The organism is Stenotrophomonas oahuensis (assembly GCF_031834595.1).
Lineage (GTDB): Bacteria > Pseudomonadota > Gammaproteobacteria > Xanthomonadales > Xanthomonadaceae > Stenotrophomonas > Stenotrophomonas oahuensis.
In genome coordinates, this window is sequence record NZ_CP115541.1 from 1 (window position 1) to 57,428 (window position 57,428).

48 protein-coding genes and 1 pseudogene (1 of these 49 running past the window's edge) are annotated in these 57,428 nt (G+C 66.7%); 20 read left to right on the forward strand and 29 right to left on the reverse strand.

Translation table 11 applies throughout. From position 1 onward, the window contains the following. Positions 1-381: 381 nt before the first annotated feature. From PDM29_RS00005 to PDM29_RS00030, 6 genes are all read left to right on the forward strand, one after another. Positions 382-1,593, forward strand: a complete 1,212-nt coding sequence (locus tag PDM29_RS00005) for a CynX/NimT family MFS transporter (protein WP_311191880.1) — start codon at positions 382-384, stop codon at positions 1,591-1,593. Positions 1,594-2,045: 452 nt separating this feature from the next. Continuing rightward, on the forward strand, positions 2,046-4,076 hold the full coding sequence (pgaA, locus tag PDM29_RS00010; RefSeq protein ID WP_311191881.1) for a poly-beta-1,6 N-acetyl-D-glucosamine export porin PgaA: 2,031 nt from the start codon (positions 2,046-2,048) through the stop codon (positions 4,074-4,076). Between the two features lie 10 nt (positions 4,077-4,086). Continuing rightward, complete coding sequence (gene pgaB, locus PDM29_RS00015; protein ID WP_311191882.1) at positions 4,087-5,997, forward strand: poly-beta-1,6-N-acetyl-D-glucosamine N-deacetylase PgaB; 1,911 nt, start codon at positions 4,087-4,089, stop codon at positions 5,995-5,997. A gap of 9 nt (positions 5,998-6,006) precedes the next feature. Further along, the gene (pgaC, locus tag PDM29_RS00020) at positions 6,007-7,254 is read left to right on the forward strand and encodes a poly-beta-1,6-N-acetyl-D-glucosamine synthase (RefSeq protein WP_311191883.1); all 1,248 of its coding nucleotides are present in this window, start codon (positions 6,007-6,009) and stop codon (positions 7,252-7,254) included. Then, the gene (pgaD, locus tag PDM29_RS00025) at positions 7,251-7,754 is read left to right on the forward strand and encodes a poly-beta-1,6-N-acetyl-D-glucosamine biosynthesis protein PgaD (protein WP_311191884.1); all 504 of its coding nucleotides are present in this window, start codon (positions 7,251-7,253) and stop codon (positions 7,752-7,754) included. Before pgaC ends, pgaD begins: the two co-directional genes overlap by 4 nt. 129 nt (positions 7,755-7,883) lie before the next feature. Beyond that, complete coding sequence (locus PDM29_RS00030) at positions 7,884-9,224, forward strand: OmpA family protein (RefSeq protein WP_311191885.1); 1,341 nt, start codon at positions 7,884-7,886, stop codon at positions 9,222-9,224. A 50-nt stretch (positions 9,225-9,274) separates the two neighbouring features. On the opposite strand, the gene PDM29_RS00035 is transcribed toward PDM29_RS00030, so the two are convergent. The 10 genes from PDM29_RS00035 to PDM29_RS00080 all read right to left on the reverse strand — a co-directional run bounded on the left by PDM29_RS00035 (position 9,275) and on the right by PDM29_RS00080 (position 20,086). Beyond that, on the reverse strand, positions 9,275-10,525 hold the full coding sequence (locus tag PDM29_RS00035) for a glutamate-5-semialdehyde dehydrogenase (protein ID WP_311191886.1): 1,251 nt from the start codon (positions 10,523-10,525) through the stop codon (positions 9,275-9,277). A gap of 174 nt (positions 10,526-10,699) precedes the next feature. Beyond that, positions 10,700-11,839 (reverse strand): glutamate 5-kinase, encoded by a 1,140-nt coding sequence (gene proB / locus PDM29_RS00040; protein ID WP_311191887.1) that lies wholly within the window; start codon positions 11,837-11,839, stop codon positions 10,700-10,702. Between the two features lie 30 nt (positions 11,840-11,869). Continuing rightward, positions 11,870-12,130 carry a YciI family protein gene (locus PDM29_RS00045; RefSeq protein ID WP_311191888.1) on the reverse strand — a complete coding sequence of 87 codons (261 nt, stop codon included), beginning with the start codon at positions 12,128-12,130 and terminating at the stop codon, positions 11,870-11,872. After that, positions 12,130-13,425: an argininosuccinate lyase gene (gene argH / locus PDM29_RS00050; protein ID WP_311191889.1), complete on the reverse strand. Its 1,296-nt coding sequence runs from the start codon at positions 13,423-13,425 to the stop codon at positions 12,130-12,132. The genes PDM29_RS00045 and argH overlap by 1 nt, the downstream gene beginning before the upstream one ends. Before the next feature lie 13 nt (positions 13,426-13,438). Further along, positions 13,439-14,395, reverse strand: coding sequence for an N-acetyl-gamma-glutamyl-phosphate reductase (gene argC, locus PDM29_RS00055; protein ID WP_311191890.1), 957 nt, complete (start codon positions 14,393-14,395; stop codon positions 13,439-13,441). A gap of 14 nt (positions 14,396-14,409) precedes the next feature. Further along, on the reverse strand, positions 14,410-15,738 hold the full coding sequence (locus PDM29_RS00060) for an acetylglutamate kinase (protein WP_311191891.1): 1,329 nt from the start codon (positions 15,736-15,738) through the stop codon (positions 14,410-14,412). Positions 15,739-15,810: 72 nt separating this feature from the next. After that, entirely contained in the window at positions 15,811-16,899 is a 1,089-nt protein-coding gene (locus PDM29_RS00065) for an acetylornithine deacetylase (RefSeq protein ID WP_311191892.1), read from the reverse strand. Positions 16,900-16,989: 90 nt separating this feature from the next. Next, positions 16,990-18,186: an argininosuccinate synthase gene (locus PDM29_RS00070; RefSeq protein WP_311191893.1), complete on the reverse strand. Its 1,197-nt coding sequence runs from the start codon at positions 18,184-18,186 to the stop codon at positions 16,990-16,992. A gap of 45 nt (positions 18,187-18,231) precedes the next feature. Beyond that, entirely contained in the window at positions 18,232-19,242 is a 1,011-nt protein-coding gene (locus PDM29_RS00075; RefSeq protein ID WP_311191894.1) for an N-acetylornithine carbamoyltransferase, read from the reverse strand. A gap of 271 nt (positions 19,243-19,513) precedes the next feature. After that, positions 19,514-20,086: a hypothetical protein gene (locus PDM29_RS00080; RefSeq protein WP_311191895.1), complete on the reverse strand. Its 573-nt coding sequence runs from the start codon at positions 20,084-20,086 to the stop codon at positions 19,514-19,516. A gap of 217 nt (positions 20,087-20,303) precedes the next feature. Here PDM29_RS00080 and cysS point away from each other — a divergent pair, with 217 nt between their 5' ends. From cysS to PDM29_RS00095, 3 genes are all read left to right on the forward strand, one after another. After that, complete coding sequence (gene cysS / locus PDM29_RS00085) at positions 20,304-21,677, forward strand: cysteine--tRNA ligase (protein WP_311191896.1); 1,374 nt, start codon at positions 20,304-20,306, stop codon at positions 21,675-21,677. 129 nt (positions 21,678-21,806) lie between these two features. Next, entirely contained in the window at positions 21,807-22,244 is a 438-nt protein-coding gene (locus tag PDM29_RS00090; protein WP_311193852.1) for a SufE family protein, read from the forward strand. After that, positions 22,241-23,497 carry an MFS transporter gene (locus PDM29_RS00095; RefSeq protein ID WP_311191897.1) on the forward strand — a complete coding sequence of 419 codons (1,257 nt, stop codon included), beginning with the start codon at positions 22,241-22,243 and terminating at the stop codon, positions 23,495-23,497. The genes PDM29_RS00090 and PDM29_RS00095 overlap by 4 nt, the downstream gene beginning before the upstream one ends. Positions 23,498-24,086: 589 nt before the next feature. On the opposite strand, the gene dksA is transcribed toward PDM29_RS00095, so the two are convergent. Further along, entirely contained in the window at positions 24,087-25,265 is a 1,179-nt protein-coding gene (gene dksA, locus PDM29_RS00100; protein WP_311191898.1) for an RNA polymerase-binding protein DksA, read from the reverse strand. A 276-nt stretch (positions 25,266-25,541) separates the two neighbouring features. Here dksA and yidD point away from each other — a divergent pair, with 276 nt between their 5' ends. The 3 genes from yidD to PDM29_RS00115 are packed head-to-tail and all read left to right on the forward strand — an operon-like array spanning position 25,542 to position 27,989. After that, the gene (gene yidD / locus PDM29_RS00105; protein ID WP_311191899.1) at positions 25,542-25,796 is read left to right on the forward strand and encodes a membrane protein insertion efficiency factor YidD; all 255 of its coding nucleotides are present in this window, start codon (positions 25,542-25,544) and stop codon (positions 25,794-25,796) included. A gap of 1 nt (position 25,797) precedes the next feature. Next, on the forward strand, positions 25,798-27,144 hold the full coding sequence (locus tag PDM29_RS00110) for a dihydroorotase (RefSeq protein WP_311191900.1): 1,347 nt from the start codon (positions 25,798-25,800) through the stop codon (positions 27,142-27,144). Further along, a complete protein-coding gene (locus PDM29_RS00115) occupies positions 27,144-27,989 on the forward strand; it encodes a M23 family metallopeptidase (RefSeq protein ID WP_311191901.1) in 846 nt (281 codons plus the stop codon). Before PDM29_RS00110 ends, PDM29_RS00115 begins: the two co-directional genes overlap by 1 nt. 39 nt (positions 27,990-28,028) lie before the next feature. Here PDM29_RS00115 and PDM29_RS00120 read toward each other — a convergent pair whose 3' ends face one another. The 5 genes from PDM29_RS00120 to efp form a co-directional block, all read right to left on the reverse strand. Further along, positions 28,029-28,736 carry a squalene/phytoene synthase family protein gene (locus PDM29_RS00120; RefSeq protein WP_311191902.1) on the reverse strand — a complete coding sequence of 236 codons (708 nt, stop codon included), beginning with the start codon at positions 28,734-28,736 and terminating at the stop codon, positions 28,029-28,031. Positions 28,737-28,857: 121 nt separating this feature from the next. Further along, positions 28,858-29,556 (reverse strand): phosphoglycolate phosphatase, encoded by a 699-nt coding sequence (locus PDM29_RS00125; RefSeq protein ID WP_311191903.1) that lies wholly within the window; start codon positions 29,554-29,556, stop codon positions 28,858-28,860. Continuing rightward, on the reverse strand, positions 29,549-30,280 hold the full coding sequence (gene ubiG, locus PDM29_RS00130; protein ID WP_282298564.1) for a bifunctional 2-polyprenyl-6-hydroxyphenol methylase/3-demethylubiquinol 3-O-methyltransferase UbiG: 732 nt from the start codon (positions 30,278-30,280) through the stop codon (positions 29,549-29,551). Before ubiG ends, PDM29_RS00125 begins: the two co-directional genes overlap by 8 nt. A gap of 31 nt (positions 30,281-30,311) precedes the next feature. After that, entirely contained in the window at positions 30,312-31,655 is a 1,344-nt protein-coding gene (locus PDM29_RS00135) for a TRZ/ATZ family hydrolase (protein WP_311191904.1), read from the reverse strand. A 135-nt stretch (positions 31,656-31,790) separates the two neighbouring features. Next, the gene (gene efp / locus PDM29_RS00140; protein ID WP_282298220.1) at positions 31,791-32,357 is read right to left on the reverse strand and encodes an elongation factor P; all 567 of its coding nucleotides are present in this window, start codon (positions 32,355-32,357) and stop codon (positions 31,791-31,793) included. Between the two features lie 126 nt (positions 32,358-32,483). Between efp and epmB the strand changes: the two genes are divergently transcribed. Beyond that, a complete protein-coding gene (gene epmB / locus PDM29_RS00145) occupies positions 32,484-33,488 on the forward strand; it encodes an EF-P beta-lysylation protein EpmB (RefSeq protein ID WP_311191905.1) in 1,005 nt (334 codons plus the stop codon). A 97-nt stretch (positions 33,489-33,585) separates the two neighbouring features. Here the strand turns inward: epmB and PDM29_RS00150 are convergent, their stop codons facing one another. The 3 genes from PDM29_RS00150 to PDM29_RS00160 form a co-directional block, all read right to left on the reverse strand. After that, positions 33,586-35,712: a putative bifunctional diguanylate cyclase/phosphodiesterase gene (locus PDM29_RS00150; protein WP_311191906.1), complete on the reverse strand. Its 2,127-nt coding sequence runs from the start codon at positions 35,710-35,712 to the stop codon at positions 33,586-33,588. Then, complete coding sequence (locus PDM29_RS00155; RefSeq protein ID WP_311193853.1) at positions 35,709-36,647, reverse strand: phosphate/phosphite/phosphonate ABC transporter substrate-binding protein; 939 nt, start codon at positions 36,645-36,647, stop codon at positions 35,709-35,711. The genes PDM29_RS00150 and PDM29_RS00155 overlap by 4 nt, the downstream gene beginning before the upstream one ends. Before the next feature lie 66 nt (positions 36,648-36,713). Beyond that, positions 36,714-37,490, reverse strand: coding sequence for an RNA methyltransferase (locus tag PDM29_RS00160; protein ID WP_311191907.1), 777 nt, complete (start codon positions 37,488-37,490; stop codon positions 36,714-36,716). A 118-nt stretch (positions 37,491-37,608) separates the two neighbouring features. Here PDM29_RS00160 and PDM29_RS00165 point away from each other — a divergent pair, with 118 nt between their 5' ends. Next, positions 37,609-38,436: an inositol monophosphatase family protein gene (locus PDM29_RS00165; RefSeq protein ID WP_311191908.1), complete on the forward strand. Its 828-nt coding sequence runs from the start codon at positions 37,609-37,611 to the stop codon at positions 38,434-38,436. Positions 38,437-39,068: 632 nt separating this feature from the next. On the opposite strand, the gene htpX is transcribed toward PDM29_RS00165, so the two are convergent. Next, positions 39,069-39,953, reverse strand: coding sequence for a protease HtpX (gene htpX / locus PDM29_RS00170; RefSeq protein ID WP_311191909.1), 885 nt, complete (start codon positions 39,951-39,953; stop codon positions 39,069-39,071). Between the two features lie 93 nt (positions 39,954-40,046). On the opposite strand from htpX, the pseudogene gluQRS reads away from it, so the two are divergent. From gluQRS to phaR, 3 genes and pseudogenes are all read left to right on the forward strand, one after another. Beyond that, positions 40,047-41,011, forward strand: a pseudogene (gluQRS, locus tag PDM29_RS00175) (tRNA glutamyl-Q(34) synthetase GluQRS). Continuing rightward, positions 41,008-41,748 (forward strand): beta-ketoacyl-ACP reductase, encoded by a 741-nt coding sequence (phbB, locus tag PDM29_RS00180; RefSeq protein ID WP_311191911.1) that lies wholly within the window; start codon positions 41,008-41,010, stop codon positions 41,746-41,748. The pseudogene gluQRS and the gene phbB overlap by 4 nt, the downstream one beginning before the upstream one ends. 307 nt (positions 41,749-42,055) lie before the next feature. Next, complete coding sequence (gene phaR, locus PDM29_RS00185; RefSeq protein ID WP_311191912.1) at positions 42,056-42,574, forward strand: polyhydroxyalkanoate synthesis repressor PhaR; 519 nt, start codon at positions 42,056-42,058, stop codon at positions 42,572-42,574. 69 nt (positions 42,575-42,643) lie between these two features. Here phaR and PDM29_RS00190 read toward each other — a convergent pair whose 3' ends face one another. The 6 genes from PDM29_RS00190 to PDM29_RS00215 form a co-directional block, all read right to left on the reverse strand. After that, positions 42,644-43,582: a TraB/GumN family protein gene (locus tag PDM29_RS00190; protein WP_311191913.1), complete on the reverse strand. Its 939-nt coding sequence runs from the start codon at positions 43,580-43,582 to the stop codon at positions 42,644-42,646. After that, a complete protein-coding gene (locus tag PDM29_RS00195; RefSeq protein ID WP_311191914.1) occupies positions 43,582-44,523 on the reverse strand; it encodes a DUF1684 domain-containing protein in 942 nt (313 codons plus the stop codon). The genes PDM29_RS00190 and PDM29_RS00195 overlap by 1 nt, the downstream gene beginning before the upstream one ends. A gap of 31 nt (positions 44,524-44,554) precedes the next feature. Beyond that, a complete protein-coding gene (mutL, locus tag PDM29_RS00200) occupies positions 44,555-46,411 on the reverse strand; it encodes a DNA mismatch repair endonuclease MutL (protein WP_311191915.1) in 1,857 nt (618 codons plus the stop codon). 619 nt (positions 46,412-47,030) lie between these two features. Beyond that, on the reverse strand, positions 47,031-48,608 hold the full coding sequence (locus tag PDM29_RS00205) for an N-acetylmuramoyl-L-alanine amidase (RefSeq protein ID WP_425508697.1): 1,578 nt from the start codon (positions 48,606-48,608) through the stop codon (positions 47,031-47,033). An 82-nt stretch (positions 48,609-48,690) separates the two neighbouring features. Then, complete coding sequence (gene tsaE / locus PDM29_RS00210) at positions 48,691-49,173, reverse strand: tRNA (adenosine(37)-N6)-threonylcarbamoyltransferase complex ATPase subunit type 1 TsaE (RefSeq protein ID WP_311191916.1); 483 nt, start codon at positions 49,171-49,173, stop codon at positions 48,691-48,693. 5 nt (positions 49,174-49,178) lie between these two features. Further along, entirely contained in the window at positions 49,179-50,657 is a 1,479-nt protein-coding gene (locus PDM29_RS00215) for an NAD(P)H-hydrate dehydratase (protein WP_311191917.1), read from the reverse strand. A gap of 23 nt (positions 50,658-50,680) precedes the next feature. Between PDM29_RS00215 and queG the strand changes: the two genes are divergently transcribed. Together queG and xseA are read left to right on the forward strand one after the other, a co-directional pair. Then, the gene (gene queG, locus PDM29_RS00220) at positions 50,681-51,760 is read left to right on the forward strand and encodes a tRNA epoxyqueuosine(34) reductase QueG (protein ID WP_311191918.1); all 1,080 of its coding nucleotides are present in this window, start codon (positions 50,681-50,683) and stop codon (positions 51,758-51,760) included. Positions 51,761-51,765: 5 nt separating this feature from the next. Then, positions 51,766-53,103: an exodeoxyribonuclease VII large subunit gene (xseA, locus tag PDM29_RS00225; RefSeq protein WP_311191919.1), complete on the forward strand. Its 1,338-nt coding sequence runs from the start codon at positions 51,766-51,768 to the stop codon at positions 53,101-53,103. A gap of 194 nt (positions 53,104-53,297) precedes the next feature. Here xseA and PDM29_RS00230 read toward each other — a convergent pair whose 3' ends face one another. Beyond that, on the reverse strand, positions 53,298-54,203 hold the full coding sequence (locus PDM29_RS00230; protein WP_311191920.1) for a M48 family metallopeptidase: 906 nt from the start codon (positions 54,201-54,203) through the stop codon (positions 53,298-53,300). A gap of 72 nt (positions 54,204-54,275) precedes the next feature. Further along, a complete protein-coding gene (locus tag PDM29_RS00235) occupies positions 54,276-56,144 on the reverse strand; it encodes a formylglycine-generating enzyme family protein (protein ID WP_311191921.1) in 1,869 nt (622 codons plus the stop codon). 81 nt (positions 56,145-56,225) lie between these two features. Here PDM29_RS00235 and rnd point away from each other — a divergent pair, with 81 nt between their 5' ends. Next, positions 56,226-57,302 carry a ribonuclease D gene (gene rnd, locus PDM29_RS00240; RefSeq protein WP_311191922.1) on the forward strand — a complete coding sequence of 359 codons (1,077 nt, stop codon included), beginning with the start codon at positions 56,226-56,228 and terminating at the stop codon, positions 57,300-57,302. A gap of 41 nt (positions 57,303-57,343) precedes the next feature. Here the strand turns inward: rnd and PDM29_RS00245 are convergent, their stop codons facing one another. After that, on the reverse strand, positions 57,344-57,428 hold the 3' end of the coding sequence (locus tag PDM29_RS00245; RefSeq protein ID WP_311193855.1) for a TonB-dependent receptor. It continues 2,192 nt past the right edge of the window; 85 of the gene's 2,277 nt are visible here — the last part of the coding sequence; the start codon falls outside the window, past its right edge; its stop codon occupies positions 57,344-57,346.

The window sequence follows — 57,428 nt, forward strand, 5'->3', positions numbered from 1 at the left end:
CCATCCGATGGCCCTTCTAGACATGATCGGTGGCCATGGGAAATGCCAAATCAAAGGCGATGTCGATCCGGGGTCATGCGTTACCGGATGTTGAGGATTTCACGGCGATCGTCTGTCGACCGATCCCACCAGAGCCGCGCACGGGTTTTGATCTTCGATGGCCACCGACGCACTGTCGATGGCGGGTCGGGGTGGGCTGGAGGGGGCGTGAGCCGCATGGATGCGGCGATCGAGCTTACATGGACGTACTTGCAGCGCCCCCCGGAACGCCCATCCCGATCCGCCAAACCACGGAAACCGATGGCCACCGGCGGTTCGCCAGAATCCAACAGCAGCCGGGCAAGCCCGGCTCCACGGTGAGTGCACAGGTACAATTGCGCCATGACTCATACCCCACCCCACGGCGCGTCCCTGCTGCATGGACGCGTGCTGGCGTTCGCCGCCATTCTGCTTGCTGCCGTCAATCTGCGTACGGCTGTCACCTCAGTTACCCCGCTGCTGGACCTGCTCGGCCGCACCTTTGGTTTTGGGACCACCATGACCGGCGTGCTGGGCATGCTGCCTACGGCCTCGTTTGCCCTGTTCGGCATGACCACGCCGATGCTGGCCCGCCGCTTCGGGCTGGAGCGTACCGCCCTGCTCGCAATGGGCCTGGCCGCCGCTGGCCTGGTGCTGCGCTCGTGCTCGGTCGGCATCACCAGCCTGTTGTTCGGCTCGGTGGTGGCGCTGGCCGGCATGGGCATCGGCAATGTGGTGGTGCCGCCGCTGGTGAAGCGCTACTTCGCCAACCGCGTCGGCACCGTCAGCACGCTGTACATCACCGTGCTGCAGCTGGGCACCATGCTGCCGGCGCTGCTGGCCGTGCCGCTGGCCGAGCAGGCCGGCTGGCGGGTGTCGCTGGGGATCTGGGCCCTGTTGGCGATTGCCGCTGCCCTGCCCTGGCTGATGCTGGCGCGTCGCCGGCCGCATCCGGACCCGCTCGAGCCGGCGGTTGATGCCGGCGCGCAGCCGCATGGCAAGGTCTCGCGCACGCCGCTGGCCTGGGGCATGGCGCTGATGTTCGGCATGACCTCGCTGATGACCTATTCCATGTTCACCTGGCTGCCGCGCATCGTGGTAGAAGCCGGGGCCACGCCGGCGTTTGGCGGGCTGATGGTGGCGGTGTTTGCGGCGCTGGGGTTGCTGCCTTCGTTGACCATGCCGGCGCTGGCGGTGCGGCTGCGCAATCCGTTCCCGCTGGTGCTGATTGGCGTGGGCGCATTTGTGATTGCGTTTGCCGGGTTGTTGTTTGCGCCGATGAAGGCTCCTTGGTTGTGGGTGGGGTTGCTGGGGGTGGGGCCTTCCACCTTCCCGCTGGCGCTGACGCTTATTAATTTGAGGACGCGCACGCCGGCCGGGTCGGCGGCGCTGTCGGGGTTCATGCAGGGCGTGGGCTACAGTTTCAGCTGCATCGGGCCGCTGTTGTTTGGGTGGCTGCATGAAATGAGTGGTGGGTGGGTGTTGCCGTTCGGGTTCCTCGGGGTTTGTTTGTGTGTGTTGTTGGGGGCGTCTTGGGTGGCGTGCAAGCCGCAGAAGCTTGAGGATCATTGGTGAGGGGCAGCCACGCAGGGCGGTTGGTCGAGCGCAGCTAGATGGCGTTGACACGCATGGCGTGTCACTACGCTCGATCGGTGGCGTAGTGACGCGCCATGCGCGTCATCCCGGCATCAATCACCATCCCACCTACACACACCGGAGGCACCAGCTGACGTAGCGTGTCGGAAACTGACCTGGATGGCAGGTCAGTGACCTGGACCTGTGGGAGCGGTCCGGTCTTGCTGAACAGTTTCAGGGTGGGCAGACCCCCGGAACAGCGCCGTGGCGGCGGCCGGAAGGTCTTGGTAATCAACAACTTGACCAGAATTCCGCATCCGATGGCCGGATTGCGGGTTACCTTCCGTGTGTTAACGATTTGTGGACATATGAGAAATCGGGCACGATTGGCATGTGATGTGCGTCACACTTTTCGCACACCGACATTTTTGAAAGGACGCTCTGGGGGCTCCATGTACAACCACCGGCCGCTGACGCTTGCCGTCAGCCTGGCATGCGCCACGCTTTGCCTTTCCGCCACCGCTTCGGCAGCCACGCGCGCCGAACATCTGGCCGAAATCAGCCAGTACCGCGATCAGGCCCATTGGCTGGATGCGCTGGCAGCGATCGAACGCGCCCAGGCTGAAATTCCGAACGACGACCTGCTGTTCCGGCTGCAGGTGCTGACCCTGTCGGACATCGGCAACGCGCACCGCGCATGGCAGCTGTACCAGCAGCGCCCCGAGCTGTTCGACGACGCGCAGAAACAGCGTTTTGAAGCCAACTACCTGGCCAAGCGGGTCGGCTGGAGCCTGGCTTATGCCACCAGCGAAGACACCCGCCTGGACGAGGCCGAAGCAGCGCTGGCGCAGATGGACGCGATGCTGCAGCGTGACGGCCTGACCGCTGCGAGCGCGCCGCTGCGCGTGCGCTACGACCGCCTGATTCTGCTCAACCGCCTGAGCCGACACACCCAGGTGCGCGACGAGTACCGCGCCCTGCTCGCCGAAGGCCATCCGGTGCCGGATTACGTGAAGGCGGCCGTCGGCGATTCGCTGATGGCCACCCAGCACCCGGACGAAGCCATTCCCGTACTGGAAGCGGCGTTGAAAGCCGATCCCGGCCAGAGTGAGGTGCACTCGGAGCTGGCCTACGCCTACCTGGAAGACGAACAGCCCTACGAAGCGATCAACCTGCTGAAGAAGTGGAGCGCGGCCGAACCGGCCTGGCGCTGGGCCAACGGCGCGCGTGCGCCCTATGCCAACTGGCCGCGCTATGAAGCCGACCTCAACCTGGCGATGGTGCGCGCCTACACCGGCGACCTGCCCACCGCGCAGCGCGACCTCGAAGCGATGGTGGAAATCGCCCCAGGCAACGGCGGCACCCAGTCCTCGCTGGGCAACGTCTACATGATGCGCGGCTGGCCGCGCCGTGGGCTGGAGCGCTACGGCATGGCCACCACGCTGGACCCGCGCGACGTCTCCGCACGTATCGGCCAGATTGATGCGTATGTGGAACTGCAGCGCGATGACCTGGCGCGGCCGATCCACGATTCCCTGCTGGAGGCCTACCCCAACCAGCCCTCGGTGCAGCGCATGGATCGTGCCTGGCGCGCGCACCGCGGCTGGCAGTTGCATGCCTATGCCGAAGGCGGCCGCAGCGAAGGCGGTGGTGGCGCGTCGCCACTGGGCAACAACGATGGCCGGTATGGCGTGGAAGTGCAGTCGCCGATCCTGGACGACCGCTGGCGTCTGGTGGCCTTCGCCGACCGCCGCAGCGTGGATTTCCAGGACCAGACCATCAACCCGCTGCGGCTGGGTGCCGGTACCCGCTACCGCTTCGGCCAGCTGGACGCGGAGGCCTTCGTCAACCGCGCCAATGACCATGTGGGCGACACCGGCCTGAGCGGCGGCATCGGCTGGCAGTTCAACGACCGCTGGCACGCCGGCATCACCGCCGCACGCAACGATGCCGACGCGTCGATGCAGGCGCGCGTGGCCGGCATCACCGCCGACAGCGTGGCGGTGGCGGTGGATTACCACCGCAACGAGCGCTTCCAGTGGAGCATCGGCGGCAGCCAGTACCGCTATGACGACGGCAACCGCCGCGACACGGTCACCAGCAGCATCCAGCAGCGCCTGCTGACCCGCCCCACTCTGCAGTTGGATGGCCTGGGCAGCGTGTACGCCAGCCGCGGCAGCCTGGACGACGTGCCCTACTTCAACCCGTCCGAAGACCGTTCGGTGGAGATCGGGCTGCGTGTGGACCAGCAGCTGTGGCGGCATTACGAGCGCCACTTCCGCCATCGCCTGACCGTGTCGGTGGGCAACTACTGGCAGCAGGGTTACGGCAGCGCGTTGATTCCTTCGGCCGAGTACCGGCACGAATGGCAGCTGGCCGACGGCCGCATTTTCGAATATGGCGTGAGCTGGTCGCGACCGGTCTACGACGGACAACGTGAACGACACATCGGCTTCGACGCCGGTCTGCGCTGGGGGCAATGAGATGCGACACATGGACTTGAAGCGCTTCATCACCATCACCCTGCTGGCCCTGCTGGCGGTACTGGGCAACGCGCAGGCGCAACCGGTGCCGGCGCAGCTGCCGGCCCGCGTGCTGGACTCGGCCGACAACGGTCTGCTGGTGCTCAGCTACCACGACGTGCGCGACGACGTGGCGGTGAAGGGCGACCCGGACGCGTATGCGGTGAGCACGCAGAACTTCGCAGCGCACCTGGATTGGCTGTCGGCGCATGGCTACCACCCGGTGTCGCTGTCGCAGTTGATCACCGCTTCGCAGGGTGGCACCCCGCTGCCGCCGAAGCCGGTGCTGCTGACCTTCGACGACGGCCTGCGCAGTGTGTACACCAAGGTGTTCCCGCTGCTGCGCGCCTACAACTACCCGGCGCTGGTGGCGGTGATCACCGACTACGTGGACATGGCCCCGGGCCGCACCATCGACTACGGCTACCGTCCGTTCGGGCACGACGACTTCCTGACCTGGGCGCAGCTGCGCGAGATGCAGCGCAGCGGGCTGGTGGAACTGGCCAGCCACACCGACAACCAGCACCACGGGGTGCAGTCCAATCCGCAGGGCAACCAGACCCCGGCGGTGATCACCCGCACCTACTTCCCGGCCACCAGCCAGTACGAAACCGCAGAGCAGTACGAGAACCGCCTGCGCACCGACCTGGCGCTGAGCGTGAAGCGCATCCGCGACAACGTCGGGGTCAGCCCGAAAGCGATCGTGTGGCCGTATGCGGCTTACAACAGCCTGAGCAACAAGATTGCCGAAGACCTGGGCATGCCGGTGTCGTTCGACCTGGAAGGCCGCAGCACGCCGGTGACCCGCGACCTGCACGGGCTGGCGCGCCTGCTGGTGACCGGCAACCCGACTGTGACCAACATCGCCTATGAACTGCGTCGCGACGTGGAACGCGACGGCATGCGTGCGCTGCAGATCGACCTGGATGCGGTGTACGACGCCGACCCGGTGCAGCAGGGCAAGAACCTGGATGCCCTGATCGAACGCGTGAAAACCGTGGGCCCGACCCACGTGTTCCTGCAGGCCTTCGCCGACCCGGACGGCAATGGCTCGGCCGACGCACTGTACTTCCCGAACCGGCACCTGCCGATGCGCGCGGACCTGTTCAACCGCGTGGCGTGGCAGCTGAAGACCCGCGCCGGCGTCAAGGTATACGCATGGCTGCCGGTGCTGGGCTTCGAGCTGAAGGACCCGGCGATCCGCAAGGCGCTGGCGATTGAAAGCCCGGAAAGCGACGGCATCTTCCGCCTGGACTTCACCAACCCGAAGGTGCGTCACATCATTGACGACATCTACGAAGACCTGGCGATCAACTCGTACTTCGAGGGCCTGCTGTTCCACGACGATGCCTACATCCGCGATACCGAACTGGGCAACCTGCCGCAGGAAGGCGCAGATGGCGCACGCACCCAGGCGCTGATCGACTTCACCTTGGAACTGCGCAACGCCGCGCAGCGCTGGCGGCCGAAGCTGGCCACCGTGCGCAACCTGTACGCGCAACCCGTGTTGCAGCCGCAGAGCGCGAGCTGGTTTGCGCAGCGCCTGGACCTGTTCAACAAGGCCTATGACCACACCGCACTGATGGCGATGCCGTGGATGGAAGGCAGCCGCAACCCGGAGAAGTGGCTGGACCGGCTGGTGGTGGCGGTGCGCGAGCACGACCCGCAGCTGAGCCAGACCATGTTCGAACTGCAGACCGTGGATTGGCGCACGCAGAAGGCCATTCCGGGCGAGCGCCTGCGCGCGCAGATCCGCCGGCTGCAGGCGCAGGGCGTGCGCCATTTCGCCTGGTACCCGGACGACTTCATTGCCGGCAAGCCGTCGACCAAGGACGCGCGTGCGGCGATGTCGACGCGCAACTTCCCGTACCCGGAGAAGTGAGGCCCCGCCATGCATCCCTTCGTCTATCTCCTGTTCCAGTTCGCCTTCTTCTATCCCATGGTGATGGCGTTCTTCTGGATGTCTGGCGGGCTGTATTACTTCTTCCGCCGCGAGCGCAAAGCGCGTGACCGCGACAACCCGCCGCCGATGGATCACTACCCGTTCGCGTCGATCCTGATTCCCTGCCACAACGAATCGGACAATCTGGAAGACACCCTGGGCGCGGCACTGGCGCAGAAGTACCCGGACTTCGAAGTGATTGCCATCAACGATGGCAGCCGCGACGACACAGGCGCGCGCCTGGACGTGCTGGCGGCGCAGCACCCGCGCCTGCGCGTGGTGCACCTGGACCGCAACCTGGGCAAGGCCAACGCCCTGCGCATGGGCGCGCTGGCGGCGCGTTCGGAGTACCTGATCTGCATTGACGGCGACGCCATGCTGGAGGAATACGCCACCCACTGGATGGTGTGGCACCTGACCAGCGGCCCGCGCGTGGGCGCGGTGACCGGCAACCCGCGCATCCGCAACCGCTCCACCCTGCTGGGCCGCCTGCAGGTGGCCGAGTTCTCGTCGATCATCGGCATGATCAAGCGCGCGCAGCGCGTGTACGGGCGCATCTTCACCATTTCCGGGGTGATTGCCGGTTTCCGCCGCACCGCCCTGCACCGCATCGGCTACTGGGCCGACGACATGGTGACCGAGGATATCGACATCAGCTGGCGGCTGCAGCTGGACCATTGGGACATTCGCTACGAGCCCAATGCGCTGTGCTTCATCCTGATGCCGGAAACCCTGAAGGGTCTGTGGCGGCAGCGCCTGCGCTGGGCCCAGGGCGGCGTGGAGGTGTTGCTGCGGCACGGCCGTTCGTTGTTCAGCTGGCGCAAGCGGCGCATGTGGGGCGTGCTGCTGGAGTACATCCTGAGTGTGTTCTGGGCTTACACCATGCTGGCGATCGTGGTGCTGTGGGCACTGGGCAAGTTCATGCCGCTGCCCAACGAGTTGTACATCGCCACGCTGCTGCCACAGTGGCACGGCGTGATTCTGGCGCTGGTGTGCCTGCTGCAGTTTGCCAGCAGCCTGATCATCGACCGCCGTTACGAAACACATATTGGACGCAACTACTTCTGGGTGATCTGGTACCCGATGGCGTACTGGCTCATCAGTCTGTTCACGACCCTGGTGGCCCTGCCCAAGACGCTGTTCAAGCGCCGTGGCAAGCGGGCTGTGTGGGTCAGTCCTGACCGGGGAATCAAATGAACGCCAAACCGAAATCCACCCGCCGTTTCGACTCGCGGCTGATCCGCAAGTCGCGCAACCAGCCGCGCCTGCAGCGCACCGCCTGGGGCTTTGTGACCCTGGCGTTCTGGGGCTTCTACTTCTACCTGTGGGCTCCACTGGTGACCGCGATCTCATGGTTGCTGGGCGGCCGCCTGGCCTGGCTGCAGCTGTATGAGTACAAGCAGAGCATCGACCCGTTCCTGGTGATCGCGCTGCCGATCATGCTGGTGTGCTCGGCGGTGCTGCTGATCGCCTGGGCCGAGTACAACCGCTTCCGCTTCGCCGGCAAGGAACGGCGCAATCCGCGCCAGGACGTGACTCGTGAAGAGATGGCCCGCGACCTGGGTGCGACCCCGGCGCTGGCCGCCGAGCTGCTGTCCGGCAAGGCGGTGACCCTGCATATGGACGACCACGCCCGCCCGGTGGGGTTGAGCCACCAAGGGCTGGACGGGGCCGAGCCGGTCGCCCGGTTGGCCTGACGCCCGGCCGGGGCCCCGCTGGACGCGCATGGCGCGTCCCTACAACGATGAATGGCCGCTTCTCCCCACAACCGGCGTATGCTGCTGTTGGGGAGACACCCGCCCGCACATCCATGTGAGGGCATTTCCATGTCATTCGTCGAAAATCTGATCGAACAGGTCGCCCGGGCCACCGGCCTCGGCGACAACACCCGCAAGTTCGTCGGTGTCCTGGCCAGCTACATCTTCAGCCGGCCAGACGGGTTCAGAGGATTCCAAAAACTGTTCCAGAAGGCCGGGCTCGGCGGCATTTTCCAGTCCTGGGAAAGCGGCAGCCCCAGCATGCGCGACATTGAACCGGGGCAGATCCAGAACGCTCTGGGTGCACGCGACGTCAACGCAATTGCGGAAAAGGCCGGCGTCTCAGCCCCCCTGATCGGCGGGCTCATCGCCAAGACGTTGCCCCTGCTGGTGCGTTCGCTGACTGCCGGCGGGAACATTCCCAGCGGCATTCCCGCTTCGCTGGCCGGCCTGACCGGCGGCAACCTCGACTGGGGCAACAACAAGATCACCCACCTGCGTGGCAACCGCAAACGCGGCAGCTTCTGGCGCTGGCTGCTGCCAATCCTCGCCCTGCTGGCGCTGGCCTATTGCGGCTGGCACATGCGCGGCAAATCGCCGCCGGTCGGCACGCCTGCCGCGGCCACGGCCCCGATGGCCGCAACCGATGGCACCGCGCAGTCGATCGGCGCGCCTACGTTCGCGTTCCAGAACAGTGGGGGCACGGTGGATGTGAGCGGAACGCTCGCCACCGCAGCAGAGAAGTTCCAACTGCTGGATGCGCTGAAAGCCACGTTCGGCAGCGACAAGGTGCGTGCCCGCCTCGACGTGGATGCCAGCGTCAAGCCCGTCACCTGGCTGGACCGGTTCAAGGCCATGCTGCCCGGCCTGAAAGCCGACGGCCTGAAGTTCGCCTTCAACGGTGATGCAGTGAAACTGGACACCAGTGCCCTGCCCGAGGCTGAGCGCGTGGCGGTCAGTTCACTGTTCCAGGAGAAGTTGCCAGCGGTGAAGGTAGAAGGGCTATTTGATCGCGGCGTCAAAGCCATCCAGGAGCTCAAAGCTGGCTACAACGCCAGCGATCTCACCAAGGCATTGAACCTGACCACGGTGAAGTTCGAAACCGGCTCGGCCAACCTGACCCGCAGCAGCCAGGAAATCATCCGCCAGGCCGCCGAGGCAATTGAAGGCGCACCGGCCGGTACCCGCGTGGAAGTGGGCGGGCATACTGACAGCCAGGGCGATGCCACCAGCAACCAGCTGCTGAGCGAGCAGCGGGCGCGGGCCGTGGCCGATGCCTTGATTGCCGAAGGGGTGCCAGCGGAGCGGCTGGCAGCGCGTGGGTTCGGGTCGAACCGGCCGGTGGGCGACAACAGCACCGACGCCGGGCGCGCGGCGAACCGCCGCATTGGGTATGAGGTGATGCGGTAGGCAACGACCGTTGGTCGTTGCATGGGTAGGTAACGACCAACGGTCGTTACCTACCTCCGCGTCTGCCCTTCCCCGCGCACCACAAACCTTTCCACGGTCAATGCCTCCAGCCCCATCGGCCCATACGCATGCAGCCGCGTGGTCGAGATGCCGATCTCCGCGCCCAGCCCCAACTCGCCGCCGTCGGAAAAGCGCGATGAGGCATTCACCATCACCACCGCTGAACGCAACGCCTGCACGAAGCGTTCGGCCGCTGCTGCATCCTCGGTGACGATCACCTCGGTGTGATCCGAGCTGTACTGCTGGATATGCGCCAGCGCCTGTTCCAGGTCATCCACCACGCGGACGGCCAGAATGAGATCCAGGTATTCGGCGGCGTAATCTTCATCGGTGGCTTCAGCGGCCTGCGGCAGCCACTGCCGCGCATGCGCGTCGGCACGCAGCTGCACGCCACGTTCCGCCAGTGCCTTTCCGGCCTGCGGCAGGAAGTCGGCTGCCACGTCGACATGCACCAGCAGCGTCTCCAGCGAGTTGCACGCGGCCGGGCGGCTGCACTTGCCGTCTACCAGCAGGTCTACTGCGCGCTGCAGGTTCGCGGCGCGGTCCACATACAGATGGCACACGCCCTTGTAGTGCTTGATCACCGGCACGCGTGCGTGTTCGGCGACGAAACGGATCAGCCCTTCACCACCGCGCGGAATGGCCAGGTCGATCACCTCGTTGAGCTGCAGCAGTTCCAGCATGGTTTCGCGGCGCAGGTCTTCCACCAAGGTCAGCGCCGCATCCGGCACGCCGGCGTCGCGCAGGGCGCGCTTGAGTGCGGCGGCAATCGCGGTGTTGGAGTGGATCGCTTCCGAGCCACCGCGCAGAATCACCCCGTTACCGGCCTTGATGCACAGCGCGGCGGCGTCGGCTGTCACGTTGGGGCGCGCTTCGTAGATCATCGCGATCACGCCGAGTGGCACGCGCACCTTCTGTACGCGGATGCCGTTGGGGCGGATGTCATCGCGGGTGATCGCGCCGACCGGGTCGGGCAGCGCGGCCACTTCGCGCAGGGCGGCGCTGATGGTGGCCAGGCGCGATGGGTTGAGCGCGAGGCGGTCGAGCATGGCGCTGCCGGTGCCTTTGGCTTCGGCGGCGGCGAGATCGCGGGTGTTGGCGGCGAGGATGGTGGCGGCATCGGCGTCGAGGGCATCGGCCATGCCGTTGAGCAGCGCGGTTTTGGCGCTGGAGGAGAGCTGTGCGAGGTGTTGTGCGGCGGCGCGGCAGGCCAGGGCCTGGGTGCGGATGTCATCAGCCATTAGGAATTCCTCGTAGAGCCACGCCCTGCGTGGCTGCGGGGTGGGTCGAAGCCACGCAGGGCGTGGCTCTACGTGTTATCAGGCATGGCGTTTGACGCGCATGGCGCGTCACTACGCTTCCGGATCCCCCGTAGTGACACGCCATGCGTGTCATCGCGGCACCGGAACGCGCACTCACACCAGCACCATATCGTCACGGTGAATCACGTTACCGCCATAGTTGTACCCCAGCACCCCTTCAATCTCCCGCGAATGCCGCCCGGCCACGCGCCGGATGTCACTCGCAGAATACTGGCTCACCCCACGCGCCAGCACCACATCGCCGGCGTCGCCACGCAGCCGCACCTGCACCATGTCGCCGCGCCGGAATTCACCCTCGGCGGTGGTCACCCCACCCGGCAGCAACGAAGCACCCTTCTCCCGCAGGGCCCGCGCCGCGCCTTCATCGATCACAATCGCCCCGGTCTCCAGCGGCGCATGCCGCAGCCAGTACTTGCGGGCAGCCTCTCGGCTCTGCCCGGCATGGATACGGGTGCCGAACAGCCGCCCCTGCGCCAGCGCGCGCATTACATCGGCATCGCGGCCATTGAACAGGCAGGTATCAATGCCCACCCTGCCCGCCTTGGCGGCAGCTTCAAGCTTGGTATGCATGCCGCCAGTGCCGGCACCACTGCCAGCCCCGCCGGCCATCGCCAGTACGGTCGTGGTCAACTCGCGTACGTCGTGGATCGGAACGGCCGCAGGATCGCGACGCGGATCAGCGCTGTACAGACCGTCAATATCGGTGGCGATGAACAGCACGTCGGCGTCGATCAACGCCGCCACGGTAGCGGCCAGGTTGTCGTTGTCGCCCAGCTTCAGTTCGTCCACCGACACGGTGTCGTTCTCGTTCACCACTGGCAAGGTGCCCAACCGCAGCAGTTCGTTGAGCGTGGCGCGCGCGTTGAGATAGCGACGACGGTTGCGCAGGTCGTCGTGAGTGAGCAGCACCTGCGCCACCGGCCGCTCGAAAAATCGCTGCCACAAGCCAATCAACTGCGCCTGGCCCAATGCGGCCAACGCTTGGCGTGCGGCCATGGCCGCACCGGCTTCCAATGCGCGCGGCACAATCGCGCGACCCGCGGCCACGGCACCAGAAGAAACAATCACCACCTCGCGCCCAGCCTGCACATGCGCCGACACAAACTGCGCCAAGCCCAGCGCGTGGCGCGGCGACAAGCCACCGCCATCCGCAGCCAGCAGGCTGCTGCCGACCTTGAGCACAGCCCGCCGCCACGAGGGCAACGCTTGTTCGGGGAAACGCGATGCGGTCATGGCAGCTACCAGTAATGGGGTCAGGTGGGGTTAGCGGGTCAACCACTCGTGCACATGCAGGTCCGACGCCTGCATCGTCACCAGCGGATCGCGGGCGACGATGGCTTCGGCCTCGGCAAGGCTTCCCACATTGCAGAGCACATAGGCCCCGCCGCTGCCGTCGCTGAAGCCACCGGTCAAGTGCAGCTGGCCGGCAGCACGCAGCGCATCAAGGAAGTCGCGGTGCGGCTGCACGGCGGCGGCAGTGAACCCGGGCAGACGGATCGCCATCACCAGGTAAAGGGTCGCCATCAGACCAGCGCCGCCCAGCGCGTGCGCAGTTCGTCCAGACGCAGGTCGGCCGCCGCACCCGGCGACACGCGCGCGGCAAGGCTGCCTTCCGGCGTGCGACCCTGGCCCGCCGTATCGGCCGAGGCCGCAGCCGCCTTGTAGGCTTCACGGAACGGCACACCGGCAACAGCCGCTTCGACGGCGACGTCGGTGGCGTACATGCCCGAATCGATGGCGGCGCGCAGCTTGTCATCGCGCCACTCGAGGTTGGCCAGCAGCGCCGGCAGCAGTTCCAGTGCCGGAATGCCGCGACCGAAGCCATGGAAGATCGCCCCCTTGCTGCTCTGCAGGTCGCGGTGATAGCCGGACGGCAGCGACAGCAGCTGCTCGATCTCGGTACGCGCGGCGGCCACGGCCGCATGGGTGGCACGCAGCAGTTCGACCACGTCAGGGTTGCGCTTGTTCGGCATGATCGAGCTGCCGGTGGTGTACTGCGCTGGCAGCGCCACGAAACCGAACTCGCCGCTGGTGAACAGCGACAGGTCCCAGGCGATGCGACGCAGATCCAGCGTGGCACCGCCGAGGGCTTCCAGCGCGGCCAGCTCGAACTTGCCGCGCGACAGCTGCGCGTAGATCGGCGAGATCTGCATGCGCGCAAAGCCCAGCGCTTCGGTGGTGTGGCTGCGATCCAGCGGCAGGTTGACGCCGTAGCCGGCCGCGGTGCCCAGCGGATTGGCGTCGATCAGCGCGTAGGTGTCGTGCGCGCGGATGGCATTGTCGATGAAGGCTTCGGCCCAGCCGGCCCACCACATGCCCGCCGAGGAAACCACAGCGCGCTGGATGTGGGTATACCCCGGCAGCGGAATGTCCTTCTCGGCTTCGGCGCGGTCCAGCGCGACCTTGGCGATCTCGCGGCTCAGCTCGGCCACGCGCAGCAGCTTGTCCTTCAGCCACAGGCGGGTGGCGACCAGGATCTGGTCGTTGCGGCTGCGCCCGGTGTGGATGCGGCGGCCGGCATCGCCGAGGCGCTCGGTCAGGCGCGCTTCGATGGCCGAATGGCAATCCTCGAAACGCTCATCGAGCACGAACGCGCCGCTGCGGAAATCGTCGGCAAGGATGTCCAGCTCGCGCAGCAGGCCGTCCAGCTCTTCACTGCTGAGGATGCCGATGTGCTGCAGGCCCTGCGCATGCGCCTTGCTGGCGGTCACGTCGTACAGGAAAAACTCGCGGTCAAGGATGACGTCATCGCCGGCCAGGAAGGTCTGGATTTTCGCATCCACCGCCACGCCGGGCTTCTGCCACAGAAGGTCTGCCATTGTCTTGCTCCAATCAATGCGGAATTGCGGTGAGCTCGTCCAGGCCCAGGGCCAGGTTGAGGTTCTGCATGGCCTGGGTGGCCGCGCCCTTGAGCAGGTTGTCCAGGGTGGCGACCACGACCACGCGCTTGCCACCCGGGGCGACGTCGAAGCCACCGATCTGCACGCCGTGGCGGCCGGCGATGTGGCTCACCCAGGGGGCCTGGTCGATCACTTCAACCAACGGCTCGTGCGCGTAGAAGGCCTGGTACCGGGCCAGGATCTGCTCGCGGGTCATCATCTCGGTCAGCCAGAGGTTGACGGTCATGGTGATGCCACGGAAATGCGGGGCCACGTGCGGCATGAACTCCACCGGCACGCGCAGGTGCGCGGACACTTCGCGCTCGTGTACGTGGTTGGTGAGCGCATACGGCATCAGGTTGTCGGCCAGCAGCTCGGGGTTGTTCTTGTCCGACGGCGTGGTGCCGGCACCGGAGTAACCGGACACACCAAAGCACTGCGGCGGGCCGGCCAGCTGGGTCAGCAGCGGGCTGATCGCCAGCTGCATGGCGGTGGCGTAGCAGCCGGGGTTGCTGATGTGCTTCTGGCCAACGTAATCACCGCGGGTCAGTTCGGGCAGGCCGTAGTACCAGCTGCCTTCGAAACGATGGTCGGCGGACAGGTCAACGATGACGGTGTCCGGCTTGGCGGCGTGGAGCGCGGCCACAAACGGGGCCGAGAGATTGTTCGGCAGTGCGAGGATCACCGCGTCCATGCCCTTGGCGGCCACGGCGTCGGCGTCGAGGTTTTCAAAATGCAATCCGCCGGTGATCTCCGGGTAATGGTCACCCACGCGCTGGCCGGCCAGCTCGCGCGAGGACACGAAGCCCAGCTGCAGGTTCGGGTGGGCGGCGATCAGCTTGATCAGCTCGGCCCCGGTGTGGCCACGTGCGCCGACGATGCCAACGGTGAAGTTCTTGGAAGTGCTCATGCGGTTCTCTTCGCTCAGCCCAGCAGGCTGGGGGTGCGGGCAGCGCAGTGGTCGACGTAGCTGCGGATCCGCTCGAAACCGTCCGCGCCAAACCAGAACACCTTCCAGTGATCCTGTTTGTAGCAGCCGTCGGATTCGGCGTAATAGAAATGATTGATCGGGTTGCCGTGGCGCGAGCGCCAGAACAGCTGCGGGGTTTCTTCCAGCATCACGTTCCACACGGCGCGCCCCAGGCCTTCGCCCTGTGCATCATCGAGCACAGCGAACTTGTCCAGGTACACGCCTTCAGCCTCGTCGGTGAGGATCACCGCGGCGCGGTAGTTCTCGCTGACATAGGCACGCAGCAGCTTGGTCTTGTCGAAGTAGTCCGGCACCAGGGTGCGGCCGAAGCTGGATTCGATCAGGCCCTTCAGGCGCGGCAGGTCCAGTTCGCTCCAGGAAGTTGCACGCAGCACCTTCTCACCCTTGCGCACCAGCGTGCCTGAGCCCTTGTGGGTGAACAGTTCCTTGGCCAGGTCGGCCGGACGGGTGATCGACACCGACGATTCCAGCGGCAGGCGGTCGAGCAGGTCTTTGATCTGTTCGATCTTCACCTTCATGCCGCCATGGATCCACGTCTGGGCAATCAGATGGTCATACTCGGTGGACAGGTTGATCGAGTCGATTACCTTGCCTTCTTCGTCAAGCAGACCGCCGGTGCCGGTGAGGAAGATGATCTTGTACGGCTGCAGTTCCTGCACCAGCTCGTTGGCGGCAAAGTCTGCATTGACGTTGAGGATCTGGCCGCAGCGGGTTTCACCCAGGCTGGTGATCACCGGAATGGAGCCGGCGCGCAGGCTGGCTTCAATCGGAGCAAGGTTGACCTTCTTCACCTCGCCCACCAGACCGTAGGTGGCCTGATCCAGGTACTCGGCTTCGAACACGCCACCGGTGATGGAAGTGGCGCGTGCACCATTCTGCTGCAGCGCTTCCACCAGCTGCAGGTTGGACTGCTGGAACACCCGGCGCACTATCGCCAGGCCTTCCGGCGAGGTCACGCGCAGGCCGTTGACAGTTTCCTTGACGATGCCCGCGGCGGACAGCTCGGCATCCAGCTGCGGGCCCGCGCCGTGCAGCACGATCGGGGTCAGGCCCACTTCCTGCAGGAACGACAGCGAGGAGGTCAGCGCGTCGAGGTCGTCGCGCAGCACCGCGCCGCCGACCTTGACCACGGCAAAGCGCTTGGCGTCCAGCTGCGAAAAGCGCTTCAGGTACTGGCTGATCTCCTTCGCGCTGGCCATGCTGGAGAGCAGGCGCACGATGGTCTGGCGGGTCTGGCGGTGGGGCTGGAGTGCAGGAGACATTTCGGTTTCGTCACAAGCGGCCGCAGCCGCAGGAAGGGGGAACGTCGCAGCAGGCTGCGACGCGCTCATCAATCAGGCACCGGCGGCGATGATGCGGTGCACGGAATCGGTGTAACGCTGCAGCTGCTCCAGCGTCACGAACTCATCGGCGGTGTGCGCCTGGGCGATATCGCCCGGGCCATACACCATCGTGGTGTAGCCACCGGCCGAGAACAGCGAGGCCTCGGTCCAGAAGTCCACCGCGTTGCCAATCGGAATGTCCAGCGCATCGGCGACGTCGCGCGCCAGCAGGCGGCGATGTTCGGCTTCAGCGATGTCACCCGCCGGCAGGCTGGGGCCACGGAAGGTTTCGGTGAACAGTGCCGCTTCCGGTTCGGCGAAGCCGGCAAAGGTGGCCAGCAGCGCGTCGATATCCATCGACGGCAGCGGGCGGAAGCCAAAACGCAGTTCGGCCGCCGGCGCAATCATATTGGCCTTGATGCCGCCTTCCACGCGACCGATGTTGAAGCGCAGGCCAGTCAGCCCGCCGAAGCGCGCGTGGGCCAGCGACTCCACATGGTCCAGTGCGCGGTTGCCCCAGCGCATGGCCTGGTGCAGCGCGCTGGCGGCCGCATCCTGTTTGCCGGACGCGTGCCCTGCCCGCCCGGCGAACTGCATCAGCACCGAGCTGATGCCACGGTGCGCGAGCACCGCTTCGCTCATGGTCGGCTCGGCCACCAGCACCGCTTCATACGGAATGCCACGGGCCAGGAACGCCGCGATGCAACGCGGGTCGTTGGCTTCTTCGTCGCTGGAGAACAGGAACGCGGCGTCGCCGTCGCTGGCGTTGGCCGCGGCCACCAGTGCAGCGGCGGCACCCTTGATGTCGCACACACCCAGGCCGATCACCCGGTCTTCGGCGCGCCGCATTACATGCGGGTCGGCACTCCAGTGCGGGGAATCGGGCACGGTATCCAGATGCACGTTGAACAGATACTTCGGCGTACCGCGCACCGCATACAGGCTGACCGCACCGGCACCGTGGTCGATCACCTCGACGTTGAACCCGGGCAGGTTCGCACGCAGGTAATCGAAGATGCCGCCGGTGGTGATCGCACGCGGCGGATTGCGGGTGTCGAACGACACCAGGGCCTGCAGGTGGTTGAGCGTTTGTTCAAGCATGAATCAAAGTTTCCTGTGGAGCCGGGCATGGCCCGGCACTACATGGGTGGGCGTAGTGCCGGGCCATGCCCGGCAACCAAGCGGTGCTGATCAGCGATTGACCTGCGCGTACAAGGTCGAGCTCATACCGAAGAGCTTGATGAAGCCCTCGGCCTCCTCCACACCCCAATCCGCCGACTGCGCATACGTCGCGCCCTTGGCATTGAGCAGGTGCGGCGACTTCACCGCCACCGCATCCACGCGGCCGCCACGGGTTTCCAGCACCACTTCGCCGTTGACCTTGCCCTGCGAAGACTTCAGGAAGGCTTCGATGTCGGTCTTCAGCGGGTCGTGGTAGAAGCCTTCGTACACCAGCTCCACCCACTTGCGTGCGACGTCCGGCTTGAAGCGGTTCTGCTGCTTGGTCAGCACGGCATCTTCCAGCGCGCGGTGCGCGGTCAGCAGCGAGACCAGGCCCGGGGCTTCGAACACGATGCGGCCCTTCAGACCGATCACGGTGTCGCCGGTGTACACACCACGGCCCACGCCGTACGGGGCAAACAGCTTGTTGAGCTGGGCCAGGATCTGCTCGCCCGGCAGCGCCTTGCCGTTCAGTTCAACCGCTTCGCCTTCGACGAACTTCAGGGTGACGTGCAGCGCTTCGGTCGGCCACTGCTCACGCGGTGCACACCAGCCGCGCGCGCCTTCGCCCGGGGCTTCCCAACGGTCGATCTCGCCGCCGGACATGGTGACGCCCAGCAGGTTCTCGTTGATGGTGTAGGCCTGCTGCTTGGCGCGCACGCCGAAGCCACGCTCTTCCAGGTACTTCTGCTCGTAGGCGCGGGTCTGGGTGTGTTCCTTCTGGATTTCACGGATCGGCGCGACGATCTGGTAGTCGCCCAGCGCCTTCACCGCCAGGTCGAAACGCACCTGGTCGTTGCCCATGCCGGTGCAGCCGTGGGCGATGATGTTGGTGCCCAGTTCGGCAGCGCGCTTCAGCGCGGCGTCGACGATCAGGTAACGGTCGGACACCAGCAGCGGGTACTGGCCCTGGTAACCTTCGCCGGCCCACACGAACGGCTTGACGAAGCCCTTCCAGATGGCCGGGCCACCGTCGACGGTGACGTGGCTGGTGACGCCCAGTTCGGCGGCGCGCTTTTCGATGAAGTCGCGTTCCTCGTCATCCACGCCGCCGGTGTCGGCGAACACGGTATGCACGTTGTAGCCGCGTTCCTGCAGGTAGGGCACGCAGAAGCTGGTGTCGAGTCCGCCGGAGAAGGCCAGGACGATGTCTTTGTTCGTGGTCATGGGGGTGAGGTCCGATTGCGATGTATGGGTGATTTCTGGAATGGATCAACGACCGGCGACGGCGGCCATGATCGCCTTCTGCACGTGCAGGCGGTTCTCGGCTTCGTTGATGGCAATGCACTGCGGCGAATCCATCACGCCGTCGGTGGCCTTGACGTTGCGGCGCAGCGGCAGGCAGTGGCTGAACACGCCGTTGTTGGTGAGCGCCATCTTGCGTTCGTCCACGATGAAGTGCTTGTACTGGTCGCGGATCGGCTTTTCCGGCTCCCAGTTGCCGAAGAACGGCAGCGCGCCCCAGCTCTTGGCGTAGACCACGTCGGCACCGGCGTAGGCGCTGTCGATGTCATGGCTGATCTTCAGCGAACCGCCGTTCTCGGCGACGTTCTGCTCCGCCCAGCCCATGTAGCGCTCGTCCAGGATGTAATCCGCGGTCGGGCACAGCAGGGTCACGTCCATGCCCATGCGGGTGGCGATGGTCAGTGCCGAGTTGGCCACCGCGGTGTTCAGCGGCTTGGGGTGGTAGGTCCAGGTCAGCACGTACTTCTTGCCGCGCAGGTCCTGGGTGCCGAAGTGTTCCTGCAGTGCCATCACGTGGGCCAGTTCCTGGCACGGGTGGGTGATGGTTTCCATGTTGATCACCGGCACCGGCGAGTACTTGGCGAAGCTGTTGAGCACGATGTCCTGGCGGTCATAGGCCCAGTCGACGAACTTCGGGAACGCGCGCACCGCGATGATGTCGCAGTACCGGCCCAGCACCTTGGCCACTTCGGCGATGTGCTCTTCGGTGTCGCCGTCCATCACCGCGCCCAGGTTGAACTCGATCGGCCAGGCATCTTTGCCCGGCTGCAGCACCACCGCATGCGCGCCCAGCTGGAACGCGCCCAGCTCGAAGCTGGTGCGGGTACGCATGGACGGATTGAAGAACACCAGGGCGATGGACTTGCCCTTCAGGTGGTCGCCGAGCTTGTTCTGTTTGAACAGGGCGGCCTGGGTCAGCAGGGCGTCCAGTTCCGGACGGCTCCAGTCCTGAGTGTTCAGGAAGTGCTTCAGGGACATCGATCGATCCTTTGAGGCGGGTTTCAATGGAAGAAAGGGTACAAATGCAACTTTTCAAATCGTAGAAACGAAAAAACCCAGCACGGGGGCTGGGTTTTCCGAACAGACAGCACGAAGCTCCGGTTACCCAGCGAAAATGTGGGGTTCCGGTCGGCGGGCACGCGACGTCATGCCCGTAGCCATACGGGCGGCGCTGGTGTCGTGCTGGAAGTCGGTGAGTTTCATCGCCCGCCATCTTTACATGTGCGGGGGGCGGGTGCAACACCCGTCGTTACGGATTGGCCGGCCCGGCCTGCTGCTCGGCCCCGACCCACGGGGTGATCGAGACCCGGATCTTGAGGCGGTTGCCCGGATCTTCCGGCAGCCGCGAACGGTACTTGGTGCCCTTGTAGACGTAATCCACGTCGTAGGCGATGGGCCGGCGGAACTCACGGCCGACCGGCACGATCTTGCAGTCACGGGTCAATAACGGGCCATTGCCGGCCGCCGGGGCGGCTTCCACCACCGGGCTGCCGTCTTCGTTCACCTGGGTGTCGTCACGCTTGAAGATCGAGCGCACCGAGTCCATGAAGCGGCCGAAACGGCCCTTCTCTTCCTGCGGCTCTTCGCCGGTGACGTTCACCGGAGCTAGGGTCCGGGTCGAGACCGGCTCGCAATGCTCCTCGGTGCGGGTGGCCCGCAGGGTCTGGAACACCGGCTCCACGTTGAGCACCTGGGCGTAGTCGAACTTGACATTCTCGACAATCACCACCCGGTTGCGCACGTCGGCTTCCTGGGCGCACGCCGTGAAGGCGGCACTTCCGGTCAGGCAGCCAGCCAGCGTCAGCAACAAAGCGGATTTCATTGGCAACCGGGTCGAGGACAAGGGGGATAGTGTAGGCAGTGCCAGGGGCAAGGGGCTGAACATTACCCGTCCGTGACGCTATTGCCCATAGCTAGACGGCCATAAAACGACACCACCTGACGTGGTCAGCCCGCTTCAGGCCCCGCCAGACCGGCGCTGGCGACCGTTGTGCTCTAAAATCGGGGGCTTGCCCCACTCCCCTCGGCCAACGCCCCTCATGACCCTGCGCCTGCACAACAACCTGACACGCCAGCTCGAACCGTTCACCCCGCTCGATCCGGCCTGTCCGACCCTGTATGTGTGCGGTCCCACGGTCTACAACTATGTACATATCGGCAACGCCCGCGGGCCGGTGGTGTTCGGGGTGCTGGCCGACCTGCTGCGCCGGCGTTTCGGCGGTTTGCGCTACGCGCGCAACATCACCGACGTGGACGACAAGATCAACACCGCCGCACGCGAGCAGAACGTGCCGATCACCGCGATCACCGACCGCTTTGCCGCCGCCTACCGTGAAGACATGGCCACGCTGGGCGTGGTGCCGCCGGACATCGAGCCGGAAGCCACCGCGCACATGGCGCAGATCATCACCATGATCGAGCAGCTGATCGCGGCCGGGCATGCCTACGCGGCCGAAGGCCACGTACTGTTTTCGGTGTCTTCGTATGCCGACTACGGCAAGCTCTCGCGCCGCGACCCGGAGGAAATGCTGGCCGGCGCACGCGTGGACGTGGCTCCCTACAAGCGTGACCCGGGCGACTTCGTGCTGTGGAAGCCGTCCAGCGACGACCTGCCGGGCTGGGATTCGCCCTGGGGCCGTGGCCGCCCCGGCTGGCATATCGAATGCTCGGCGATGGCCGCCGCACACCTGGGCGAAACCATCGATATTCACGCCGGCGGTGTCGACCTGCAGTTCCCGCACCACGAGAACGAGATCGCGCAGAGCGAGTGCGCCCACGGCGGCAAGACCTTCGCCCGGTTCTGGCTGCACAACGGCATGCTCAACTTCGGCGGCGCCAAGATGAGCAAGTCGATCGGCAACATCGAGCGCGTGCATGACCTGGTGCGCAAGCATGCGCCGGAAGCGCTGCGACTGGCCCTGCTGTCGGCACACTACCGACAGCCGCTGGACTGGTCCGATGCGCTGATCGAACAATCCGCGCGCACGCTGGATCGTCTGTACGGCACCCTGCGTGATCTGGCCGACGTGGAAGCCACGGCGGTAATTCCGGCGGAAGTGGAAGCCACCCTGGACGACGACCTGAACACCCCGCAGGCGCTGGCCGAGCTGGCGCGCCTGGGTGCTGAAGCGCGTCGTGCCGAACCGGCAGACCGTGTCGCCGCCAAGTCTGCCCTGCTGGGCGCAGGCCTGGCGCTGGGCCTGCTGCAGCAGGACCCGGCGGCGTGGTTTGGTACCGCCGGTGGCGACGCCGACGACGATGCACGCATCCAGGGCCTGATTGACGAACGCACGGCTGCCAAGGCTGGGCGTGACTTTGCCCGTGCTGATGCGATCCGCGACCAGTTGGCGGCGGAAGGCATAGTGCTGGAGGACACCGCGCAGGGTATTCGCTGGGTGCGCAAGCGCGGCTGACGCCGTCACCCGACCAACGGTCGGGTGCTACCGGGTCACTCCACCAACGGTCGGGTGTTACCGGGTTTCCGCGGCGGTGTTGTGTGGCGGCCGTGTTGTTTCGTTGATACCGAATTGATTGAGAGTGTTGTGATGGAAAGTCCGTTCCCGCTTGAACCCACTGCTGCCGAAGCGCAGGCCGCCATTGCCGAGGAATTCGCCTTCTTCGGTGACTGGTCCGAGCGCTACCAGTACCTGATCGACCTGGGCCGCAAGCTGCCGGCCTTCCCTGAGGAATGGAAATCCGAAGAACACCGTCTGCTCGGCTGCCAGTCGATGGTCTGGATCGTGCCGGAGGGCAACGCGCAGAACCTGCGCTTCCATGCGATCAGTGACTCGGCCATCGTCTCGGGTCTGATCTACCTGGCCCTGCGGGTGTACTCGGGCCGTTCGGCGGAAGAGATCCTGGCGACCGAGCCGACCTACATCAGCGACATCGGCCTGGCCAAGCACCTGTCGCCAACCCGCAGCAACGGCGTGGCGGCGATGCTGGCCTTCATCCGCGACACCGCAAAAGCACAATCGTGAGCCCGGCCGCCCCCACGCCGGCCGGCGAAGAAAGCGCACTCGGTCTGCTGGCCCGCCCGGGCTTCGCACAAGTACTGGCGTACCGCATCCTGGCGATGCTGTCGTACCAGATCGTGGCGGTGACGGTGGGTTGGCACATCTACGAGGTGACCCGCAATCCGTTCTCGCTGGGCCTGGTGGGGCTGGCCGAGGTGCTGCCGTTCTTCTGCGTGGCCCCGTTTGCGGGCTATCTGGTTGACCATCTGCCGCGCCGCCGGCTGGGCATGGTGGCGTGCACGGGGCTGGTGCTGACGGCCGTGGTGCTGACCTGCGTGGCGATGGGCTGGCTTCCCTTCAATGGGGTCTGGCCGATCTACGCGGCGATTGCGCTGACCGGCATGGTGCGCGCGTTCCTGTCGCCGATCTACAACGCGTTGTTCGCACGGGTGCTGGAACGGCACCAGTACGCACGTGGCGCGGGCCTGGGCGCGGTAGTGTTCCAGACCGGCATGGTGATCGGCCCGGCCCTGGGTGGCGTGCTGGTGGGCATGGGCGGCAAGGGCGTGGCCTATGCGGTGGCGGCGACGTTCGCGCTGGCGGCGCTGGGCTGTCTGGCCGCACTGCGGGTGAGCGAGCCGGTGCATACCGGCCCGGCGGCACCGATCTTCAAGAGCATCGCCGAAGGCGGCCGGTTCGTGCTGGGCAACCGGATCATGGTGGGCGCGATGGCGCTGGACATGTTCTCGGTGTTGCTGGGCGGCGTGGTGGCGATGCTGCCGGCGTTCCTGCATGAAATCCTGCACCACGGCCCAGAGGGTCTGGGCATCCTGCGCGCCGCCCCGGCACTGGGCTCAGTGTGCGTGGGTCTGTGGCTGGCGCGGCACCCGCTGCAGAAGCACGCGGGCCGGGTGCTGTTGTTCGCGGTGGCGGGCTTTGGCCTGTGCGTGATCGGCTTCGGCCTGTCCCACCACTTCTGGCTGTCGGCGGCAATCCTGCTGTTCTACGGGGCCTTCGACGGCGTCTCGGTGGTGGTACGCTCGACCATCCTGCAGCTGGCCACGCCCGAGGAAATGCGTGGGCGCGTGTCCTCGATCAACGGCATTTTCATCAGTTCCTCGAACGAACTGGGCGCGTTCTACGCCGGCACCATGGCCAAACTGCTGGGCCTGGTCCCAGCGGTGGTGCTGGGCGGCTTCGCGGTACTGAGCGTGGCCGGCATCACCGCCTGGAAGAACCCCACCCTGCGCCGCTTGAATCTGCGCGATCTGCAGTAGAGCTGGGCTTGCCCGGCTGCTGTTGGATTCGTGCGAACAGCCCTCGGTTCACGGTATCCCTGACTTGGCGGCTCGGGATGGGCGTTCCGGGGGACGGCGCAAGTACGTCCTTGTAGCCTCAGTCGCCGCATCCATGCGGCTCATGCCCCCTCCAGCCCACCCCGAGCCACCCTCGACAGAGGGTCGGTGGCCATGGGAAATGCCAGATCAACGGCAACGTTGATCCGAGGTCATGCGTTACCGAACGTTGGGGATTTCACGGCGATCGTCTGTCGACCGATCCCACCAAGGCATTCCGAATTCCACCGGGGCCAAGCGCGGCTTTTGATTTTCCATGGCCACCGGCCAACTGTCTGGGGCGTGCCGGGGTGGGTTTGCGGGACCGTAGAAAACATGGATGTTTTCTACGAGCCCCCATGGACGGGTTTACGGCGTGTCCCGCAAACCCACCCTGGCACGCCCAAACACGGAAACCGATGACCACCGGCTGTTCGCCAAAAACCAACAGCAGCCGGGCAAGCCCGGCTCTACGAGCAACAAAAAACCCGGCCGGAGCCGGGTTTTTCGCGCAATCAGCAACAGCGAGCGATCAATCGCCCTGCTGCTTCTGCATGTGCTCCCAACGCTCCTGGGCGTCGATGGTGCGTTCGGCGGTCAGACGCGCTTCCAGGCGGTCCAGGCCGATCTCTTCACCGGTGTCGACGCAGTAGCCGTAGTCGCCGGCTTCCAGACGCTTCAGGGTGCTTTCGATCTTGCCGATCAGCTTGCGGTAGCGGTCGCGGGTACGCAGTTCGAGCGAATTTTCCGTTTCGCGGGTGGCGCGTTCGGCTTCGTCGCCGATGTCGCGGACTTCTTCCTTGAGGTTCTCGATGGTCTGCTTGGACTCTTCGACCAGCTCACCACGCCACTGCTGCAGACGCTGGCGGAAATACTCCAGCTGCAGCGGGCTCATGTATTCCTCTTCTGCACTCGGCTTGTAGCCGGCGGGCAGGATCGGACGGCCGGTGGCCTCGTCGGTCTTGTACTCCACTACCTTGACCTTGGTGCGCGGAGCCGGGGCGGACGAGCGCGCGGCGACGGCCACGGCGACCTTGCCGACGGGGCGCTGCACGGCAGGCTTGGCGGTGGGCTCGGACTTGGCGGGGGTTTTTGCAGGCGATTTCGAAACGGGCACGGGATTCTTGTTTTGCGGGGCCTTCGGCGCGGGGGCAGCCGCTGCCGCCTTCGGCGCAGCGGCCGGGGCAGGAGCAGGCTTGGCCGCGGCCTTGGCCGGGACAGACTTGGCCGGAGCCGGCGGAGCCGACTTCGGTGCGGACTTCACTACGGGTGCTGCGGCCGGCTTGGCGGCCGGCTTGGATGCCACGGGCTTGCTGGCAGCCTTGGCCGGTGCCGGCTTGGCAACGGCTTGCTTCACCGGCGCGGGCTTGGCCGCCGGCTTTGCGGGTGCTTTGACGGCTTTGGCCGGAGCGGCGACCTTCTTTGCCGGGGCCTTGGCGACCGGCTTGGGCGCAGCCTTCTTCGCCACCACCGGCTTCTTGACCGGTGCCTTGGCAACAGGCTTGGCCGGAGCCGCCTTCTTTGCGGGCTTGGCCGGAGCGGCAACCTTCTTTGCTGGTGCCTTCGGAGCCGGCTTGGCAGCCGCCTTCTTGGCCACGACCGGTTTGGTCGCCGGCTTCTTGGCAACGGACTTGGCCGCCTTCTTGACTACAGGCTTGGCGGTTTTCTTGGCGGCCTGGACGGCCTTCTTTGCAGTTTTTTTAGCAGCCACGAAACGCTCTTCCTTGGTTTCCCCCGGGGCCCGGGAAAGCGGGCCTTTATAGCCTACCCGACCCGCAGCAGCAACCACGTGACGGACTCCGTTCATGCGCGGAGCCGTCTGCGGTGACATCGGGCCCCGGATGGGGTGGACCGACGTGCGCAGTTCGGTACCTGACCCGGCGCCTTCGACACCGGGGCGGCCTGCCCGCGCACCAGGCGCGGACCGGACCAACAGCCCATCCTGCGACAAATGCGGCCTTCATGCCAACTGCTCTAAGATGGGGAGGTGATCTCACGCCTGCTCATCGCCCTGCTCCGCGTCTACAAGCGCTTCATCAGCCCACTGCTGGGACCGCGCTGTCGCTTCATGCCCAGCTGTTCTGAATACGCCATGCAGGCCATTGCCATGCACGGCCCCGCGCGCGGTAGCTGGCTTGCCGCCAAGCGCCTGGGGCGTTGCCATCCCTTCCATCCCGGCGGTATCGACGAGGTGCCGCCGCGCACCGATCGCGCCGCCTGTCGCTGCCCAGGAACCCACTGAAATGTCCTCCACGCTCATCGTCAACGCCCGTCTGGTCAATGAAGGCACCATTACCCAAGGTGACCTGCGCATCGAGAACGGCCGTATCGCCCAGATCGGCACCGGCCTGGAAGCGCGCCCCGGCGAAACCGTGGTTGATGCAGCCGGACGTTGGTTGCTGCCCGGCATGATTGACGACCAGGTGCACTTCCGCGAACCGGGCCTGACCCACAAGGGCGACATCGCCACCGAGTCTGCGGCGGCCGTGGCCGGCGGGCTGACCAGCTTCATGGACATGCCCAACACCAACCCGCCGACCCTGAACGCGGCTGCGCTGCAGGCCAAGTACGATGCCGCCGCGGGGCGCGCGCGCGCCAATTACGGCTTCTACATGGGAGCCAGCAACGACAACCTGGCCGACATCCAGATTCTGGACCCGAAGACCGCGCCGGGCATCAAGGTGTTCATGGGCGCGTCCACCGGCAACATGCTGGTCGACAACCCGGAAACCCTGGACGCGATCTTCCGCGACGCGCCGACGCCGATCATCACCCACTGCGAAGACACGCCGATGATCGATGCCAAGGCCAAGGAGTACGCCGAGAAGTACGGCGACGCCCTCAGCGCCGAGCAGCATCCGGACATCCGCTCGCGCGAGGCCTGCCTCAAATCGTCGCAGCTGGCGGTGTCGCTGGCGAAGAAGCACGGCACCCGCCTGCACGTACTGCACATTTCCACCGCTGACGAACTGGCGCTGTTCGAGAAGGGTCCGCTGATCCGCGCCGATGGCAGCCGCAAGCAGATCACCGCCGAAACCTGTATCCACTTCCTGCGCTTTGACCGCACCGATTACGCCCGCCTGGGCAACCTGATCAAGTGCAACCCGGCGATCAAGGAAGTCAGTGACCGCGAGGCACTTACGCAGGCCGTGGCCGACAACGTCATCGACGTGCTGGCCACCGACCACGCCCCGCACACCTGGGAAGAAAAGCAGAAGCCGTATGCGCAGGCACCGTCGGGCCTGCCGCTGGTGCAGTACGCCCTGGTGGCGGCACTGGAACTGGTGCACGAAGGCAAGCTGAGCATCGAGCAGGTGGTGCAGAAGTTCGCCCACGCCCCGGCGCAGCTGTTCGATGTCAGCCAGCGCGGCTACCTGCGCGAAGGCTACTTCGCCGACCTGGTGCTGGTGGAAGACGTGCCGTTCACGGTGAAGCGCGAGGACATCCTGTCCAAGTGCGGCTGGTCGCCGTTCGAAGGCATGACCTTCCGTTCGCGCATTGCCTCGACCTGGGTCAACGGCGAGCTGGCCTGGGACGGCACTGCCCTGGTGGGCGCGCCGAACGGCCAGCGTCTGAGCTACGACCGCTGATGCGGGCATGGATGATCGGCCTGGGCCTGCTGGCCCTGGCTCCAGTGGCGGCGACGGTGCTGCTGCCCGCCGCTGCCCTGGCCCAGGCCGACACCCGCGTGGTGTTTCCGGCCAGTGCCTCGCAGGGCGCGATGGTGATCGGCAAGGTGCCGCCCGGCAGCACGGTGACCTACGCAGGCCGCACGCTGCGGGTGAGCGGTTATGGCAGCGTGGTGTTTGGTATTGGCCGCGACGAGAAAGGCCCGCTGCAGGTGCAGGTACAGCGGCCGGACGGCAGCGCGGAGACCGCCAGTATCGCGGTGACCCCGCGCGACTGGCCGGTCGAACGGGTCAACGGCGTGCCGCCGAAAACGGTGAATCCACCGCCGGCGATCGCCGAACGGATCAAGCGCGAGCAGGCGCAGGTGACGGCGGCGCGGGCGCGCGATGATAACCGCGCCGACTTTGCGCAGGCCTTCATCTGGCCGGTGCAGGGCCGCATCAGCGGGCGTTTCGGCAATGCACGGGTGTACAACGGGCAGCCGGGCTCAGGCCATTCGGGGATGGATATCGCAGTGCCGACCGGTACGCCGGTGAAGGCACCTGCGGCGGGTGTGGTGACGTTTGCCGGGCCGGATCTGTATCTGACCGGCGGCACGTTGCTGCTGGATCACGGGTTTGGGATCAGCTCGAACTTCCTGCACTTGTCCCGGATCGACGTGAAGGTGGGCGACCGGGTGGAACAGGGTCAGGTGATTGCCGCAGTCGGGGCCACCGGTCGTGCAACCGGGCCGCACCTGCATTGGGGCATGAACTGGTTTGATACGCGGATTGATCCGCTGCTGGTGTTGGAGCGCGGGAAATAACACCCGCGTAGGGACGCGCCATGCGCGTCCAACGGGATCTCACCCGCGCCCGGCCCACCAGGTGCGCAACAACGTCCGCAGCGGCGTCACCTGCGGCGCACGCCCTGCGGCAAACGCCTGCAAACGCGTGCGCGCCAGCGACGCATACATGCGACGCGGACGCGGGCCGGCCACACGCGCCGGCCACGGCTGCAGCAACTCCGCGGCATAGCGCTGCGGCGCATTGCCATCGTCCTGCGCCAACAACGAACGCGGCACCGCCGCCACACCGGCCTCCTGCAGACGCTGGCTCAGGGTCTGCAACAACACCGGCGTGGCCACATCATCCCGCGCCGGGGTATCGAACATCACCGCTTCCACCGCCGCCACCGCCGCTGCGTAGGCCATCAGCGCCTTCTGTGCGTGCGCGGCATCCACCGGCACCGCACGCGCTTCCACCAGGTCCGGCAGGGTCTGCGCCAGTTCGGCCCAGGGCGCACGCACCGGCTCCAGCAGCCGCCCCAGCGGATGGCGCGAGCGCTGCCCGGCCCAGCTGCGCAGCTCCTCACCCCACCAGGCCAGCTTGGCATCGGCGGGCAGCGGATCACCGGCGGTGTTGAGGATGTCGTCGAATTCCTGCAGCAGCGAGAACCAGGCCACCACCAGATTGCGCTGATGCTCGGGGATGAACGGCTCGGCCACCGACCATTCCGGCCAGCGGGTGCGCCATTTGTCGAGGAAGCTGTCGAGGGCGCTGGAGGTGGTCATGGGCGTTTCCTGGCGGTGCATGTACGCACCAACGGTGCGTACCTACCGCGGGTTGCGGGGTGGCGGTGGGCAAATTGTAATCAGGGCACGGTAGGTATGGACCGTTGGTCCATACCGGGGATCAAGACGTGCGTACGCTGGGCCAGGCACAAGGCGTGTGCAGCTGCGACGGCGTTTCCACCATCACCTCCGCGCCCCACGCCAGCGGGTTGTCGTCATCCAGGCGATAGCCCCACAGCGCGGCCACGGATGGCATGCCGGCCGCCTGCGCAGCCAGAATGTCGCGCTCGTCGTCGCCGACGTACACGCACGTGGCAGGCTCGATACCCATGCGCCGGGCGGCCTCCAGCAGCGGCAGCGGGTGCGGCTTGCGCTCGCTCAGGGTATCGCCGCCGATCAGCACCTGGCAGCGCTGCTGCCAGCCCAGCTGCGGCACGATCAACCGCGCCAGATACTCGGGCTTGTTGGTGACAATGCCCCACGCCGTGCCAGCGGCATCCAGCGCATCCAGCATGCCGGCCACGCCGTCGAACAGCACCGCGTGCTGCCCGATCAACGCTTCGTAACGCTGCAGGAACTCCGGAATCAGCGCATCGCGGGCAGCGGCATCCAGCTCGGGAAAGGCCACCGACACCATCGCCCGCGAGCCCTTCGACACCACCGGGCGCAGCACCTCCAACGTGATCGGCGCACGCTCGCGCGCGGCCAGCATCGCGTTGGCGGTGGCCAGCATGTCCGGCGCACTGTCGAGCAGGGTGCCGTCCAGATCGAACAGCACCGCTTTCGGGAAACCGGTCTTTGCAGCCAGTACTTCAGCCACCGACGCTGTCTTCCGGCTTGACCGCATGGGCCAGGTAATTGATGTCGGTGCGCGAACTCAAGCGTGCGCGATTGCGCCACGGCTCATAGGCCATGCCGCTGACATCGCGCAGGTTGAAATCGGCTTCGCGCAGCCACTTGCCCAGTTCGGCCGGCTTGATGAATTCCTGGTAGTGGTGCGTGCCCTTGGGCAGCAGCCGCGCCACGTACTCGGCACCGACAATGGCCACCGCGAACGCGGCCGGGGTGCGGTTGATGGTGGACAGGAACAGCTGCCCGCCCGGCTTCAGCAGACGGTGGCAGGCGGCGATGATCGCGCCCGGGTCCGGCACGTGCTCCAGCATTTCCATGCAGGTGACCACGTCGAAGCTGCCGGGTTGTTCCGCAGCCAGATCTTCAGCGGCCTGCACGCGGTAGTCGACCTTCACCCCGGATTCCAGCCCATGCAGGCGCGCGACCTTGACCAGCTCGGGGGCGAGATCGATGGCGGTCACGTCCGCACCGGCCTGGGCCAGCGCCTCGCTGAGCAGACCGCCGCCGCAGCCAATATCCAGCACGCGTGCGCCGCGCAGCGGGGCGCGGTCAGCGACGTACTTCAGGCGCACCGGGTTCAGCGCGTGCAGCGGCTTCTGCGGGCCATCGGCGTCCCACCAGCGGTTGGCCAGCGCGGCGAACTTGTCCAGTTCGGCCTGATCGAAATTGGTGGAAGCGTGGGGGCTGTTCATGGGGTTACCTTCTTGGATCGGTGCGACGCAATCACGCACGGATGTGTCGAATACGCTCGCGCCACTGGCGCGCATTGGCAACGATGGCGGCGGTGTCCATGCCGACCAGCTCACGCTGCACCAGCTTGGGCTGACCGGCAATCCAGACATCGCTGACCTGGTGACGGCCGGCGGCATACACCAGCTGCGACAGCACGTGATGCAGCGGCTGGGTTTCCAGCGCGGACAGGTCCACGCAGACCAGATCGGCCTGCTTGCCGACCTCGATGGAGCCGATGCGGTCACCGAAGCCCAGCGCACGTGCGCCGCCGAGGGTGGCTGCCCGCAGCGTAGTGGCTGCATCCAGTGCGGTGGCATCGTTGGCCACCGCCTTGGCGAGGATGGCCGCGGTGCGGTTCTCGCTGAACATGTCCAGGTCGTTGTTGCTGGCGCAGCCGTCGGTGCCGATCGCCAGGTTGACCCCCGCACGCTGCAGCGCGCAGGCCGGGCAGAAGCCCGAGGCCAGCTTCAGGTTCGATTCCGGGCAGTGCACCACGCTCACCCCGCGCTCGGCGCACAGGTGGATTTCGGCGTCGGTCAGCTGGGTCATGTGCACCGCAATCAGGCGGTCGTTGACCAGGCCCAGGCGGTCCAGGCGCGCCAGCGGGCGCTGCCCGTGCAGCTTGATCGAATCGCTGATTTCCTGCGCGGTTTCATGGGTGTGCAGGTGCACCTGCATGTCCAGCTGGTCGGACAGCATGCGCACGCGTTCAAAGTTGGCGTCGCTGACCGTGTACGGCGCGTGCGGCGCGAACGAGGTGCCGATCAGCGAGTCGCCGCGCCACTGGTCGTGCAGCTCACCGGCCTTGGCGAAGTACTCGTCATCGGTCTTCGCCCAGGCGGTGGGGAAATCGATCACCACCGCGCCGACCAGCGCGCGGAAGCCGTGCTGCTTGTACACGGCGGCCTGCACGTCGGCGAAGAAGTAGTTTTCGTTGGCACAGGTGGTGCCGCCGCGCAGCATTTCGGCAATCGCCAGGGTGGTGCCGTCGGCGACGAACTCCGGCCCGATCACTGCCGCTTCCACCGGCCAGATGTGCTGCTGCAGCCACACCATCAGCGGCAGGTCGTCGGCGACGCCGCGCAGCAAGGTCATCGGGTTGTGGGTATGGGCATTGACCAGGCCCGGCATCAGCGCCGCATCGGGGCGCGACACGGTCTGCTTCGGGGCGAAGCGGGCGCGGGCTTCGGCGCGCGGCAGGATCGCCACGATCTCACTGCCACGGACAGCCACGGCATGGTCTTCCAGCACCACCGCATGCGGCTCGATCGGGACCACGTACCCGGCTTCGATCAGCAGGTCACAGGCTTCGGGGATGCGGGAGGTGTCGGTCATGCGGTCGCGCCATGCAATCGCCTCGGCACCGTCTCAATGAGCGCGTCGCCACGCGCCCGGTCAATGAAGCGCCGATAGCAGAAGAAAGGGAAGCGCCGACGTCAGTGCGTCGGCGCGTTTCATCCTTGGAAGCTCTTACTTCACGCGTGCGGAGTATTCGCCCGAGCGGGTGTCGACCTTGATGATTTCGTCCTGGTTGACGAACAGCGGCACGCGCACCACGGCACCGGTTTCCAGGGTGGCCGGCTTGCCGCCACCGCCGGAGGTGTCACCACGGACGCCCGGGTCGGTTTCGGTGATCTTCAGTTCGACGAAGTTCGGCGGCTGCACGAAGATCGGGGCACCGTTGAACAGGGTCACGATGCAGGCTTCTTCGCCCTTCAGCCACTTTTCCGCGCCGCCCATGCCGGCCTTGTCAGCCTGGACCTGCTCGAACGATTCCGGGTCCATGAAGTGCCAGTACTCGCCGTCGCTGTACATGAAGTTCATGTCGGTATCGACAACGTCGGCCACTTCCAGGTCATCGGTCGCCTTCATGGTCAGTTCGACCACGCGGCCGGAACGGATGAAGCGGTACTTGACGCGGGTGAAGGCCTGGCCCTTGCCCGGCTTGACGTATTCGGTGTCCGTGATGACGGCTGGTTCATTGTTGACCAGGATCTTCATCCCGTTCTTGACGTCGTTCATGCCAACAGTGGCCATGCGGTAACTCCTGAATGGGCAAACGCCGCGCAGGCGCGGCGAGCCGGATAGAATGGAAAGCCCCACCGGTACCGGCGGGAAGTCACGTTGTTCTGCCCCCTATGATAACCGCAAGGCCCGCCTTTCATGCAGCTCTCCGCCACGCCCCTGCCCTCTCCCGTCCGCTGGCAGCAGCTGTGGCGTGACGCGGTCCGCGACCCGCGGGTGCTGCTGGCGCAGCTGGGGCTGGATGCGGCCGGGCTGCCGGTGTCGGACGAGGCGCTGGCCCAGTTCGCGCTGCGGGTGCCGCAGGGCTTCATCGCCCGCATGCGCCACGGCGACCCGGCCGATCCGCTGCTGCGCCAGGTCCTTCCGATCACCGACGAGCTTCAGCTGGCTCCCGGGTTCAGCCTGGACGCAGTCGGCGACGGGCTGGCCCGCAAGGCCACCGGGGTGATCCAGAAGTACCACGGCCGGGCCCTGCTGGTGACCACCGGCAGCTGCGCGATCAACTGCCGTTACTGCTTCCGCCGGCACTTCGACTACGGCACCGAGAATGCCGCCCGCGAGGGCTGGCGTGAGGCGGTGGACGCCATTGCACAGGACCCCGGCATCGACGAGGTGATCCTGTCCGGCGGCGACCCGCTGTCGCTGGCCACCCACAAGCTGGTCGAGCTGACCGATGCGCTGAAGCAGATTCCGCACCTGCGCCGCCTGCGCATCCACAGCCGCCTGCCGGTAGTGCTGCCGGAGCGGGTGGATGACGACCTGGTGCAGTGGATCGCCAGCCTGCCCTGGCCGGTGGCGTTCGTGATCCACGCCAACCATGCCAACGAATTCGATGCCAGCGTGGATGCGGCCATGGCCCGCCTGCGCGATGCCGGCTGCACCCTGCTCAACCAGGCGGTACTGCTGCGCGGGGTGAATGACAGCCTGCAGGCCCTGCAGGATCTGAGCGAGCGCAGCTTCGCCGGTGGCGTGCTGCCGTACTACCTGTACCAGGTCGACCGGGTGCAGGGCGTGGCCCATTTTGAAGTGGACGACGCCACCGCCAAGTCCCTGCATGCCCAGCTGACCGCGCGGCTTTCCGGCTATCTGGTGCCGAAGCTGGTCCGCGAGATTTCCGGGGATTCAAGCAAACGCCCCGTGTAACGGGCCGTTTGCGGCGACGACCAACGGTCGTCGCCTACCGGTGCAACCGAACATGCGGTCACGGTAGGTGACGACCGTTGGTCGTCACGCCTGTCCGTCACCGCCCCGATTCAATCATGTGCACCACATCCGTAGCACTGACCGGGTGGCTCAACCAATAACCCTGTGCGAGGTCGCAGCCGCGCTGCGCCAGCAGGTCGAACTGCACTTCCTGCTCGATGCCTTCGGCAACCACGGTGATGCCCAGCGCATGCGCCATGGCAATGATCGCGGTGGTCAGGGCCAGGTCGTCCGGGTCGCGCTGCATGTCAGCGACGAAGCTCTTGTCGATCTTCACCCCGTCCACCGGCACCTGACGCAGGTGGCTCAGCCCGGAGAAGCCGGTGCCGAAGTCGTCCAGCCACACCTTCACGCCGGTGCGGTGCAGCTTGTCGAGCAGGGCCGCGGCCAGCATTTCGTCGCCGATCACCGCCGTTTCGGTCAGCTCCAGATGCAGGCGCGAGGCCGGCAGGCCGGTTTCGCGCAGTGATTCGGCCACCAGGGTGGGCAGTTCGCCCCCCCGCAGCTGGCGCGGCGAGACGTTGACCGAGACGAACAGGCCTTCACCTTCCGCCGTCAGCGGCCACTGCATGGCTTCCCGGCACGCCGCCCGCAGCACCTTGGGCCCGATCACCTCGATCAGGCCGCTCTGCTCGGCCACTTCAATGAACACCGACGGCGGAATCGTGCCCAGGGTCGGGTGCTGCCAGCGCAGCAGCACTTCCACGCCGCACAGGCGGCGGTCGCGGGTGCGGAAGATCGGCTGGTAGACCAGCCGCAGCTCGCCACGCTCCCACGCGCCGCGCAGCTCCTGCTCCATGTGCACGCGACGTTCAACGGCGTGGTCCATGGCCCGGCTGTAGTAGCGGTAACAGTTCTTGCCGGCCATCTTGGCCTGGTACATGGCGATGTCGCCGTTCTTCAGCAGCGTGGTCGCATCAGCCGCATCATCCGGGAAGAGGGTGACGCCGATCGAGGTACCCAGGAACAGCTCACGGCCCTGCACCACCAGCGGCTTGCCAAGCTCGCGGACCAGCACTTCGGCCAGCTGACGGGCACCGGCGGCCACGTCACCATCGCCGATCAGAATCACGAACTCGTCGCCGCCGAAGCGCGCCAGCAGGGCTTCATCGCCACCGGCCTGCCCGACCGCCGCGCTGATGCGCTGGGCAAACTGCAGCAGGGCCTCGTCGCCGGCCTCGTGGCCGAGGGTGTCGTTGACCCGCTTGAAGTCGTCCATGTCGGCGAACAACAACGCCAGCCGATGATTGGACGCGCGCGCCGCCATCAGGCGGTGGTCCAGCGCCTCTCGGAACGCGAGCCGGTTGGTCAGCCCGGTGAGTGCATCGGTATAGGCCATGTGCCGCACTTCGCGGTCATGCCGGGCAATCGCCTCGCTCATCCGCGCGAACGCGCGCACCAGCTCCCCGACCTCGCCGGAACTGTTGCTCTGGCCCAACTGCGGGCGGTAGTCGCCGGCTTCAATCTGGCGGGCGGCCGCGGCCAGCCCGCGGATCGGGGCGACCAGGGTGCGCTGCACATAGATGATGACCACCACACCGATGACCAGCAGCAGCCCCAGCATCAGCAGCAGCCAGCCCAGGTGGCGCTTGCCGACCTGCTGCAGGCGGTCACCGAGGGTCGCGTTGGCGCGTTGCTCCATGGCCTGCACGTCGTCCAGCGCCATGCCCACCCGCACCCCGCCAATCCGCTGGTTGCCGATCATGATCGGCATTGCGTTGTCGAGCACCTTGGGCGACTGTTGCACCACCAGCGTGCGCGCGGCCACCGCGCCGGCCGCCAGCGGGTCCTGCATGGGCCGGCCGAAGTCGGCCACGTCGGTCGAGCCGTCGTGGATCAGCTTGCCGTCCTCGTCGAACACCAGCACGTAGCGCACCACCTGCTGCCGCGAGGTATTGCGCACCAGCGCCCCCACCTGCTGCAGGTCGTTGTAATACAGCGGATTGGCCAGCGCGTCGGACAGCTCACGGGCCAGGGCTTCACCCCGGCTGCGCACGCTGCGGTCGAACAGGTCATGGATGACCGTGCCGCTGAGGTGCTTGACCTCGTCCTGCATCGTCGCCTGGCGCCCCAACACCACGGCCACGATCGCCACCACCACCACCATCGCCCCGCCCATTGCCAATACAAAGCGGGACTGCATTCCGGAACCCAACGGCCTCATTCCACTTCCATCCGCACGCGTGTAAGACCCTGTTTCAATTCATCCAACCGGTGTTGCGTCTGCGCATCCACCCGATGGAACCCGGACGTACCAAAAAACTTTTCCAGCGCCCCCTGCGCCTGCGGGTCGGACGCCGCCTGCAGCAGCACCTCCTGCAGACGCTCGCGCACCTTCGGCTCCAGCCCGGCGCGCACCACCTCCACCGCCCGCGGGTAGGCATCGGTACGGTACAGCACGCGGAAGTCGCGTTTGAAGCTGGCCGGCACCCGCTGCGGGTCGGCCCAGTCCACGCTGCTGACCGCACCGGCATCAACCAGGCCCTTGTGCACGAAGGTGGCAATGTTGGCCTCCGACCGCGCAAACACATAACCCACGGTATCCGGGGCAGCCGCGTCGCGCGCGGACAACAGGATCTCCGGGGTCAGGCCCTGCTGCAGCAGGGTCATCACCGGCACCAGGTAGGCGCTGGTGGACGCCACGTTCTGCAGCGCCAGCGAGTGCCCCTTCAGGTCGGCCAGCACCCGGACCGGGCTGTCGCGGCGCACGAAGAACACAGTGTGATAGTCGCGCACCCCGCTGCGCTCGGTCAGCAGCAGCGGCTGCGCGCCGCTGCGCAGCCCCAGGGCCACGGCGGTGCCGGTGGTTTCGGTAACCCAATCCACGCGCCCACGGCGCAGGTAGCTGGCCATCTGCTGGGCATCGGGGGCCATCAAAATGCGGCCTTCGGTGATGCCGACATCACGCATGCGCGGCACCACGTAGTCGAGCAGCGGCTGCAGTTGCGCATGGTGTGCTTTGGGATTGTCGCTGATCCGGCCAAGTACCAGAACGTGGCCGCCATCGGCCGTGTCAGGTCCGGCCTGCGCGGTACCGGTCATCGCAACGATGCCCAGACACAGCAGCCCCCCCTGCAGCAGCCTCCGCAGCACCGGCAATCCCATCTGCTCCCCCCAAAGGAATCGAGACAGCCTACCTGAAAAAGTGTGACGTGCGTCAGGCGATTACGGCTTATCTTGCGCCAACCGTGCCATCCGCTGGGCATCCGACAGAATGCCGCGCAACAAGCGTACTTCCTGTTCGCTCAATTCGGTGCGAAGGAACAGACGGCGCAGCTTGCGCATCGCCGACTCCGGCGCACGGCCCTTGTGGAAGTCGATGTCATCCAGGGTCTGCCCCAGCTGGCCGAACAGGCCTTCTATCTGGGCGTGGCTGGCGGCCTGCTCGCGGGCTTCAGCGTCAGCTGCCAACGCAATGGCCGGGGCCGCCTGCAGATGCGCCATGCGCAGCTCGTAGGCCAGCACCTGCACGGCGGCGGCGAGATTCAGCGAGCTGAACTCCGGATTGGACGGAATGTGCACGGCCAGGTGGCACAGCTGCAGCTCCTCGTTGGTCAGGCCGGTGCGCTCGCGACCAAACACGAAGGCGACCTCGCCCGGGTCGGCGGCATCGCCGGCCTTGGCCAGGGCGCGCTCGGCGGCCACGGCGGGCAGCAGTTCCTCGAGCTGCACGCGGCGGGCACGGGCGGTGCAGCCGAGCACCAGCCGGCAGTCGGCCACGGCCTCGGCCAGGGTGGCGACGACCGGGGCATCGCCGAGCACGTCCTCGGCCCCGGCGGAGCGGCGGAAGGCTTCTTCATCCAGCGGCTTTTCCGGGGCCACCAGCACCAGCCGGCCCAGGCCCATGGTCTTCATGGCGCGGGCGGCCGCGCCCATGTTGCCGGGGTGCTGGGTGCCGACGAGGACAAAGCGGATGCGGGTTGGAGCGGTTTGCAGGGACATGAACAGGCCAAACGCGAGAAGAACTGCGACAAATGGTAAACTGTGTCACCGGCCTGTGCGCCGGCACCGCTCTTTTCCCCCGCCAATCCCCCCTCTGCCTTTCCGGGAGCTTTTCGCCATGCAGAAACCCGCCGTCACCGTCATGGTCAAGGCCGCCCGCCTCGCCGGCAACGTTTTGTTGCGCAACATCAACAAGCTGGAAGCACTGAACGTGGTGCAGAAGGGGCGCATGGATTATGCGAGTGAAGTGGATGCGGACGCGGAAAAGGTAATCGTCAAGGAACTCAAGCGCGCCTACCCGGAGTACGGGATCATGGGCGAAGAAGGCGGCGTGCAGGCGGTGAACCGCCACATGTGGGTGATCGACCCGCTGGACGGCACCAGCAACTACCTGCGCGGCTTCCCGCACTACTGCGTGTCGATCGCGCTGACCGAGAACGGCGAACCGACCGACGCGGTGATTTTCGACCCGCTGCGCAATGAACTGTTCACCGCCAGCCGCGGTGCGGGCGCGGTGCTGAACGACCGCCGCATCCGCGTGGCAGACCGCAAGGACCTGTCGGGCGCGATGATCCACACCGGCTTCGCCCCGCGCGAACGCAACCGCGCCAGTTCGCAGCTGAAGGCGCTGGACGCGCTGCTGGTGCAGGCCGAAGACGTGCGCCGCACGGGTTCGGCCGCGCTGGACCTGGCCTACGTGGCCTGCGGCCGCGCCGACGCCTACTTCGAAGCGGGCGTGAAGGCGTGGGACATCGCCGCCGGCGTGCTGCTGGTCCGCGAAGCGGGCGGCCGCGTGTGCGACTTCAAGGGTGCCACCCCGGCCCGCATGGACAGCCGCGGCCCGGAAACCCAGCAGATCGTCGCCGGCAACGTAAAGAACAGCGAGATCCTGCAGAAGGTCCTGGTCAACACCGGCTACGCCGCCGAGTTCGACGCGAAGTTGTGAGTTCTGCCTTCGCTTCACCTGCAACGGCACCTTCGGGTGCCGTTGTTGTTTCAGGGGGTTGCGCGAACAGCCGGCATTGGCAGGCATCTCGGATCGCCGGGCGCTGCCCGGCTGCTGTTGGATTTGGGCGAACAGCCGCCGGTCATTGGTTCCCGTGCTTGGGCGCACCGGGGTGGGTTTGCGGGACACGCCGTGAATCCATCCATGGAGGCTACTCCACGGCATCCATGCCGTGGAGTGTCCCGCAAACCCACCCCGGCACGCCCGAGACAGTGGGCCGGTGGCCAAGGCAGATCAAAACCCATCCGCACGAACCCATTGCATGAGATGGACACCGCATTTGATCTGGCATTTCCCATGGCCACCGACCATGTGTCGAAGGGCCATCGGATGGGGGGTACGGGACACTCGGCGCCATGGATGGCGTCCGAGTAGCCTCCATGGATGGATTCACGGCGTGTCCCGTACCCCCCATCCGGTGGCCCCAGGCACGTAGACCGGCAGCCGAGGGCAGTTCGCACGATTCCAACAGCAGCCGGGCAGCGCCCGGCGACACGTAGATCATGCAACCCCAGAAACCAGAACGCCCGGCGCAATGGCCGGGCGTTCGGAAATCACTTGAACCCACCGAATTACACGGCGGTGTTGTTGTTCGCAGCACGCAGGGCGGCGATGCGATCTTCCAGCGGCGGGTGGCTGAGGAAGAACTTGCGCAGGCCCTGGCCGATGCCGCCGGCGATGCCGAAGGCGGCGACCTGGGTCGGCAGGGTGCTCTGGCCGTGGTTGAGCTTCAGGCGCTCCAGCGCCGCGATCATCTTCTGGCGACCGGCCAGGTGGGCACCGCCGGCGTCGGCGCGGAACTCGCGACGACGCGAGAACCACATCGCGATCATGGTGGCGAACAGGCCGAACACCATTTCCAGCGCGAACACGATGATGAAGTAGGCAAAGCCACGGCCGCCGCCTTCACGGTTGCCCGACAGCGCGCTGTCGATGATGCCGCCCACCACACGGGCCAGCACGATCACGAAGGTGTTCAGCACGCCCTGCAACAAGGCCATGGTGATCATGTCACCGTTGGCAACGTGGGCGATTTCGTGGCCCAGCACCGCTTCGGCCTCGTCTTCGCTCATGTTCTGTAACAGGCCCGTGGACACCGCCACCAGCGCGTTGTTGCGGTTGGCACCGGTGGCGAAGGCGTTGATTTCCGGGCCGTCATAGACCGCCACTTCCGGCATGCCGATGCCGGCTTCGCGCGCCTGGCGCTCCACCGTGGTCAGCAGCCAGCGCTCGGTCGCGTTGCGCGGCTCGGTGATCACCACCGCGCCCGTGGAGCGCTTGGCCATCCACTTGGACATCAGCAGCGAAATGATTGAACCGCCAAAGCCGAAGATGGCGGCCATCACCAGCAGACCGCTCATCTGGCTGGAGTTCACGCCCAGCAGCGACATCACCACGCTGGCCAGGGCCAGAACCGCGAGGTTGGTCATCAGGAAGAGAGCAATACGACTGAACATGGGAAAAAGCGCTCGATTGAGGGGATTTGAATCCAAATCTGCGGTGACTGCCGCTTGAATTCAAGTGGATTCCTGACCGACGATTCATAGTTCATGTTCAATTCTGCCTACCGCGGGCGCTTCGCCCCCTCGCCCACCGGCCCCCTGCACCCTGGCTCACTGCTGGCCGCGCTGGGCAGCTGGCTGCTCGCCCGGCATGCCGGCGGCGCATGGGGCATCCGGATCGAGGACGTCGATCCCCCACGCACCGTGCCCGGCGCCAGCGCCGGCCAGCTGGCCACGCTGCAGGCGTTCGGTCTGGACAGCGACTTCCCCGTCGTTCACCAGAGCCAACGCGGTGCGCTCTACCAGGCGGCCATCGACCGCCTGCTGGCCCAGAATCTGGCCTTTGCCTGCCATTGCAGCCGCAGCGAGCTGGCCGGGCAGCACGGCATCCACCACCACTGCGTCGCCCACGCCGAACGCCCTACCCCGGCCATCCGCCTGCGGGTGCCGCCCGGCAGCGTGGTGGGTTTCGTGGACGGGCTGCGCGGCGAAGTGAGCCAGGATGTGCATGCCGAAGTCGGCGACTTCGTGCTGCGCCGGGCCGATGGTTGCTGGGCCTACCAGCTGGCGGTGGTGGTGGACGACCACGCCCAGGGCATCACCGACGTGGTGCGCGGGGCCGACCTGTTGGATTCCACCCCGCGCCAGATGCTGCTGCAGCAGGCGCTGGGCCTGCCCCCCCCGCGCTACCTGCACCTGCCGCTGCTGCTGGATGCACAGGGCCACAAACTGTCCAAGTCCGGAGCCGCCGCGCCGGTCGACCCGGCCGCCCCGTTACCAGCCCTGCAGCAGGCCTGGGCCTGGCTGGGCCAGGAGCCCGCCGCATTGGCGGGCTGCGCAACCATCTCCCAGTGGTTGGAACGTGCGGTGGCGCACTTCGATCCGGCCCGGTTGCCACCGCAGGACATCGTGATTACGCCGTTGGGCTGAACGACCGCCCCTTTTGTGCGCCGATGTTGCAGAATCGATCTCCCCCCTTGTTGGCTGTGGCCATTCGGAGTAGCTGCTCATGACATCGCGCGTTGCCTTGGTTACCGGTGGTACCGGCGGGATCGGGTCTGCCATCTGCCAACGCCTGTGCGAGCAGGGGCATCGGGTGGCCACCAATTACCGCGACGAGGCCAAGGCCCTTGCCTGGCAGGAGCGCATGCGCGCGCGCGGATGCGAGGTGGCGATCTTCCCGGGCGACGTCTCCGACCCGGCCTCGGCCGAACAGATGGTGCAGGCCGTGGAAGCCGCACTGGGCCCGGTGGAGATCCTGGTCAACAACGCCGGCATCACCCGCGATACCACCTTCCACCGCATGCGGGCGGACCAGTGGCATGACGTGATCAACACCAACCTCAACTCGGTGTTCAACGTCACCCGTCCGGTGATCGAGGGCATGCGCCGTCGCGGCTGGGGCCGGGTGATCCAGATCAGCTCGATCAACGGCCTGAAGGGCCAGTACGGCCAGGCCAACTACGCCGCCGCCAAGGCTGGCATGCACGGTTTCACCATCTCGCTGGCACGCGAGAACGCCGGTTTCGGCATCACCGTGAACACCATTTCGCCCGGTTACGTTGCCACCGACATGGTGATGGCCGTGCCGGAAGAGGTGCGCGCCAAGATCATCGCCGACATTCCGACCGGCCGCTTGGGCAAGCCGGAAGAGATTGCCTATGCGGTCAATTTCCTGGTGGCCGAGGAAGCGGCGTGGATCACCGGGTCCAATCTGGACATCAACGGCGGCCACCACATGGGGTGGTAACGGTTTCAGGGAACCGGGTGGCCGCCAACGTCGCGCAAAATGCAGCCGGGCAAGCCCGGCTCTACGCCAACCGTCTGGAGGAAAGCCCCCTTTTTGTTAAAGGGGGCGCGCCAACGGCGCGGGGATAAGGTGGAATGCGAGGGGGCCCGCGTTCTGCCGCGCAGAACGTGGGCAGTGCAGCAGTCCCGTAGGGAATGCTGCACCCTTTGCTGCGCAGCATGAAGAATCCAGCTAGATGACCAAAGACGGTTGCAACGCCTGCTGCGGTGCGCCATGCTTCGCGTCTACGTTGACGAGTGCTTGCTTCATGGCTGCGAACCGCATCATCAAGAAGTATCCGAACCGTCGTCTCTACGACACTGAGATTTCCAGCTACATCACCATCGAGGACGTGCGCCAGCTGATCCTGGACGGCGAGGACTTCGAGGTCCGCGACGCCAAGAGCGGCGACGACCTGACCCGTTCCGTGCTGCTGCAGATCATTGCCGACCAGGAACAGGACGGCGAGCCGATGCTGTCCACCCAGCTGCTCAGCCAGCTGATCCGCTTCTACGGCGATTCACTGCAGGGCTTCATGGGCAATTACCTGGAGCGCAGCATGCAGGTCTTCCTGGACCAGCAGCAGCAGTTCCGCCAGCAGATGGGCAACCTGCTGGGCCAGACTCCTTGGGCGATGATGAACCAGCTCACCGAGCGCAACCTGGAACTGTGGAAGGACTTCCAGCGCAACATGGGCGCAGGCTTCGGTGCGCGCCCCACTCCGCCGGGCACCAGCACGGGTACCGGAAAGCCGGAAGCGCCGGTCGGGACCAAGACCCGCCGCTGATCCGCGCAAGCGGACGCATAAATAAGGCGCAGCTCATGCTGCGCCTTTTTTGTGTTCCAACGGTACCGTTCAGCGCTTGGGCTTGGCACAGCCGGTGCAGACGCGCTCGACCTTGAAGCCCTTGGCGCGCAGTTTCTCGACCACGCCATCCTCGCCCAGCAGGTGCAGTGCGCCCACCACCACCAGGGTACTGCCCTGCCCGGCCTGCAACTGCTGCTGCAGCTTGGGCACCCAGGCCTCGTTGCGATCGGTGTTGATGCGCCTGTACAGCTGCGGGTACTGGCCGCGCATGTCTACTGCCATTTCATTCCACAGCATTTTTTCGTCGCCGCGCCGCCAGGCATCGTGCAGCTTGCGACTCAGCGCGTCGGCCTGTTCGGCCTGGTCCAGCGCCTCGGCCACCATCTGCTGCTGTTCCTTGTCCGACATCTGCGCGAACACCGCAATCTGGGTGTCGATGCTCTCCAGACCGCTGGTCGGCTTGCCGGCATCGGCCGCGCGCTTCATGAAGTGGCGGTCCAGTCCCAGTTCCGGGTCCAGGCCCATGCGCGCCAGCTGGCTCAGGGTGATGGTGAGCCCGACGAACCACGGTTTCATGCCCTGCAACTGGGCCAACGGCATGTTGTTGGCGGCCGCGTAAGCCTGCAGCTTGGTCCAGGTGGGCGCTTCCAGATCACGGCGCAGTTCGCTGCCGTCGGTGCGCATCGCCGCCTGCATCATCTTGCCGATCAGGTCAGGCGACTGCATGTCGGCCGGCGACAGTTCGAACATCAGCCGGTTGGATGCGGCGAATGCCTGGTCGACGTCAGCCGCCAACGGGTAATCATCCGCGCGCAGCATATGGAACGAGCCCAGCAGGTACACCCGGCTGTCACCGGGGCCGGTCGCCTTCCACAACAGGGGCACCGGCGCGGTGGAGCCGGCTTTGGCCGCAGGTGCGGCAACGGCCGACCCGGTCAGCAGGCATGCGCCCAGCAGCAGCGAAGACAGTACACGCTTGAACAACATCAGGTTCCTCCTTGTGGGGTGTGATACACCTTCTCACCGGCTTCTACGCGCAGATCCAGGCGGTTTTCCGCTGGCGTCAACGGGCAGGTCGCGAACGGAGTGAACGCGCACGGCGGGTTGTAGGCATGGTTGAAATCAATCACCACCTGGCCGTTGGCATCCGGCGCGGGCAGGTCCAGGTAGCGGCCGGCGGGATAGCTGCCATGGCCGCTGGTGCGGTCGCCGAAGATCACAAACAACTCGCGGCCGGGTTCACCCAGTGCCTCCAGCCGATACCGCGTGCCGTCTTTCTCGAACTCCAGCGCGCCGGCATTGGCCATCTCGGTGGTAAGGCCGGTGATGTCGACGATGGGCAGGCGTTTACCCGCAGCGTGCGGCACGAAGCGTGCGGTGACTTTCCAGGCCGGACCACCATCCCAGTAGGTCAGCCCGGTGAAGCCGGTACGGGTGGCCGCATCGGCGTGCTTGACCCGCAGCGCGAAACGCTCGCCACGGTGGATCAGGCTGAGCTGACCACGGCCGTCGTCGAAGGCGATCTTGGTGGGCGTGGCGTCACGGTCGCTGAAAAAGCGGATCCGGCCGGTCACCGGCTCACCTTCCACGGTCATCGGCACACCGCGCTCGGGGGTGAAGGTCACGCTGTCACCGTTGCGCGCCACCATGCCCAGTTTGTCCGGCCCCACCGCCAGGCGGATACCGCTGCCGGGGCCGCTGCCGATGTAGTGCGCCTTGTGCTCCAGCCAGTGCAGGCCGACCAGGCTGGTCCAGCCGTCGGGCGCGTTCAACTCGGTGTAGCGCTGCTGCCGCCATTGCTGCTGTTCGGCCGCGAAGGCCGGATCGACCGGTGCGACCACCAGTGCGGAGTCCTTCTCGCCACACGCAGCGAGGCCCAACACCAGCGCGGCCACCGCCATGCTGCGCCGCCAATGACGCGTCCCCATCAAACGCTTCCCCTTCAAGTGGCTTTCCCCTTCAACGTCCACGCAGGAACCAGCGGTCGATCTCCGCCAGCGAAAAACGCGCCCAGGTCGGTCGGCCGTGATTGCACTGGCCGGACCGCTCGGTGATTTCCATGTCGCGCAGCAATGCATTCATTTCCGGCACGGTGAGGCGTCGGTTGGCACGCACCGCACCGTGGCAGGCCATGGTCGACAGCAGCTCGTCGCGCGCACTGGCAATTCGCCGGCTTTGGCCGTGTTCGCGCAGGTCGGTCAGCACATCGCGCAGCAGGCCTTCGGGCTCGGCATTGGCGAGCAACGCAGGAATGCTGCGCACATGCAACGAGCCCGGACCGGAGCGGGTGATCTCAAACCCCAGCGCGGTCAGCGTTTCGGCTTCGCGCTCGGCGGTATCGGCATCGCGCTCGCCCACCGCGAGGGTGATCGGCACCAACAGCGGCTGCGCGTGCAGGCCGATGCCGTCGTGCGCGGTTTTCAGCCGTTCGTAGCCGATGCGTTCGTGCGCGGCATGCATGTCCACCACGATCAGCCCTTCGGCGTTCTCGGCCAGGATGTAGATGCCATGCAACTGGGCAATGGCATAGCCGAGCGGCGGCACACCGCTGTCGGCCGAGGTGACCGGCAGGCCGTTCTCGCTGGGCATCGGCGGCAGCCCGGGGCTGTCGTTGCCTTCGGGGCGTGCATACAGCACGGCATACGCAGACGAGGCATCAGCCACGCGCAGCCCCAGCGGCGACTGTTGCGGTCGCCAGCCGCCCATGCCACCACCTCCACCGCCGCCCGCCAGCGCATAGCCGCTGCCCGCTGCCGCATTGGCGTACGCCGGTGCGCCGGATTCGGCATGCGTTTCGCCGACGGCCGCGGTCGCGGTCATCCCGGCGCGGGTCTCGGCCAGGGCTTCCTTGAGCGTGCGGTAGACGAAGTCGTGAATCAGCCGCGAATCGCGGAAGCGCACCTCATGTTTGGCCGGGTGCACGTTGACGTCGACGCGGGTCGGATCCAGTTCCAGGAACAGCACGTACGCCGGCTGACGACCATGAAACAGCACGTCGCCATAGGCCATTTTCACCGCATGGGCGACGCTGCGATCCCGCACGGCGCGGCCATTGACGTAGAAATACTGCTGATCTGTGCTGGCGCGCGAGTAATGCGGCTGGGCAATCCAGCCGTGCAGGCGCAGGCCGGCACCGGTGTGATCGACGCGCAGCGCCTGGGCGGCGAAATCATCGCCCAGGGTTTCGCCGAGGCGGGCATCCGAATACAGGTCGCCCGGCTTGTAGCGTCGCGAAGGCTTGCCGTTGTGCGAGACGCGCAGTTCGACATCGGGGCGGGCCAGCGCCAGCGAGCGCAGCCATTCTTCAATGTGGCCCAGTTCGGTACGTTCGGCGCGCAGGAATTTGCGTCGCGCGGGCACGTTGTAGAACAGTTCGCGCACTTCGACGGTGGTGCCCGGCGCATGCGCGCGCGGGGTGACCTGACCGACCTTGCCGCCTTCGATCTGCAGGGCGGAGCCATGTTCGTCGTGGGCGCGGCGCGAAGCCAGGGTGAAGCGGCTGACCGAGGCAATGGACGGCAGCGCTTCGCCACGGAAGCCGAGCGTGGCCACGGCTTCCAGGTCGTCCAGGCTGGCGATCTTGCTGGTGGCATGCCGCGACACTGCCAATGGCAGCTCCTCGGGTGCGATGCCGCCGCCGTCGTCGCGGATGCGGATCAGGCGCACACCGCCTTCTTCCAGGTCGATATCCACACGGGTAGCCCCGGCATCCAGCGCGTTCTCCACCAGTTCCTTGACCACGGACGCAGGCCGTTCCACGACCTCGCCGGCGGCGATCTGGTTGATGAGGATTTCGGGTAACTGACGGATGCTCATGGTGTGATGATAGCGAAATGTAGAGCCGGGCTTGCCCGGCTGCTGTTGGTTTTTGGCGAACAGCCGGTGGTCCATCGGTTTCCGTGTTTGGGCGTACCGGGGTGGGTTTGCGGGACACGCCGTGAATACATCCCTGTAGGCTCGTCAAAAACATCCATGTTTTTGACGGTCCCGCAAACCCACCCCGGCACGCCCCAGACAGTGGGCCGGTGGCCATGGAAGATCAAAAGCCATGACAGGCCCTGATGGAACCGGAAATGCCCCGGTGGGATCGGTCGACAGACGATCGCCGTGAAATCCCCAACATCCGGTAACGCATGACCCCGGAACGACACCGCCGTTGCTGTGGCATTTCCCGTGGCCACCGACACACTGTCGATGGCGGCTCGGGGTGGGCTGGAGGGGGCGTGAGCCGCATGGATGCGGCGACCGAGCTTACAGGGACGTACTTGCAGCGTCCCCCGGAACGCCCATCCCGAGCCGCCAAACCAGGGAACCGGTGACCATGGGCTGTTCGCCAAAAACCAACAGCAGCCGGGCAAACCCGGCTCTACGTACGCCATGCAATCACGTTGCACAGTGCGTGCAATTGCAGAGAGGATGATGCCCCGCAGAGCTCTTACTTGCTGCCGCCGGCGACGGTGCTGGCGGCGTCGATTTCGGCCTGGGCGCGGGCGGCGTACAGGGTGCCCGGCGGGGGCTGGCGGCTGAAGAAGGTGTGTACACCGTCAAGCACGGCACCCGCCAGCTGGCGCTGGTAGGCCGGGTCCATCAGGCGGCGTTCTTCATCCGGGTTGGAGATGAAGGCGGTTTCCACCAGCATTGCCGGCATGTCCGACGTGCGCAGCACGGCGAAGTTGGCGCGCTCGATGTTCGGCTTGTGGTTCTTGCCGATGCGCTTGAGACCGCCCAGCACATGGCCGGCCGCGTCTTCCGAGGCCTTCATGTAGCCGCTCTGGGCCAGATCCAGCAGCACATTGGCCAGTGTGCCTTCGGTCTGCTGCAGGCGAACGCCGCCTACCAGATCGGCCGCGTTTTCCTTGTCGGCCAGCCAGCGCGCACGCTGCGACGACGCGCCCTTGGTCGAGAGCACGTATACCGAGGAGCCCTTGGCCGCGCGATTTTCCGCCGCATCGGCGTGGATCGAGATGAAGATGTCGGCCTTCGCCGAACGCGCCTTCTGCGCGCGCATCGGCAGCGGAATGAACACGTCGCTGTCGCGGGTGAGGTAGGCCTTCAGGCCCGGCGTGGCATTGACCTGCCGCGCCAGCTCACGTGCCACCGCCAGGGTGATGTCTTTTTCGCGCTTGCCGGTCGGGCCGACCGCGCCGGGATCCTGGCCGCCATGGCCCGGGTCGATCGCCACGACCAGCGGGCGCATGCCCGCCTGCATTTTGATCCGCGAGGCGTCGCTGGGCATCACCGGGCGCGGTGCCTGCACCGGGACCACCGGTGTGGGTGCCGGAGCCGGTGCCACCGCGGCAGTCGGCTGGCCGGCCAGAATGGCCGCCGGCGACATCGCATTGCTGGCCGCGTTGGCGGTGCTGGCCGACGTCACTGTGCCAGTGGCCGTCGGTGCGGCAGGAGCCGGCACCGGAGCCGCTGCACCGGCGCTCGCCTGCTGACGTGCGTTGGCCGTGAGGAGCGCGGTCGCACGCGCGGCTTCGTCTCGAGCCTGCGCGGCTTCGGCCGGCGTCGGGCCGGCAGTCTGTGCAGTCGCGACCGGCGTGGCCGCAACAGGTGCAGGCGCTGCAGCGGTGACCGGCAGCTTGGCCGCGGGTGCCGCCGCCACGCTGGACGGCGCATCGCCCGGCCACTCGATCACCAGCCGGGACTCATCGCCCTGCTTGAGCATCTGCGGCTTGAACGGCGCGACCGACTCGGCCAGATCGAATACCACCCGGAACGTGCCCGGCACCGGCTGACCGGTGCGCACGGCGGTGACCACGCCGGTGGGCGTGGGCAGCTTCAGGTTGCGGATGGCACTGGAGTCCGGGAAGTCCACCACCAGGCGGTTCGGGCCGGACAACGAAAGGGTCTTGTAACCGCCACTGCCGGCCAGCGCGATCTCCGCGCGGGTACCGGTGGCACCGGTCTGCAGGGCCACCTGGCGGACTTCACCGGCCCACGCAGCCGCGCTCGCCAGACAGAGTCCGACGGCTGCAACGATGGCGGTGAGCGATTTCCCCATTGGCATGGATGGGGATTCAATCACCGCGCTGAATGAAAAGCAACTCCTTTTTCCTTAATAATCCGTAACCTGGGGGTATTTCCTCCTGTCAGCCGACAGAAAGGGGGCGCAAGTCGCCTCCTTCACGCAGCCGCTGAACCCATTCAGCACCGGCGTCGCTCACGCTGGTGAGACTGGCACGACGTCCATTGGCGTCAATCTCCAGCGCCACGATCAGGTCGGTCGGCGGCAGTGCCCCCGCACCGCGCTCGGGCCATTCCACCAGCCACAGCGACGCACTGCCCTCGTCCAGGCCCAGGAACTCCAGCTCGTCGGCCTGGCCGATGCGGTACAGGTCCAGGTGCCAGGCTTCACTGCCGTCGGCCAGCGGATAGCGCTCCACCAATGTATAGGTCGGGCTGCGGATCGCGCCCTGCACGCCCAGCGCGCGCAGCAGCGCACGGGCCAGGGTCGACTTGCCCGCGCCAAGGTCACCGCGCAGCTGCATCACCGCCTGCGGCGGCCGGGTCGCTGCCAGTTGTGCGCCCAGGCGGTCGGTGTCGTCGGCCGTGGCCAGGAAGAAGTCGGTCATCACGCTCACAGTTCAGGGTTGAGCCGGCGGCGCAGCGGCACCAGCAGATCGGTAGGAAGCAGGCCACGCTGGCCCTCGACGGCGGCGTCATCACCGGCCAGGCCGTGCAGCAGCGCACCGGCGCTGGCCGCATCGAACGCGCCCAGTCCCTGCGCACGCAGGGCGGCAATGATGCCGGTGAGCAGGTCGCCCATGCCACCCACCGCCATGCCGGGATTGCCCGCCGCGATCACGCGCGGACGGGCGTGCGGCGCGGCCACGACGGTACCCGCCCCTTTCAGCACCACCACGGCGTCATAGCGTTCAGCCAGATGCTGCGCAGCAGTGAAACGGTCGGCCTGCACCTGCGCCGTAGTGCATCCGAGCAGGCGCGCGGCCTCGCCCGGATGCGGGGTCAGCACTCCATCCGGCAGCGGCAGCGGATCTGCCGCGAGCAGGTTCAACGCGTCGGCGTCGACCACCAGCGGCAAGCCACTGGCGCGTGCCAGCCGCCAGCATTCGCGCGCCCAGTCGTCCTGACCAAGGCCCGGACCGACCGCGACAACCTTGGCGCGCGGCAGCAGCCGCTGCAGTTCGGCACTGTCCTGCACCGCGTGCGGCATGGCCTCGGGCAGGCGGCACAGCAGCGGGGCTACGTGCGGCGGCTGGGTGGCGACGCTGACCAGACCCGCCCCGCCACGCAGTGCGGCCTCGGCCGCCAGCATCACTGCCCCGCCACTGCCCAGATTGCCGCCCACGCACAGCACGTGGCCGGATTCGCCTTTATGGGTGTTGACACGACGCGGTGGCAGCAGCGCCCGCAGCCGGTTCGCCTGCCAGAGATCGGCGCTGGGCGCGACGTCCGCCTCTGCGGCCGGCGGCAGCGTCAATGCCGCCAGCTGGCGTTCGCCGGTGTATTCCAGCGCATTGCCGGTGTAGAGGCCCTGGTGCGCGACGATGAACTGCAGCGTGCAGGCGGCACGGACCGCCGTGCCCGCCACCTGGCCGGTCTGCGCATCCACGCCGCTGGGTACATCCAGCGCCAGCACCGGTGCCGTGGCGTGATTCATCGCCGTGATGACCCGTTCGGCCTCGCCAGCGGGTGCGCGGTTCAGGCCGATGCCGAACAGCCCGTCCACGACCACATCGGCGCACGGCAGCGCCTCTTCGAACACCGCGAGGCTGCCACCTGCCGCCGCGTACTGCGCACGCATGCGCTGCGACAACGTGCTCGGTGCGCCTTCGTCTGACAGGCGCAGCACCTGAACGCTGCGGCCGGCCTGCAGCGCCAACCGCGCCAGCACCAGGCCGTCGCCGCCGTTGTTGCCGGCCCCCACCAGCACGCACACGCGCTGTGCCTGCGGCCAGCGCTGCAGCAGGCACTGCCAGGCGGCGGTGCCGGCCTGCTCCATCAGCGACGCACCGGCATCGCCCAGCGCCGTGCTGGCCTGGGCATCCAGCTGGCGCGCGGCGGCCACATCGAACAGTTCAGCAAGCTCGGACATGCCGGGATTCTATACTTGTCACCATGTCTGCCGTGCCCCTGCCCGCCCCCGTCCACCTGGCCCGTGCCGCCGAGCGCGTGCGGGCGCTGGCGCGCGAGCACGGCTTCCAGCGCTGCGGCATCGCCGGCATCGAGCTGGGCGAGGACGAAGCCCACCTGGCCGACTGGCTGGGCAAGGGCCTGTACGGCACGATGGACTGGATGGCGCGGCATGGCACCCTGCGCGCGCGCCCGGCCGAGTTGCTGCCGGGCACCGTGCGGGTCATCTCGGTGGGCATGGACTACAGCCACAAGGACGACACCAACGCCTGGGCGGCCTTGAACGACGGCGAGCGTGCCTATGTGGCGCGTTACGCGCTGGGCCGTGATTACCACAAGCTGATGCGCAACCGGCTGCAGAAGCTGGCCGACGCGCTGGCCGCCGAGATCGGCGCGTTCGGCTACCGTGTGTTCGTCGATTCGGCTCCTGTGCTGGAACGGGCCCTGGCGCGCAATGCCGGGCTGGGCTGGATCGGCAAGCACACCTGCCTGATCGACAAGCAGGGCGGCTCCTGGTTCTTCATTGGAGAAATCTACATCGACCTGCCGCTGCCAGTGGATGCGCCGGCCAGCGCGCACTGCGGCAACTGCACGCGCTGCATCGACATCTGCCCGACCCAGGCGATCATCGCGCCGCAGCGGCTGGATGCGCGGCGCTGCATTTCCTACCTGACCATCGAGCACGACGGGGCGATTCCTGAAGAGCTGCGCCCGTTGATCGGCAACCGCATCTACGGCTGCGACGACTGCCAGCTGATCTGTCCCTGGAACAAGTTTGCCAAGCGCACGGATGAGGCCGACTTCCGCGCCCGCAACCAGCTCGACACCGCGTCGCTGGCGCAGTTGTTCGCCTGGGAAGAAGACGAGTTCCTGCGCCGCACGGAAGGCAGCCCGATCCGTCGCAGCGGCCACGAACGCTGGCTGCGCAACATCGCGGTGGCGCTGGGCAATGCGCCGGGCACCGCAGAGACGCTGGCTGCATTGCAGTCACGCGTGGATCACCCGTCCGACGTGGTGCGCGAGCACGTGCAGTGGGCACTGCACCGGCACAACGTGCGAACATGACCGGCATGGAACGCACTGCACAGATTCTCACCCCCAGCCAGCTCAACGCGCTTGCCCGTGACCTGCTGGAAGGCAGCTTTCCCTCGGTGTGGGTGGAAGCTGAACTGGGCAACGTGACCCGCCCGGCCTCCGGGCATATGTACTTCACCCTGAAGGATGCACGCGCGCAGATCCGCGCGGCGCTGTTCAAGCCCAAGAGCCAGTGGCTGAAGTTCGTGCCGCGCGAGGGCATGCGCGTGCTGGCGCGTGGCCGGCTGACCCTGTACGACGCACGCGGCGAGTACCAGATGGTGCTCGACCACATGGAGGAAGCCGGCGAAGGTGCACTGCGCCGCGCGTATGAGCAGCTCAAGGCACGACTGGAAGCCGAGGGTCTGTTCGCGCCGGAACGCAAGCGCCCCCTGCCCGCCCACGTGCAGCGCCTCGCGGTGATCACCTCGCCGACCGGTGCGGCGGTGCGCGACGTGCTGAGCGTGCTGGCCCGCCGCTTCCCGCTGCTGGAAGTGGACCTGTTGCCCAGCCTGGTGCAGGGCGACAGTGCGGCGGCACAGATCACCGCGCTGCTGCGCGCGGCCGATGCCAGCGCGCGCTATGACGTGATTCTGCTCACCCGTGGCGGCGGTTCGCTGGAAGACCTGTGGGCCTTCAATGACGAACAGCTGGCCCGCGCGATTGCGGCCAGCCAGACACCGGTGGTGTCGGCGGTTGGCCACGAGACCGACTTCAGCCTGTCCGATTTTGCTGCGGACCTGCGCGCGCCCACGCCTTCTGTCGCCGCCGAACTGCTGGTGCCCGACCAGCGCGACCTGCTGCTGCGGCTGCGCCGGGATGCGGCGCGGATGGTGCAACTGCAACGCCATGCAATGAGCCAGGCCACGCAGCGCGCTGACCGTGCGTTGCTGCGCTTGAACGCGCAGAGTCCGCAGAACCGGCTGCAGTTGCTGCAACGCCGGCAGCAGGATCTGGCGCGGCGACTGGCTTCGGTGTGGCAGCAGCAGCTGGAACGTCGGCGTGCGCGCCTGCGGCATGCCGACATCGTGCTGCGCAACAACGCGCCGCAACGGCGGCTGGAGGCGCTGCGCGAACGGCTCGTCCGGTTGCTGCCGCGCGTGGACACCGCGATGGCGCGGCAGTTGCAGCGTGATCAGTTGCGCCTGCGTGGGCTGGCGCGCTCGATGGAGGCGGTGAGCCCGCTGGCGACGGTGAGCCGTGGCTATTCGATTCTGACCCGTGCGGACGATGGGCGACTGGTGCGCTCGCCGTTGGATGTTGCGCCGGGGGATGCGCTGACCGCGCGGGTGAAGGACGGCGTGATTTCAGTGGTGGTCAAGGATCGCGAATGATCGCGGCGTGACATGGGCCACGCGTGACACGCATGGCGTGTTCGCGTCTCCGTTCGGCATGGCGTTGACACGCATGGCGTGTCACTACGCTGCGTTGGTCGATCGATGATGGGGTCGATCGATGACGGGTTGGTCGGGCGATGACGGGCGGAGGGACACGCCATGCGTGTCCAACGGAACGTTTCACCGCCCGCTCACCCTCCGCCCGCCGTCTCACAGAACCGCTGCCGGTACTCCATCGCCTTGGGCATCAAGGCCTGCAGGTTCTGGATCCGTGTGCCGGGATTGGGATGCGTGGAGGAAAACTCCGGCGGGGCCTGCCCACCACTGGCCTGCCCCATGCGTTCCCACAGCGGTACCGCCTCGCGCGGGTCGAAACACGCCGCCGCCGCCAGCATCAGCCCCACCTCATCCGCCTGGGTTTCGTGGCTGCGTGCATACGGCAACAGATACCCATAGCCCAGCGCGGACATCACCATCTGCTGCTGCGACGCGTCCATGCCGCTGGCGGCACCGGCCATCTGCCCGATCTGGGTCATCTTCTGCTGCGCCATGCGCTGCGCACCATGCCGCAGCAAGGCGTGCGCGATCTCATGCCCCATCACCACCGCCATCGCATCGCGCGTGCGCGCCACCGGCACCAGCCCGGTGTACACCGCCATCTTGCCGCCGGGCAGGCAGAACGCATTGGCCTGGTCGGACTGGATGACGTTCACTTCCCACTCGAAATCGCGCGAGAAATGCGCCGGCTTCAGGCCGTGCTCCTCAGCCAGCGCGGTTTCCACCACGTCCACCTTGCGGATCAGCTGTTCGGCAATCGCGCGCACGTCCTGCGAGATCTGCGCATTCGGATCCAGCGGACGCTCCTGCGCCAGGATCTCCTGGTAGGCCTGCAGGCCCAGCGCCTTTTCCTGGCTGGCATCGAGCGAACTGTCGATCAGCACGCTTTCACCGGTGTACGGGTCGACGCTGCGGTTGGAAACCCAGTAGTACGCGGCGTAGCCGGCAAACGCCAGCAGCACCCACCAGCGGATGTTGCCGAACAGGCCCGGTCGCCGGCCGCGTTGCTGCGACTGCCCCCCAAACGGATCGCTGCGCATGGTCGTGGTTCCTGAAGAAGCCGGCTCACCCTGGCCGGCGCTGGGGCCATCCTACCCCCGTGCCGTGTGAAGTCAGATACCACGCACCAGGCGGAAGCCGATCCGCGCGTTGGTGGTGTCCGAATCCTGCGACTGCCGCCAGGCCGCACGGGTCTGTTCGGGGGCGTTGGCCCAGTTGCCACCGCGGATCACCCGCTGCCGGCAGCCGGGGTTGAACCAGGCCGCGCCGTCGGCCGGGGCACGCCGGTAGCTGGCGTGCCAGCAGTCGGCCACCCATTCGCTGAGGTTGCCGGCCATGTCGTGCAGGCCGAACGCGTTGGGCTCGAACGTGCCCACCGGCGCGGGGCCCCACCAGCCATCGCCATAGCCCACGAAGGCATTGAACCAGCGTCGCCCGGACGGCGAGACATCGTCGCCGCCGGTGAAGTTGCCCGAGCCCTTGGGCGGTGTGCCTTCATCGCCCCAGGGGTAGCGCCCGCTGGTACCTGCACGCAGGGCATATTCGAATTCGGCTTCACTGGGCAGACGGTAATAGCGGCCGGTCTGTTCGGACAGCCACATGGCGTAGTGCTCGGCGTCGCGCACGCTGACGTGCATGACCGGCGCATTGGCCATGGCCAGGCTGCCATCGTAGCCGGACTGCCAGTCCACCCCGCTGCGCAGCATGAAGTTGCCGCTGCGCTCGTCGTACACCGTGGAATGCCCGCGACGGGTGGCGCGCGGGCGCGCCTTGCTGGCCTGCACGTAGCGGCGGAAGTCGGCGACGGTGACCTCGGTCATGGCCATCGCGAAGCCACGGTCGAAGCGTACGTAGTGCGCGGGCTTCTCCGCATCGCTGGCCCCGATCTCGCCTTCGGCCGCGCCCATCTGGAAGCCGCCGTGGGGCACCACGATCATCTGCGGACCACGGCCACCATCACGCAGTGCATCGCTGAACACCTGGCCCGGACGGAAGCTGCCGTAATGGGTGACCAGCTCGATGCGCTCGCGCAGCTGGGCCACCACCGGGTCGCCCGGCATGGCGATGCGCAGCGCGTCTTCCAGCTTCTGCCGCGCCGGCTTGAGCCCCTGCGCGCTGGTGAGGTCGCGCAGGCCCTCATCACGCAGGCGCACCAGTGTGTCCGCGCGGATCCGCTCGACCCGCTCGAAGGCGTCATTGATGGTCGGGGCCGAGTCGCGCACTTTCGCGGCCTCGGCCAGCCACACGCCGGCCCCGGTGAAGTCGGCAGCCCGTGCGGCGGTTTCGGCACGGCGGATCAGTGCGCTTTCCGACGCCGCCAGCCCCTGGCGGGCGCGTTCGTTGTCCGGGGCCAGCGCCAGCGCTTCGCGGAAGTTTGGCAGCGCCCCGTCGCCGTCTTCGCCAATGCGGTCGTTGCGCAGGTCTTCTTCACCGGCACGGTTGTAGGCAATGACCCGCTGCGCCAGTTCCACCCGCGACTGCAGGGCGCGCACGCGCGGGTCTTCCGGGTCCAGGGTGAGCAGTACAAGCCCCATCTCGCCGGCCTTGGCCACCGCCTCGCGCTGCCGCAGCGGACGCACCAGCAGCGCAGCGATCTCGTCCAGCAGCTGCTCCTTGGCCCGCTTGATCCCGGCCTGCGCCTGGCGGTCCTTCGGGTCGCGCTCCAGCAGCGCCAGCCAGATCGGCAGCGCCGCGGTGGCGTCCTCGTACAGCCGCCCGCTCTCGAACGCCTTGGCCGCGTCGCGGCGGGCCTGGGCCACGCCGGCGTCGTCGATCTGCACCGCCGGCGGCTGCCAGCGCTGCACGGTCTCGGCCTCGTCCTGCCCGCCGATGGTGACCTGCGCCGGCGTCGGTGCCTGGGCCGGTGCGTCGGGCTCGGCCGGGCGCGCCGCCGCAGGCGGGGCTTCGTCGGGGGAGCAGGCCGTGGCGGTGAACAGCACCGTGGCCAACAGCAGCGTCAGGGGACCGGGGGTTCGCAGCATGTGTTCATCATAACGGCGCGCGGGCCGGTGCAGGCGCGTTATCCTGCCCGCCTGAGCATTCCCGCAGCATGGAAACCCTACGTGGCCTATTGGATCAAAACCCCCGCGGAACTGGACGAACGCTTCCGCCAGCGCCCCACCCGCATCGGCCTGGACACCGAATTCATCCGTGAACGCACCTATTGGCCGCAGCTGGCCCTGGTGCAGATGGCCGTTGGCGACGAGGTGCTGCTGATCGACCCGTTGATTCCCGGCATGAACGAAGCACTGGCCCAATGGCTGGCCGACACCTCGATCCTGAAGATCATGCACAGCGCCAGCGAAGACCTGGTCACCTTCAAGGTGGCCTGTGGTGTGCTGCCGCGCCCGCTGTTCGACACCCAGATCGGCGCGGCCCTGGCCGGCATTGGTGGCGGCATGGGCTACCAGAAGCTGGTCACCGCAATCAACGGCGTCACCCTGGCCAAGGGCGAGACCCGGTCGGACTGGATGCGCCGGCCGTTGTCGGACGCACAGCTGCAGTATGCCGCCGACGACGTGGAGTACCTGTTCGCCCTGCATGACGCGATTGAGGCCAAGCTGCAGGAACAGGGTCGCCGCCAATGGTTGGACGACGATGCCGAGCGCCTGCTGGCCAGCGTGGAGCATGACGAGGAACGCTGGCCGCACGTGGCGATGCGCTCGGCGCAGTTCATGGATGCCGCTGCACAGCTGCGCCTGTTGCGCCTGCTGCGCTGGCGCGACGTGCAGGCACGCAGCAGCGACCGCCCGCGCAGCTGGATCCTGGACAACGAACTGGCCGCGCAGCTGGCACGCACCCCGCCTGCCGACCAGGAGGCGCTGGGCAAGGTGATGGACAGCTTCCCGAAGGCTCCGCGCAAGCTGCTCGGTGCGGTGTGGCAGGCGCTGGTGACGCCGTTGGAGGATGAGGCACAGGCTCCGCTGGCACTGCCGGCCAATGATGGGAACAAGCAGGCGTTGAAGAAGCTGCAGGATGCGGTGAGTGCCCGCACCGCGGAACTTGGGCTGCCCGATGGCGTGCTGGCTTCGCGCAAGCACCTGGAGAGTTATCTGGAAAGCCGGCAGTGGCCGGCGGCACTGGCGGGTTGGAGGCAGGCTGAGCTGGAGTCGCGCCTGCAGGCGGCGTTGCCGGCGTAGGTAAAAAAAAGGCCCCGCATCAGCGGGGCCTTGCTTTTAAATCACCAGTTCAGATTCAACGAAACACCCACAGTCCGCGGTTCGTTATAAACCGCGGCCATGTAGTTCTCGATCACACCCTTCAGA

Coding starts and splice junctions, on each gene's coding strand:
- PDM29_RS00005 (WP_311191880.1), top strand. CDS start 382: ATGACTCATACCCCACCCCACGGCGCGTCCCTGCTGCATGGACGCGTG.
- pgaA (WP_311191881.1), top strand. CDS start 2,046: ATGTACAACCACCGGCCGCTGACGCTTGCCGTCAGCCTGGCATGCGCC.
- pgaB (WP_311191882.1), top strand. CDS start 4,087: ATGGACTTGAAGCGCTTCATCACCATCACCCTGCTGGCCCTGCTGGCG.
- pgaC (WP_311191883.1), top strand. CDS start 6,007: ATGCATCCCTTCGTCTATCTCCTGTTCCAGTTCGCCTTCTTCTATCCC.
- pgaD (WP_311191884.1), top strand. CDS start 7,251: ATGAACGCCAAACCGAAATCCACCCGCCGTTTCGACTCGCGGCTGATC.
- PDM29_RS00030 (WP_311191885.1), top strand. CDS start 7,884: ATGTCATTCGTCGAAAATCTGATCGAACAGGTCGCCCGGGCCACCGGC.
- PDM29_RS00035 (WP_311191886.1), bottom strand. CDS start 10,525: ATGGCTGATGACATCCGCACCCAGGCCCTGGCCTGCCGCGCCGCCGCA.
- proB (WP_311191887.1), bottom strand. CDS start 11,839: ATGACCGCATCGCGTTTCCCCGAACAAGCGTTGCCCTCGTGGCGGCGG.
- PDM29_RS00045 (WP_311191888.1), bottom strand. CDS start 12,130: ATGGCGACCCTTTACCTGGTGATGGCGATCCGTCTGCCCGGGTTCACT.
- argH (WP_311191889.1), bottom strand. CDS start 13,425: ATGGCAGACCTTCTGTGGCAGAAGCCCGGCGTGGCGGTGGATGCGAAA.
- argC (WP_311191890.1), bottom strand. CDS start 14,395: ATGAGCACTTCCAAGAACTTCACCGTTGGCATCGTCGGCGCACGTGGC.
- PDM29_RS00060 (WP_311191891.1), bottom strand. CDS start 15,738: ATGTCTCCTGCACTCCAGCCCCACCGCCAGACCCGCCAGACCATCGTG.
- PDM29_RS00065 (WP_311191892.1), bottom strand. CDS start 16,899: ATGCTTGAACAAACGCTCAACCACCTGCAGGCCCTGGTGTCGTTCGAC.
- PDM29_RS00070 (WP_311191893.1), bottom strand. CDS start 18,186: ATGACCACGAACAAAGACATCGTCCTGGCCTTCTCCGGCGGACTCGAC.
- PDM29_RS00075 (WP_311191894.1), bottom strand. CDS start 19,242: ATGTCCCTGAAGCACTTCCTGAACACTCAGGACTGGAGCCGTCCGGAA.
- PDM29_RS00080 (WP_311191895.1), bottom strand. CDS start 20,086: ATGAAATCCGCTTTGTTGCTGACGCTGGCTGGCTGCCTGACCGGAAGT.
- cysS (WP_311191896.1), top strand. CDS start 20,304: ATGACCCTGCGCCTGCACAACAACCTGACACGCCAGCTCGAACCGTTC.
- PDM29_RS00110 (WP_311191900.1), top strand. CDS start 25,798: ATGTCCTCCACGCTCATCGTCAACGCCCGTCTGGTCAATGAAGGCACC.
- PDM29_RS00115 (WP_311191901.1), top strand. CDS start 27,144: ATGCGGGCATGGATGATCGGCCTGGGCCTGCTGGCCCTGGCTCCAGTG.
- PDM29_RS00120 (WP_311191902.1), bottom strand. CDS start 28,736: ATGACCACCTCCAGCGCCCTCGACAGCTTCCTCGACAAATGGCGCACC.
- ubiG (WP_282298564.1), bottom strand. CDS start 30,280: ATGAACAGCCCCCACGCTTCCACCAATTTCGATCAGGCCGAACTGGAC.
- PDM29_RS00135 (WP_311191904.1), bottom strand. CDS start 31,655: ATGACCGACACCTCCCGCATCCCCGAAGCCTGTGACCTGCTGATCGAA.
- efp (WP_282298220.1), bottom strand. CDS start 32,357: ATGGCCACTGTTGGCATGAACGACGTCAAGAACGGGATGAAGATCCTG.
- epmB (WP_311191905.1), top strand. CDS start 32,484: ATGCAGCTCTCCGCCACGCCCCTGCCCTCTCCCGTCCGCTGGCAGCAG.
- PDM29_RS00150 (WP_311191906.1), bottom strand. CDS start 35,712: ATGAGGCCGTTGGGTTCCGGAATGCAGTCCCGCTTTGTATTGGCAATG.
- PDM29_RS00160 (WP_311191907.1), bottom strand. CDS start 37,490: ATGTCCCTGCAAACCGCTCCAACCCGCATCCGCTTTGTCCTCGTCGGC.
- PDM29_RS00165 (WP_311191908.1), top strand. CDS start 37,609: ATGCAGAAACCCGCCGTCACCGTCATGGTCAAGGCCGCCCGCCTCGCC.
- htpX (WP_311191909.1), bottom strand. CDS start 39,953: ATGTTCAGTCGTATTGCTCTCTTCCTGATGACCAACCTCGCGGTTCTG.
- phbB (WP_311191911.1), top strand. CDS start 41,008: ATGACATCGCGCGTTGCCTTGGTTACCGGTGGTACCGGCGGGATCGGG.
- phaR (WP_311191912.1), top strand. CDS start 42,056: ATGGCTGCGAACCGCATCATCAAGAAGTATCCGAACCGTCGTCTCTAC.
- PDM29_RS00190 (WP_311191913.1), bottom strand. CDS start 43,582: ATGTTGTTCAAGCGTGTACTGTCTTCGCTGCTGCTGGGCGCATGCCTG.
- PDM29_RS00195 (WP_311191914.1), bottom strand. CDS start 44,523: ATGGGGACGCGTCATTGGCGGCGCAGCATGGCGGTGGCCGCGCTGGTG.
- mutL (WP_311191915.1), bottom strand. CDS start 46,411: ATGAGCATCCGTCAGTTACCCGAAATCCTCATCAACCAGATCGCCGCC.
- PDM29_RS00205 (WP_425508697.1), bottom strand. CDS start 48,608: ATGCCAATGGGGAAATCGCTCACCGCCATCGTTGCAGCCGTCGGACTC.
- tsaE (WP_311191916.1), bottom strand. CDS start 49,173: ATGACCGACTTCTTCCTGGCCACGGCCGACGACACCGACCGCCTGGGC.
- PDM29_RS00215 (WP_311191917.1), bottom strand. CDS start 50,657: ATGTCCGAGCTTGCTGAACTGTTCGATGTGGCCGCCGCGCGCCAGCTG.
- queG (WP_311191918.1), top strand. CDS start 50,681: ATGTCTGCCGTGCCCCTGCCCGCCCCCGTCCACCTGGCCCGTGCCGCC.
- xseA (WP_311191919.1), top strand. CDS start 51,766: ATGGAACGCACTGCACAGATTCTCACCCCCAGCCAGCTCAACGCGCTT.
- PDM29_RS00230 (WP_311191920.1), bottom strand. CDS start 54,203: ATGCGCAGCGATCCGTTTGGGGGGCAGTCGCAGCAACGCGGCCGGCGA.
- PDM29_RS00235 (WP_311191921.1), bottom strand. CDS start 56,144: ATGCTGCGAACCCCCGGTCCCCTGACGCTGCTGTTGGCCACGGTGCTG.